52 protein-coding genes (2 of these 52 only partly in view) are annotated in these 57,671 nt (G+C 45.2%); 27 read left to right on the top strand and 25 right to left on the bottom strand.

Annotated features, from left to right (window positions below; all coding sequences use genetic code 11):
• On the bottom strand, positions 1-747 hold the 5' end (the start) of the coding sequence (locus OH463_RS02585; protein ID WP_269990428.1) for a sensor histidine kinase. The gene continues 1,059 nt to the left of window position 1, outside the view; only the first 747 of its 1,806 coding nucleotides appear in the window; its start codon is at positions 745-747; the stop codon falls past the left edge of the window.
• A gap of 301 nt (positions 748-1,048) precedes the next feature.
• On the opposite strand from OH463_RS02585, the gene OH463_RS02580 reads away from it, so the two are divergent.
• The 8 genes from OH463_RS02580 to OH463_RS02545 all read left to right on the top strand — a co-directional run bounded on the left by OH463_RS02580 (position 1,049) and on the right by OH463_RS02545 (position 9,776).
• Positions 1,049-2,032, top strand: coding sequence for a sulfurtransferase (locus OH463_RS02580; protein WP_050938054.1), 984 nt, complete (start codon positions 1,049-1,051; stop codon positions 2,030-2,032).
• A gap of 21 nt (positions 2,033-2,053) precedes the next feature.
• Positions 2,054-3,850 (top strand): FAD-dependent oxidoreductase, encoded by a 1,797-nt coding sequence (locus tag OH463_RS02575; RefSeq protein ID WP_269990426.1) that lies wholly within the window; start codon positions 2,054-2,056, stop codon positions 3,848-3,850.
• A complete protein-coding gene (locus tag OH463_RS02570) occupies positions 3,847-4,617 on the top strand; it encodes a (Fe-S)-binding protein (protein ID WP_009698151.1) in 771 nt (256 codons plus the stop codon). The genes OH463_RS02575 and OH463_RS02570 overlap by 4 nt, the downstream gene beginning before the upstream one ends.
• A 55-nt stretch (positions 4,618-4,672) precedes the next feature.
• Positions 4,673-5,350 carry a TVP38/TMEM64 family protein gene (locus tag OH463_RS02565; protein ID WP_005450645.1) on the top strand — a complete coding sequence of 226 codons (678 nt, stop codon included), beginning with the start codon at positions 4,673-4,675 and terminating at the stop codon, positions 5,348-5,350.
• A gap of 335 nt (positions 5,351-5,685) precedes the next feature.
• Positions 5,686-6,843: an ABC transporter substrate-binding protein gene (locus tag OH463_RS02560; RefSeq protein ID WP_005450647.1), complete on the top strand. Its 1,158-nt coding sequence runs from the start codon at positions 5,686-5,688 to the stop codon at positions 6,841-6,843.
• Positions 6,844-6,852: 9 nt separating this feature from the next.
• Positions 6,853-8,562 carry an ABC transporter permease gene (locus tag OH463_RS02555; RefSeq protein ID WP_269990425.1) on the top strand — a complete coding sequence of 570 codons (1,710 nt, stop codon included), beginning with the start codon at positions 6,853-6,855 and terminating at the stop codon, positions 8,560-8,562.
• Positions 8,528-9,175, top strand: a complete 648-nt coding sequence (locus OH463_RS02550; protein WP_005450651.1) for an ATP-binding cassette domain-containing protein — start codon at positions 8,528-8,530, stop codon at positions 9,173-9,175. The genes OH463_RS02555 and OH463_RS02550 overlap by 35 nt, the downstream gene beginning before the upstream one ends.
• Positions 9,168-9,776: a CDP-alcohol phosphatidyltransferase family protein gene (locus OH463_RS02545; RefSeq protein WP_005450653.1), complete on the top strand. Its 609-nt coding sequence runs from the start codon at positions 9,168-9,170 to the stop codon at positions 9,774-9,776. The genes OH463_RS02550 and OH463_RS02545 overlap by 8 nt, the downstream gene beginning before the upstream one ends.
• Positions 9,777-9,845: 69 nt before the next feature.
• On the opposite strand, the gene OH463_RS02540 is transcribed toward OH463_RS02545, so the two are convergent.
• A complete protein-coding gene (locus OH463_RS02540) occupies positions 9,846-9,998 on the bottom strand; it encodes a hypothetical protein (RefSeq protein ID WP_017188183.1) in 153 nt (50 codons plus the stop codon).
• Positions 9,999-10,268: 270 nt separating this feature from the next.
• On the opposite strand from OH463_RS02540, the gene norR reads away from it, so the two are divergent.
• The 3 genes from norR to OH463_RS02525 all read left to right on the top strand — a co-directional run bounded on the left by norR (position 10,269) and on the right by OH463_RS02525 (position 15,142).
• Positions 10,269-11,798: a nitric oxide reductase transcriptional regulator NorR gene (norR, locus tag OH463_RS02535; protein ID WP_239923810.1), complete on the top strand. Its 1,530-nt coding sequence runs from the start codon at positions 10,269-10,271 to the stop codon at positions 11,796-11,798.
• A gap of 562 nt (positions 11,799-12,360) precedes the next feature.
• Entirely contained in the window at positions 12,361-14,022 is a 1,662-nt protein-coding gene (gene hcp / locus OH463_RS02530) for a hydroxylamine reductase (RefSeq protein WP_005450663.1), read from the top strand.
• A 76-nt stretch (positions 14,023-14,098) separates the two neighbouring features.
• A complete protein-coding gene (locus OH463_RS02525; protein WP_029789457.1) occupies positions 14,099-15,142 on the top strand; it encodes a hybrid-cluster NAD(P)-dependent oxidoreductase in 1,044 nt (347 codons plus the stop codon).
• A gap of 140 nt (positions 15,143-15,282) precedes the next feature.
• On the opposite strand, the gene OH463_RS02520 is transcribed toward OH463_RS02525, so the two are convergent.
• The 4 genes from OH463_RS02520 to OH463_RS02505 all read right to left on the bottom strand — a co-directional run bounded on the left by OH463_RS02520 (position 15,283) and on the right by OH463_RS02505 (position 20,291).
• Positions 15,283-16,215 carry a class I SAM-dependent methyltransferase gene (locus OH463_RS02520; protein WP_005450667.1) on the bottom strand — a complete coding sequence of 311 codons (933 nt, stop codon included), beginning with the start codon at positions 16,213-16,215 and terminating at the stop codon, positions 15,283-15,285.
• 31 nt (positions 16,216-16,246) lie between these two features.
• Positions 16,247-16,939: a TIGR01621 family pseudouridine synthase gene (locus OH463_RS02515; protein WP_047513565.1), complete on the bottom strand. Its 693-nt coding sequence runs from the start codon at positions 16,937-16,939 to the stop codon at positions 16,247-16,249.
• Between the two features lie 49 nt (positions 16,940-16,988).
• The gene (locus tag OH463_RS02510) at positions 16,989-18,602 is read right to left on the bottom strand and encodes a methyl-accepting chemotaxis protein (RefSeq protein ID WP_269990423.1); all 1,614 of its coding nucleotides are present in this window, start codon (positions 18,600-18,602) and stop codon (positions 16,989-16,991) included.
• 261 nt (positions 18,603-18,863) lie between these two features.
• Positions 18,864-20,291 carry a sodium-dependent transporter gene (locus OH463_RS02505; RefSeq protein ID WP_005450673.1) on the bottom strand — a complete coding sequence of 476 codons (1,428 nt, stop codon included), beginning with the start codon at positions 20,289-20,291 and terminating at the stop codon, positions 18,864-18,866.
• Positions 20,292-20,663: 372 nt separating this feature from the next.
• On the opposite strand from OH463_RS02505, the gene cls reads away from it, so the two are divergent.
• The 4 genes from cls to OH463_RS02485 all read left to right on the top strand — a co-directional run bounded on the left by cls (position 20,664) and on the right by OH463_RS02485 (position 25,841).
• Positions 20,664-22,121 carry a cardiolipin synthase gene (gene cls / locus OH463_RS02500; protein WP_005450675.1) on the top strand — a complete coding sequence of 486 codons (1,458 nt, stop codon included), beginning with the start codon at positions 20,664-20,666 and terminating at the stop codon, positions 22,119-22,121.
• Positions 22,122-22,578: 457 nt separating this feature from the next.
• Complete coding sequence (locus OH463_RS02495; RefSeq protein WP_005450676.1) at positions 22,579-23,784, top strand: cystathionine beta-lyase; 1,206 nt, start codon at positions 22,579-22,581, stop codon at positions 23,782-23,784.
• Positions 23,785-24,064: 280 nt separating this feature from the next.
• Positions 24,065-24,967, top strand: a complete 903-nt coding sequence (locus tag OH463_RS02490) for an esterase/lipase family protein (RefSeq protein WP_009698161.1) — start codon at positions 24,065-24,067, stop codon at positions 24,965-24,967.
• Positions 24,968-24,980: 13 nt separating this feature from the next.
• Entirely contained in the window at positions 24,981-25,841 is an 861-nt protein-coding gene (locus OH463_RS02485) for a lipase secretion chaperone (protein ID WP_005450680.1), read from the top strand.
• On the opposite strand, the gene OH463_RS02480 is transcribed toward OH463_RS02485, so the two are convergent.
• The 7 genes from OH463_RS02480 to pspA form a co-directional block, all read right to left on the bottom strand.
• Positions 25,838-26,398, bottom strand: a complete 561-nt coding sequence (locus OH463_RS02480) for a DNA-3-methyladenine glycosylase I (protein ID WP_005450686.1) — start codon at positions 26,396-26,398, stop codon at positions 25,838-25,840. The genes OH463_RS02485 and OH463_RS02480 overlap by 4 nt on opposite strands.
• A 69-nt stretch (positions 26,399-26,467) precedes the next feature.
• Positions 26,468-29,575, bottom strand: coding sequence for an efflux RND transporter permease subunit VmeI (gene vmeI / locus OH463_RS02475; RefSeq protein WP_005450688.1), 3,108 nt, complete (start codon positions 29,573-29,575; stop codon positions 26,468-26,470).
• Positions 29,572-30,657 (bottom strand): efflux RND transporter periplasmic adaptor subunit, encoded by a 1,086-nt coding sequence (locus OH463_RS02470; RefSeq protein ID WP_005450690.1) that lies wholly within the window; start codon positions 30,655-30,657, stop codon positions 29,572-29,574. Before OH463_RS02470 ends, vmeI begins: the two co-directional genes overlap by 4 nt.
• A 1-nt stretch (position 30,658) precedes the next feature.
• The gene (locus OH463_RS02465; protein WP_005450692.1) at positions 30,659-31,690 is read right to left on the bottom strand and encodes an efflux RND transporter periplasmic adaptor subunit; all 1,032 of its coding nucleotides are present in this window, start codon (positions 31,688-31,690) and stop codon (positions 30,659-30,661) included.
• A gap of 156 nt (positions 31,691-31,846) precedes the next feature.
• Complete coding sequence (gene pspC / locus OH463_RS02460) at positions 31,847-32,236, bottom strand: envelope stress response membrane protein PspC (RefSeq protein ID WP_172458607.1); 390 nt, start codon at positions 32,234-32,236, stop codon at positions 31,847-31,849.
• On the bottom strand, positions 32,229-32,462 hold the full coding sequence (gene pspB, locus OH463_RS02455; RefSeq protein WP_005450695.1) for an envelope stress response membrane protein PspB: 234 nt from the start codon (positions 32,460-32,462) through the stop codon (positions 32,229-32,231). The genes pspC and pspB overlap by 8 nt, the downstream gene beginning before the upstream one ends.
• Positions 32,463-32,476: 14 nt before the next feature.
• Positions 32,477-33,148, bottom strand: a complete 672-nt coding sequence (gene pspA / locus OH463_RS02450) for a phage shock protein PspA (RefSeq protein WP_005450697.1) — start codon at positions 33,146-33,148, stop codon at positions 32,477-32,479.
• A 233-nt stretch (positions 33,149-33,381) separates the two neighbouring features.
• Between pspA and pspF the strand changes: the two genes are divergently transcribed.
• From pspF to OH463_RS02420, 6 genes are all read left to right on the top strand, one after another.
• Positions 33,382-34,392, top strand: coding sequence for a phage shock protein operon transcriptional activator (gene pspF / locus OH463_RS02445; protein ID WP_009698165.1), 1,011 nt, complete (start codon positions 33,382-33,384; stop codon positions 34,390-34,392).
• Positions 34,393-34,869: 477 nt separating this feature from the next.
• Complete coding sequence (gene sapA / locus OH463_RS02440; protein ID WP_005450700.1) at positions 34,870-36,489, top strand: ABC transporter substrate-binding protein SapA; 1,620 nt, start codon at positions 34,870-34,872, stop codon at positions 36,487-36,489.
• Positions 36,489-37,451 carry an ABC transporter permease gene (locus tag OH463_RS02435; protein WP_005450705.1) on the top strand — a complete coding sequence of 321 codons (963 nt, stop codon included), beginning with the start codon at positions 36,489-36,491 and terminating at the stop codon, positions 37,449-37,451. Before sapA ends, OH463_RS02435 begins: the two co-directional genes overlap by 1 nt.
• A complete protein-coding gene (locus OH463_RS02430; protein ID WP_005450707.1) occupies positions 37,438-38,325 on the top strand; it encodes an ABC transporter permease subunit in 888 nt (295 codons plus the stop codon). The genes OH463_RS02435 and OH463_RS02430 overlap by 14 nt, the downstream gene beginning before the upstream one ends.
• Positions 38,325-39,320 (top strand): peptide ABC transporter ATP-binding protein, encoded by a 996-nt coding sequence (locus tag OH463_RS02425; RefSeq protein ID WP_005450708.1) that lies wholly within the window; start codon positions 38,325-38,327, stop codon positions 39,318-39,320. Before OH463_RS02430 ends, OH463_RS02425 begins: the two co-directional genes overlap by 1 nt.
• The gene (locus OH463_RS02420) at positions 39,317-40,099 is read left to right on the top strand and encodes a peptide ABC transporter ATP-binding protein (RefSeq protein ID WP_005450710.1); all 783 of its coding nucleotides are present in this window, start codon (positions 39,317-39,319) and stop codon (positions 40,097-40,099) included. The genes OH463_RS02425 and OH463_RS02420 overlap by 4 nt, the downstream gene beginning before the upstream one ends.
• A gap of 103 nt (positions 40,100-40,202) precedes the next feature.
• Here OH463_RS02420 and OH463_RS02415 read toward each other — a convergent pair whose 3' ends face one another.
• From OH463_RS02415 to torE, 10 genes are all read right to left on the bottom strand, one after another.
• Entirely contained in the window at positions 40,203-40,592 is a 390-nt protein-coding gene (locus OH463_RS02415; protein WP_005437260.1) for a DUF2750 domain-containing protein, read from the bottom strand.
• 75 nt (positions 40,593-40,667) lie between these two features.
• Complete coding sequence (locus tag OH463_RS02410; protein ID WP_005450712.1) at positions 40,668-41,573, bottom strand: manganese-dependent inorganic pyrophosphatase; 906 nt, start codon at positions 41,571-41,573, stop codon at positions 40,668-40,670.
• Between the two features lie 558 nt (positions 41,574-42,131).
• Positions 42,132-42,986: a metal ABC transporter permease gene (locus OH463_RS02405; protein WP_005450714.1), complete on the bottom strand. Its 855-nt coding sequence runs from the start codon at positions 42,984-42,986 to the stop codon at positions 42,132-42,134.
• Positions 42,979-43,887: a metal ABC transporter permease gene (locus OH463_RS02400; protein ID WP_017819516.1), complete on the bottom strand. Its 909-nt coding sequence runs from the start codon at positions 43,885-43,887 to the stop codon at positions 42,979-42,981. Before OH463_RS02400 ends, OH463_RS02405 begins: the two co-directional genes overlap by 8 nt.
• Before the next feature lie 13 nt (positions 43,888-43,900).
• Positions 43,901-44,755, bottom strand: coding sequence for a manganese/iron ABC transporter ATP-binding protein (locus tag OH463_RS02395; RefSeq protein WP_005450718.1), 855 nt, complete (start codon positions 44,753-44,755; stop codon positions 43,901-43,903).
• Positions 44,755-45,663 (bottom strand): metal ABC transporter substrate-binding protein, encoded by a 909-nt coding sequence (locus OH463_RS02390; RefSeq protein ID WP_005450720.1) that lies wholly within the window; start codon positions 45,661-45,663, stop codon positions 44,755-44,757. Before OH463_RS02390 ends, OH463_RS02395 begins: the two co-directional genes overlap by 1 nt.
• A 148-nt stretch (positions 45,664-45,811) precedes the next feature.
• Complete coding sequence (locus OH463_RS02385) at positions 45,812-47,554, bottom strand: glycoside hydrolase family 36 protein (protein WP_009699912.1); 1,743 nt, start codon at positions 47,552-47,554, stop codon at positions 45,812-45,814.
• Between the two features lie 198 nt (positions 47,555-47,752).
• Positions 47,753-50,215: a trimethylamine-N-oxide reductase TorA gene (gene torA / locus OH463_RS02380; RefSeq protein ID WP_005450724.1), complete on the bottom strand. Its 2,463-nt coding sequence runs from the start codon at positions 50,213-50,215 to the stop codon at positions 47,753-47,755.
• A 25-nt stretch (positions 50,216-50,240) separates the two neighbouring features.
• Entirely contained in the window at positions 50,241-51,425 is a 1,185-nt protein-coding gene (gene torC, locus OH463_RS02375) for a pentaheme c-type cytochrome TorC (RefSeq protein WP_005450726.1), read from the bottom strand.
• A 50-nt stretch (positions 51,426-51,475) separates the two neighbouring features.
• The gene (gene torE / locus OH463_RS02370; RefSeq protein ID WP_005450728.1) at positions 51,476-51,655 is read right to left on the bottom strand and encodes a trimethylamine N-oxide reductase system protein TorE; all 180 of its coding nucleotides are present in this window, start codon (positions 51,653-51,655) and stop codon (positions 51,476-51,478) included.
• 464 nt (positions 51,656-52,119) lie between these two features.
• Here torE and OH463_RS02365 point away from each other — a divergent pair, with 464 nt between their 5' ends.
• Together OH463_RS02365 and OH463_RS02360 are read left to right on the top strand one after the other, a co-directional pair.
• A complete protein-coding gene (locus OH463_RS02365; RefSeq protein WP_005450730.1) occupies positions 52,120-52,920 on the top strand; it encodes an ABC transporter permease in 801 nt (266 codons plus the stop codon).
• A gap of 249 nt (positions 52,921-53,169) precedes the next feature.
• Positions 53,170-53,307, top strand: coding sequence for a hypothetical protein (locus tag OH463_RS02360; RefSeq protein WP_005450732.1), 138 nt, complete (start codon positions 53,170-53,172; stop codon positions 53,305-53,307).
• Positions 53,308-53,370: 63 nt separating this feature from the next.
• Here OH463_RS02360 and focA read toward each other — a convergent pair whose 3' ends face one another.
• Positions 53,371-54,231: a formate transporter FocA gene (gene focA / locus OH463_RS02355; protein ID WP_005450735.1), complete on the bottom strand. Its 861-nt coding sequence runs from the start codon at positions 54,229-54,231 to the stop codon at positions 53,371-53,373.
• Positions 54,232-54,530: 299 nt separating this feature from the next.
• Between focA and OH463_RS02350 the strand changes: the two genes are divergently transcribed.
• On the top strand, positions 54,531-54,767 hold the full coding sequence (locus OH463_RS02350) for a TIGR02647 family protein (RefSeq protein ID WP_005430269.1): 237 nt from the start codon (positions 54,531-54,533) through the stop codon (positions 54,765-54,767).
• An 87-nt stretch (positions 54,768-54,854) separates the two neighbouring features.
• Here OH463_RS02350 and OH463_RS02345 read toward each other — a convergent pair whose 3' ends face one another.
• The gene (locus tag OH463_RS02345; RefSeq protein WP_005450737.1) at positions 54,855-55,277 is read right to left on the bottom strand and encodes a PACE efflux transporter; all 423 of its coding nucleotides are present in this window, start codon (positions 55,275-55,277) and stop codon (positions 54,855-54,857) included.
• An 89-nt stretch (positions 55,278-55,366) separates the two neighbouring features.
• On the opposite strand from OH463_RS02345, the gene OH463_RS02340 reads away from it, so the two are divergent.
• The 3 genes in view from OH463_RS02340 to OH463_RS02330 are tightly spaced (at most 29 nt apart) and all read left to right on the top strand, a layout consistent with a single transcriptional unit that may run on beyond the window.
• Positions 55,367-56,239: a LysR family transcriptional regulator gene (locus OH463_RS02340; protein WP_053051023.1), complete on the top strand. Its 873-nt coding sequence runs from the start codon at positions 55,367-55,369 to the stop codon at positions 56,237-56,239.
• A gap of 29 nt (positions 56,240-56,268) precedes the next feature.
• Positions 56,269-57,096, top strand: coding sequence for an NAD(P)H-binding protein (locus OH463_RS02335; RefSeq protein WP_188015220.1), 828 nt, complete (start codon positions 56,269-56,271; stop codon positions 57,094-57,096).
• Positions 57,093-57,671 carry the 5' portion of a YdcF family protein gene (locus OH463_RS02330; RefSeq protein ID WP_047513523.1) on the top strand. It continues 60 nt past the right edge of the window, so the window shows 579 of its 639 coding nt (coding positions 1-579); it begins with the start codon at positions 57,093-57,095; its stop codon lies off the right edge, out of view. Before OH463_RS02335 ends, OH463_RS02330 begins: the two co-directional genes overlap by 4 nt.

Here is a 57,671-nt window from a genome sequence, read left to right as displayed (position 1 = left end):
AGCCATGGTCCAGTTTGGATACAGTGGCGTGCTCACCGCACAAACAGAATCAGCAGGACGCTTCTCATTCAATACACGTAAGCTGTGCAGTTGAATACGCCCCTCCTTCGCCATGTTCTCTAGAGTACATGCAGGGACGATCGCGACATCGAGATCGTTCTTGATCACGTCCAATATCAACTGGTCAGTTGGTGGACCAGTAAAATGAATTTTTTCGAAGAAAGAGGAATTGAAATAGCCGAGCTTATCGAGCTCATAACGCAGCGCGAGAAAGCCACCAAAGGCTTTTTCCGATACCGCCGCGACATTAGCTTTATTAATGTCACGCAGCGTTTTATAAGGCGACTCTTCACGCACCACTACCACCGAAGCAATCGACTTATTTGGTAGGTTGCTATAGGCAGTTTTTTGCGTTGCTAACCAGTTGATTGGGTATTCACGTGCCAACTTAGTCGCCTGCCCTGGACTAGTCAGAATGAAGTCAAGCCAACCGTGCAAAAATGCATCTTCAAGTTGGTCGAAATCGTAAGTATGTAGGTTGAATTGATAGCCAGGATTCTGAGTCTCCAACCAATCCAAAGTTGGTTGCCACGCTTCACGAGCATGTGCGTGTCCACGCAGCGCTAAAACGCCAACATCGTAGTCTTTTCTCGGTACTTTTTGATCATTAGCAGAGGCAAAAGAGGTAAAGAAAAAGGAGAGAGCAAAAATGAAAAGAATTAACTTTTGAGAATAATTATCAATCACTTATGAAATACTACCAAAACTCGGTTGTGGCACATTTTAGCACCACTTCCCCCTTCTACTTTGTTGCTTTAGATCAATCCCACATCATTATTGTGGGAAACCACAATATCGTCATTTAAACGATTTCCTCAGAATGCCTTACCCATAAAGGGGTAGAGCGCATTTCCGCTTTTTTTAAGCCATGAACACCAAAAATGATTAAGAAACGTTCATGTCAGCACTGCCCCATCAAAAGCATTCTATCTGTCGAAACATCAAGGATTCGGCAGCAAAACTTTAAATTAAAATATGGAAGCAACTCATGAAAAAATCGACGATTGCGTTGGGTGTGTTAGCAGCTGTCACAGCGGTTGGCTACTCAGCTTACAATACGATGTTCTCAGCTGAGGCTGTGATTGTGGATGCCGCTGCTCAAGAGCAGAAATTCGCTGAATATGCTCATCCTGAGCACTTCATTTCGGCACAACAACTTAAGTCGCTGATGGACGGCGACAAAGATGTGGTTGTGATCGGTGCGCTAAACCCTATCAAACCAGATAGTCCTATTTCTGGCTCTTACACTATGTGGCGTAACGATTACTCGGCGGCTGATGGTCAATACGACTTCGGTGGTATGAGCAATAACACCGAAGAAATGGAGACCATTCTGGGCAGCTTCGGCGCAACAGCTGACAGCACAATCGTGGTTTACGCAGCAGGCTCTCACCACGATGCCGCTCGCCTTTACTGGCAAATCCATAACCTTGGTCATCAAGACGTTCGTTACCTAGACGGTGGCTTGAACGCTTGGATGGGCGCTGGTTACCCAACTGGCTCTGCAAACCCAAGCGTTGCCGCAGTTGAATACAAAGCACCGAACACAAAACAAGACAACAACACGCTAGCGACACTGGATATGGTTATCGCAGCGCAAAACAACCCTGATTGGGTGATCCTAGATACTCGCGGCAACGACGAGTTCAACGGCGACGTTGCAGTTTCTGGTGCGTACGGTCCGGGTACTATCCCAAGTAGTGTTCACATTAACTGGACCAAAGCGTTAAACGCAGACACAACGCTGAAATCTGCACAAGAACTGCAAGCTCTTTATGGCGACATCATCAAAGGTAAAAAAGTGATCGCTTATTGCCAATCCGGTGTTCGTTCTGCCCACACCACCATGATTCTTACTGAAGTACTTGGCGCAGAAGGCGTCTACAACTATGACGGTTCATGGATCGAGTACAGCCATGCTCACTATGAGCAGAAAAACCCTGAAGTGAACGTTATCAACGGCAAGAGCTAATCAACACGGAAATAGCAGTTAATGAACAATGTAATTTTTAGTCAAAAGCTATTCGACACCGCTCAAATGATTGTCGATGGCTGTATGGGTGATGCCGATCCGGCATGTCAAACCGCGTGCCCAATGCACACAGACGTAAAGCAATACGTTCGCATGGCGGGTGAAGGTGATTTTCAAGGTGCTCTGGATCTGATCCGTAGCAAACTATTCCTTCCTCAAACACTAGGTCGCATCTGCGCACATCCGTGTGAAGCGTCTTGTCGCCGTAATTCTGAGTTTGGTCAGCCAATCAGCGTAGCTGGGATTAAACGTTTCGTCGCAGAGAAAATGGATAACCAAGATCACTGGGATCTAAACATTGCACCCCTAACTAACAAGCACATCGCGATCGTAGGTGCAGGTCCTGCTGGCGCTCAAGCGGCAATCGAACTACGTCGTCAGGGTCATGAAGTCACCATCTATGAAAAGCTGGACGTTTACGGCGGTATGATGCGTGTTGGTATCCCTGAATACCGCCTGCCACGCGATGTTATCGATTTCGAATACCGCTACTTAGCGATGCTGGGAATCAAAACTCAGTTTGGCGTTGAGATCGGCAAAGACATCAGTTTCGAAACACTACGCAACGAGCATGATGCGGTGGTACTTGCACATGGTGCGCACGTAGGTTCGATCATCCCTCTGCCGGGTCATGACAACGATGGCGTGTTCTCTGCGGTTGAATACCTAAAAGAGATTTCTGAAACTCGCCAATTCCCACGAGCAGGTAAGCGAGTAATGGTTATCGGCGGTGGTGACGTAGCGATGGACTGCGCACGCTCTTCATGGCGTATCGGCGCAAGTGAAGTTTACCAATGTTCACTTGAGAGCCTTGAGAACCTGCCTGCAAGCCAAATCGAAATCGATGAGTCACTAGAAGAAGGCGTTGAATTCCATGCGGGTTGGGGACCTGTCGCTATCGAGCACGAGAGCGGCAAAGTAACAGGCATTACTATCAAGAAAGTGCTGTCGATCTTTGATGAGCAAGGCAACTTTGCACCTCAGTACAGCGAAGAAAGCAAAACTATCTCTGTGGATACCGTTGTTTTCGCTACGGGTCAAATCGTGGCAGATATTACTGACGGTGCACTAGAGCAAACTCGCGGTGGCCGTTACGTTGTCGATAAACAAACACTAGCATCTAGTCTAGAAGACGTATTCGTAGCTGGTGATGCGTGTGGCGGGAACATCGTAATTGAAGCGATGGCATTAGGTCGTAAAGCAGCAATGAGCGTTGAACGCTTCCTAACGACTCGTCCACTAACTGAAGACCGCGACTTCGAGCAAGAATACAGTTACTCATCTCGTCTAGACGTACCACTACCAAAAGGTACGGTAGATACCCCTCGCCTACACGGTGAATTGCGTGACGCTGAAGAGCGTAAGCAGGATTTTGCACAAGTGGATTTAGGCTTTACTGAAGCGCAAATCAAACTAGAAGCTTCTCGCTGCCTGCAATGCAGCTGCAAGCTATGTATGACCGAGTGCATCATGATGAATGACTTCAGCGACTGTCCGAAAACCATTTTCTCCGACTTTGTGAACAACAAGTCGATGGATCCACTGATGGCTTACTCATGCAACGCGTGTGACCAATGCACCATCGTGTGTCCGAAAGACTTCCCAATGAAAGAGATGTTCCTAGGGGCACGTGCTGACTTTGTTAAGGCAAACAACGGTGAATCTCCAATGCCGGGTCATAAAGCGATCAACATGCACCAGAAGCTTGGCTTCTCAAAAATCTTCACTATGGCAAAACGAGCGGTATCGACAAAATGAGTAATAAAGTATTTATGCCAGGATGCAGCTTGCCATCCTATTCACCTGAAGGTGTAGCTGCCATTGCTAGCTACCTAAAGCAAGTATTTCCAGACATGGGCGCAGTCCAAAAATGCTGTGGCAAACCGACTGCAGCTATCGGTCAAACGGAGAAGTTTAAAGAGCGTTACGGTCAGCTACAGGCTGATTTTGACAAGCTAGACGCACAAGAAGTGATTGTGGCGTGTCAAAGCTGCTACGGCATGATCAAAAAATCTGGTGGCACACAAAAACCAGTGTCTTTGTGGAAGCTACTTCCTGAAATTGGTTTACCGGAAGAACTGCGCGGCAAAGCCAAAAACAGCGACGTGGTGTTTACCATTCACGACTCTTGTTCAACTCGCTACGAGAAAGAGCTGCAAGACGGTATCCGTTGGATACTAAACGAACTTGGTTACAAAACCTCTGAGCCAGAACACACACGAGAAAACACCCGCTGCTGTGGCTTCGGCGGCATGGTTGTACCTGCAAACCCAGATGTGGCAACGCGCGTAATTAAGCGCCGTGTTGAAGAGTTTGAAACCGACTACGTAGTGGTTTATTGCTCGGCATGTCGTGCATCCATGATGGGTGTTGGTACAAAGTCTTGGCACATTCTGGATCTGATGTTCGGTCCTGTGATCATGCAAGGTGATGAGCCGCCAGTAAACGTACTTGCGAGCCCTGTAAAAGCTTGGTTCAACCGCTACAAGTCAAAAGCGGGCCTGATCAAGTGTATGTCAGTGTAACTGTCTCTGTGTCGCTATCTCTTTTTAATTATTAGGTTTAAGTGAAGTTGAACTTATGAAACTCGTAAAAATCGCTCTTATCGTCGCTGTTGTAGCTCTCGCTCTGTTCGCGGCAAAACAAACTGGCATTCTTGAAATCATCACTGACATCAAGAGCCTACAAGATTGGATCGCAAGCTTTGGTGTGTGGGGTTACGCCGTATTCGTAGCAGCATTCGTATTTGCGTGTGTTTTCCTACTACCGGGCAGCGCATTTACCATTGTGGCAGGTATCGTATTTGGTCCTATCAAAGGTGGCGTATTGGCGCTCTTTTCTGCAACGCTTGGTGCAGTAGCAGCCTTTATCGTGGCGCGCTTCCTACTGCGTAACACCATCATGAAGAAGTTTGGCGACAACCCAATATTCAAGAAAATCGATGACGGTGTAGCAGCAAACGGCACCAGCTTCTTGATTCTGACTCGTCTTGTGCCTGTATTCCCATTCAGCCTACAAAACTACGCTTACGGTCTAACCAGCCTAAACCTTGGCACTTACGCTCTGGTTTCTCTGTTGACCATGGCGCCAGGTGCTTTCATTTTTGCTTACATGGCTGGTGACATCGCAACAAACGGTGTGTCTGCAATGTTGTTGGTAAAATTTGCGGTTGCGGGTCTTGTGCTGTTTGGCATGTCTTTGATTCCAAAATACATCGCAAAGAAAAAAGGCATCAACATGGAAGAATTAGCGAAGTAATCCGGTCTATCCATTATTGAAGCCAAAATAGTGCGACTTATCGAGAGTCGCACTATTTTCATTGCTACTGATTTGCTCACACTTTGTCCTTAAATTGGTGACTTTTAAGACCAAAAACTGACGTGGATTGGTATCACCTCACAAGGCGAGTAATTCTCTGAATCTATTATCAAATTCGCGTTGATAATAGAGCAAGATAGATTACTATCCATCTAGAGGGAACGGAGCTTCCAGCGTGGTTTATCCCCTATTCAGAGTACCAAAACAGCCGTTTGTACCTCATGGGAATATAAAGCTCCAAAATGAAAACAAAGATAAAGAAACACGGATTACTTATGAAAAAGCTACTTAGCACCATTGGCATTTTAGCCACCACATTCGCGACCTCCTCTTTTGCATCTTCGACCGCTGAAGAATGGCAAAAAATAGAACAGCAAGCCGACGGTCAGACCGTTTATTTTCATGCTTGGGGTGGTAGCCAAGAAATTAACCGCTACATCCAATGGGCAGGCAAAGAGCTTAAATCTCGCTACAACGTGACACTTAACCACGTCAAGGTCACCGATATTTCTGAAACCACCACTCGTCTTATTGCTGAAAAAGCCGCAGGGAAAAACAGCGGTGGCAGTGTTGATATGGTTTGGATAAATGGCGAAAACTTTAAATCGATGAAAGACAACCAACTATTGTTTGGTCCTTTCGTTGAAGGTTTACCAAGCTGGCAGTATGTCGATAAAACCCTGCCTGTTGATGTCGATTTCTCTGAACCAACAGATGGTCTAGAAGCGCCTTGGGGCGTAGGTCAATTGGTGTTTATCTACGATGAAGAAACCCTGCACAACCCGCCAAGCTCATATGCTGAAATGCTGAGCTACGCAAAAGCGTTTCCAAATCGTCTGACATACCCTCGCCCACCGGAGTTTCATGGCACCAGTTTCATCAAATCTCTACTGATCGAACTGAGCAATAACGATCCTGCACTGCAAAAGCCAGTGACAGACGAATCATTCAAAACTATCACGCAACCTCTATGGGCTTACCTAGATGAATTTCACAAAGTCGCATGGCGTGGCGGTAAGCAGTTTCCGGGTGGCACAGCGGAAACGGTACAACTACTAGATGATGGTCAGATTGACTTAGCCGTCACTTTTAACCCAAATGCGGTTTATTCAGCACAATCTAGCGGCAACCTTGCAGATAGCACCAAAGCGTATGCGATGGATGCGGGTGCACTTTCTAACATTCACTTCTTAGCTATCCCTTGGAACGCAAACGCCAGTGCAGGGGCTCAAGTTGCTATAAACTTTTTATTAAGTCCTGAAGCGCAATCTCGTAAAGGTGATATCAACATCTGGGGTGATCCTTCAGTGCTAAGCAGCCAATACCTGACTGGTACGGCTAAAAATACTCAACAATTCAAGTCTATTGCAGAGCCACATCCAAGCTGGCAAGCCGCACTAGAAAAAGAATGGTTGAAACGCTACGGGAATTAATAATCACCCATGTTAAGAGCGCTGTATCTAGTTATTATCGCAGTTTGTATATTACCGACCATCCCGGGTCTACTCGGGGTGGTGGTCTCTGCGCTCGGCTATGTTCCCCCTATCGGCTTACATCATTTTTCACTTGATGGCTTTGATGCTGTGTTTGACTGGGAAGGCGTGTGGACATCTATTGGTCTAACGTTCTACTCTGCCATTTTCAGTAGCTACCTTGCTTGTTTGATGACGTTTGCGATTCTGCAAGCTTCTTGGGGAAGTAAATTCTGGCGTAAAATCGAAGTCAGTCTTTCTCCGCTTCTTGCCATGCCACACGTGGCATTCGCCATTGGTTTTGCTTTCCTATTTGCACCAACAGGTATGGGCGTTCGCGTACTCAACCAAATGTTTGGCTACGATCCAAATGCGCAAACGGTGAATGACTTAGCGTTGCTGATCAAAGACCCACACGCACTGGGTTTGATCATCATGCTTGCCGTCAAAGAAGTCCCGTTCCTTTTGTTGATGAGTATTCCGATTCTTCAACAATTGAAGGTCGAGAAGATAGAAAAAGTCAGTCATTCGATGGGGTATAGCTCGGCTCAAGCTTGGTGGAAATGCGTTTTCCCACAATGGTTAGCAAAACTGCGCTTCCCAATGCTAGCCGTGCTGGCTTACAGCTTATCCGTTGTCGATGTCGCGCTAATTATCGGTCCAACCAACCCTCCTACCTTTGCAGTATTGGTATGGCAGTGGTTTAACGATCCTGATTTATCCCTCCTACCAAGAGCGGCGGCGGGTGCAGTTGTGTTGTTTGCGATTGCGAGCCTATTGATTGGCTTTGCTCGACTCGTAGAGTGGAGCGTTACTAAAGGCTTTAAACGCTGGCAATACTCCGGTCGTAGTGGTTTCCGCTTACCAGGAAAGACCTTGTTCTCTATGATTGCTCTACTCGCACTGTTAATGGTGCCTTTGATGGTGGTGTGGAGCTTTGCACAGCGTTGGCGTTTCCCTGACTTATTGCCAAGCCGTTACAGCTTACGTTTTTGGGAATACGAGTGGCAAAGCATTCTTGGCACGCTAGAGCAAAGCATGTTGATTGCGGTGATCAGCGCATCAATTGCTCTGGTACTTGCTCTGATTGCTCACGAATACCGACTGCGTTACCGCTGGCAAGTCCCAGGGTACATCATTGCCGTGCCAATGTTGATTCCGCAGCTTTCCGTTTTGTTTGGAATGCAAGTCGTCACGCTGTACCTCGACAGCAGCGCGTACTTGTTCTGGGTATGTTGGGCACACGTCTTCTTTGCTTTCCCGTTTGTTTACCTATCACTCGACGGTCCATGGCGCAGCTTCGACAATGGTCTGACTCGTGTCGCCTTAAGCCTTGGTAAATCACCGATGCAGGCTTGGTTAAAAGTCAAACTGCCCATTCTTTTGCCTGCGATTGCTTTTGCTTGGGCAGTTGGCATTAGTGTCAGCTTAGCGCAGTACCTACCAACACTCGTGCTGGGAGCTGGTCGCATCAGCACAATAACAACAGAAGCGGTCGCCCTATCAAGTGGCTTTGACCGTCGTGTCACTGCGATTTACGCAATTTGGCAAGCTCTCTTGCCGTTAATGTTCTTCTCTTTTGCGATTTTACTTAGCCGCTTACACGTTAAGTATCGCCGGTTGTCTATTAAAGGTTTACTACCGAATGAGTCTCTGTCTCGAAAACCTCGCCATCCATAAAACCAATGGCGACACGCTTTTCTCTGCCTTCAATATGACGGTAGAGAAAGGTGAAATTGTTACCCTGATGGGTCCTAGCGGCTGTGGCAAATCCACTTTATTGGATGCCATTGCTGGTCACCTATCTTCCGAGTTCGACTATTCAGGCTCAATCACTCTCGATAATGAAAAGTTGGATGCTTTGCCTGCGCATAAGCGTCAGGTAGGTATTTTGTTCCAAGACGATTTGCTCTTTCCGCACCTCACCGTATGGGAAAACCTTGCCTTCGCTCTGCCTGATTCAATCAAAGGGGCTGAGCGTAAAGAACGTGCGATGCAAGCATTGAAACACATCTCGTTAACCAAGCTCGCGGAATCTTTCCCAGATCAAATATCAGGTGGTCAGCGCGCCCGTATCGCTCTGACTCGTATGTTGTTGGCGAAACCAAAAGTTGCCCTACTCGACGAACCATACAGCAAACTCGATAAAGATTTGCGCGTGCAGTTTCGTAACTGGGTCGTGGAACAGCTTCAACTCGCTAATATTCCCGCGTTGATGGTGACTCACGATGAAGACGATATCCCTGCAGGCAGTCGTTGCCTAAACTGGCCGTGGGAGACAAGTCATGCTTGATAGCCTAAGCATCAAAATCATTAAGTGGCCACTGGCACAAAGCGCAAAGCTGATCGACAAATGTGGCGTGACGGCTAACCAAACCACACTGTTCGGTTTTGCCCTTGGTTGCTTTGCCCTACCAGCATTGATGGCAGAGCAATACACACTCGCATTAGCGTTTATCCTGCTGAACCGAATTTGTGATGGATTAGATGGTGCGTTGGCAAGAATCCAAGGCATTACCGATGCCGGAGGCTTTCTCGATATTAGCTTGGACTTCTTGTTCTATTCTTTGATTCCATTTGGTTTTGTGTTGGCAAATCCAGAACAAAACGCCGTCGCGGGCGCATTCTTGATCTTCTCGTTTATTGGCACGGGGAGCAGCTTCTTAGCTTTCGCGATCATGGCAGGTAAACGCGGTATCGATAACCCTGTCTACAAACACAAATCTCTGTACTACATGAGCGGTCTAACAGAAGGCACCGAGACCATTGGTTGTTTCGTGTTGTTCTGTTTGTTCCCACAACATTTTGCCGTGATTGCGTATATCTTTGGTGCGGCGTGTTGGTTTACCACGTTTACGCGTATTTACTCTGGGTTTCATACGCTGAAACCGTAAACAAAACTTAAAGGGAGATTCCTGATTGCTACGAAGGAATGCAACCGGGAATCTCTTTTCAATCTTCCCTCAATAAAGCATCCCACTCACCACCAGCGTCACCACAATCCCAGAGACAAAACTCGGCACATGCCACTTCTGCTGCTTAGCTCGAAAATACTCTTTTTGTCGCTCTTCTTGATAGCTCTTCACCGCTAGTTCTTTAATGTAATCGTTTTGCATAACCTACCCTCCTGACGTTTTTCAAATCGAGGATAGAAGCTCAAGTTAACTTGAGGTCAATGCTGAAGTTCCAATTTAGGATATGTTCCTTAGAAGTGGAGCGATCATTGCTTTCAATTCATTAAACTCAACCAGTTGCATTTATTTGTATCACAGTTCTGGCGTGTCACTTGATCGTCGTCAATGGAACATCAATCTATTTCACCTTTCGATGTTCAAATGACATCAAGTTGCTAGCATGAGCCCATTCAAGATAACTCTGGGCTTGTTATGACTCCTACTGTTGACCATGTACTCCTCAATATCGCACTCAATTTGAGCTCAAATCGCTCTCATGAGCAGCAATACCAAAACCTGATTGATGGGGTCGCACAAGTATTCCCTTGTGATGCGAGTTGCTTGTTCATATTCGATGAGGATGGCTTTCTAACGCCGGTTGCAGTAAAAGGCTTGTCAAACTCAGTACTCGGTCGCCGTTATTTTCCTAAAGCCCATCCGCGCTTAGACGCTATTATCCACAGCCGTGAGCCTGTTCGCTTCGATGCCGACTGTGCCCTGCCCGACCCATTTGACGGGACATTATTGACCGAAGACCAATGCATTGATGTCCATGACTGCATGGGTTTTAGCTTATATGTTGAAGGGCAACTTGTCGGGGCATTAACCATGGATGCACTTGCGGTTGGCGCGTTTGATCATATCGACCCAGTAGCTATCGAAACCTTCGCGGCACTAACGGCGGCAACACTGCGCAACATTGCACAATTAAAAGCCCTCAAAGCACAAAACCAAAAGCAAAAAAACGTTACACAAACCCTGATTCAACAAGCGCGATCACAACATGGTGACATGGTTGGCTTAAGTCCACAGATCAATCAGTTACGAAATAATATAGCAACTGTTGCACAATCGGATTACGCGGTATTGGTATCTGGAGAAACCGGTACAGGTAAAGAACTTGTCGCTCATTCAGTTCACGCTCAATCTCATCGCAACGATAAGCCGATGATCTACGTGAACTGTGCCGCTCTACCCGAGGGGCTGGCGGAGAGCGAACTATTTGGCCATGTGAAGGGAGCTTTCACCGGAGCCAATAGTCACCGTGCAGGTAAGTTCGAGCTAGCTGATGGCGGCACAATCTTCCTAGATGAAGTGGGTGAATTGCCTTTGGTTTTACAAGCAAAACTACTGCGCGTTATTCAGCAAGGCGAGCTGCAACGTGTGGGCAGCGATCAGCATTTGATGGTGAACGTACGCATCATCGCAGCCACTAACCGACAGTTAGAAAAAGAAGTGGAAACTGGCACATTCCGCGCTGATTTGTTCCATCGATTGAACGTGTTTCCCATCAAAGTGCCACCACTGCGCGCGCGTGACGGCGACATTCCAGTTCTTGCGGGATACTTACTGGAAAAAGTGCGCCAGCAATTTAACGCACCAAACCTTCATGTTCACCCTAAGGTACTGACTCAATTAGAGTCTCTGCCTTGGTACGGTAATGTTCGAGAGCTTGAACATACCTTAACGCGAGCGGCATTACATGCCATTCAGCAAGGCGATAGCACCATCATGCTCAATCACTTTGACACTTCACTCGCGTTAGATGATGTAAAAAGCACATCACATTACTTGCCTAGAGAGAGCCAGCCGATGCGCGAGTTGGTGGAGCGTTATCAACATGACTTGATTGAGCACGCATTGAGCCAATCTGGCGGTGTTTGGGCAAAAGCAGCGGAGTTTTTACAAATGGATCGAGGCAACTTATATCGCATGGGTAAAAAGCTCGGCATAAATAAATAGAGGCTCCAGCTTCGCCCTTATGAAACAACGATTTACTTTTATCGATAGCAAACATATCGATAGCAAACAAAGAGATTCCGGATGACTCACTCTGGCTCGTCCGGAATGACACCCAACACCAATGTACATGGGCTAACTGTCCCATCTGGTTTCTCGTATTTCACTTACTCTTCCTCATTCGTAATAATTAAACCGCTCAAGTCTCAGCTTTCTTATAACTCTTTAAACTCATCAAGTTTTCAGTTGCCTTATTGCGTCATTCCCGACAGCGACGAAGGAGCGCAATCGGGAATCTCTTGCCTTCACAAAACCGCAATAACTTATCTCCTGTTTAACAAGCACTTCTACTATCGCCCGTTAAAACGTTTCTCGCGCGTCGCTTTTATCACCAATTCAAATACACCGTTGTTATTTACACATCAGTTACGTTGTAAAAATCACATCAGCGACATACTCAAAAACACATAAAGCCATTAAAAATCAAAGAGATAATTATTGGCACGCATTCTGCTCTATTGGAGAAAACAAAACGACTATTACTACAATCACTGGAGAACCCAATATGTTCTGTATTCAATGTGAACAGACAATCCAAACCCCGGCTGTAAAAGGCTGTTCTTTCGCACAAGGTATGTGTGGCAAAACTTCAGAGGTATCCGATCTACAAGACGTGTTGGTTTACACTTTGCAAGGGGTTTCTTTTTGGGCAGCACGCGCGCTTGAATTCAATATCATCAATGATGAAATCAACCAGTGGGCTCCAAGAGCATTCTTCTCTACGTTGACCAACGTAAACTTTGACCCAGAACGTATCCTTGAACTGACTTCTCAAGCAGCCACTTACAAAGCGCTGCTAAAAGACCAAGCGATGACAGCAGCAGCTCTTACAGATGAAGTGCTAGTGAACATTCCTGATGTAGCGAACTTCGAGTTGCCAAACAGCGCAGAGGAAATTTTGGCGTTTGCTCCTCAAGTTGCGGTAAACCGCGGTAAAGACCAAGTACACGAAGACGTTATCGGTCTACGTCTGCTTTGCTTATACGGTCTAAAAGGCGCTGCTGCGTACATGGAACACGCACGCGTACTTGAGCAAACCAACAATGACATCTTCGCCGAATACCACGAAATCATGGCTTGGTTGGGTACTGACCCTGAAGATCTAGGCGAACTGCTAGATTGCTCAATGCGTATTGGTCTTATGAACTACAAAGTGATGGAAATGCTGGATCACGGTGAAACAGCAACGTTCGGTCACCCAGAGCCAACAACCGTTAACGTTAAGCCAGTCAAAGGCAAATGTATTCTCGTTTCTGGTCATGACCTTCACGACCTAGAAAAAATCTTGCAACAGACCGAAGGCAAAGGCATTAACGTATACACTAACGGTGAGATGCTGCCTGCACACGGCTACCCAGAGCTGAAGAAATACCCTCATCTAGTAGGTAACTACGGCAGCGCGTGGCAGAACCAACAGAAAGAATTCGCCAACTTCCCTGGCGCGATTGTGATGACCTCAAACTGCCTATTGAACCCGAACGTGGGTCAGTACGCAGACCGTCTATTCACTCGTAGCATTGTCGGTTGGCCAGGTGTCGCTCACCTAGAAGGTGATGATTTTAGCCAAGTAGTCGAGTGTGCATTGGCACAAGAAGGCTTCCAACACGATGAAATCGAGCACAACATCACGGTTGGTTTTGGACGTAACGCACTGATGAACGCGGCTCCTGCGGTTATCGACCAAGTGAAACAAGGCAACATCAAACACTTCTTCCTAGTAGGTGGTTGTGATGGCGACAAAGCAGAACGTAGCTACTACACAGACTTCACTGCAGAAGCACCAGAAGATACGCTAATCCTAACGCTGGCTTGTGGTAAATACCGCTTTAACAAGAATACATTTGGCGATATTAATGGCATCCCTCGCCTATTGGATGTGGGTCAATGTAACGATGCATACTCAGCAATTCAGCTGGCATTAGCCCTTGCGAAAGAATTCGACTGCGACATCAACGAGCTTCCTCTTACGCTTGTTCTTTCTTGGTTCGAGCAAAAAGCGATTGTGATCCTACTTACGCTATTCGCACTGGGCGTAAAAGGCATCTACACAGGTCCAACAGCGCCTGCATTCTTGACGCCAAACCTGATTGCAATTATCCAAGAGAAGTTCGATATGCGCAGCATTGGTAATGTTCAAGATGACCTTAAAACTATCCTAGCAGCGTAATCACCTTGCTTATCACGCGCCTCCTTAATTGGGGGCGCTTTTATCTATTGAGTACTCGACAACCAAAGAGATTGTTATGTTTTTTGAATGGCAAGGCAGTCAACCTGTCACCTTACGCTGTGTAGATAAATATCACGAGACTGCCGATGCAGTGAGCCTCAAGCTGGCAGACTTATCTGAATCGCTTTTGTTTGAATTTAAAGCGGGTCAGTTCATAAATCTTGGCATTGAAATCGATGGCAAGATGGAATTCCGAGCCTATTCACTCAGTTCCCTTTCCGGCGATGATTGCTTACAACTGACCATTAAACGCGTCGACGGCGGGAAGGTATCAAACTACATCATAGATAAACTGTTGATTGGAGATACAGTTCAAGCTCTTCCACCAACGGGTGATTTCAACTGTGTTGACCATCCACCAATCACGCTAGATGGTAAAAAGAAAGCCCTGCTGATCAGTGCTGGATGCGGCATCACTCCCGTATTCGCGATGACAAAACAATGGCTGAGCAATGATCAAGAAGTGGATATCGAATTTCTGCATATCGCTCGCTCTCAACCAGAAACGATTTACTTTGATTTGCTAGAGACTTACCACTCAGTTTACCCAGATTTTAACTTGAAGCTGTTACTAAAAAATCGCGGTGAGACCCAGTACCCTGAAGGTCGACTCAGTAAGGAATGGCTTCAGGAGTTGGTCCCAGATTTTAATCAGCGCACGGTTTATCTATGTGGTCCAAACCAGTTCATGCTCGATGTTCAAGGTTATTTGACCGAGCTTGGCTTTGATATGGCTAACTTCTTCCAAGAAAGCTTTACACCAGCAGCAAGTGAAGAAGCTGAAGTGTCAGATGAAACGGCAAGTGTGTCAGTCCCCGACTTTGCTCAAACGATTGATGCACAAAAAGGTCAAGTCCTTGCTGATGTGTTGGAAGGCGCAGGGTTACCGTTGATCGTCGCTTGTCGAAGTGGCATTTGTGGCTCTTGTAAGTGTAAGGTTCGCAAAGGCAGTGTTTCTTCAACCAGCCTTGAAACATTAACACCGGAAGAAATTGAACAAGGCTATGTACTCGCCTGTTCTTCGACGATTGAATCCGACCTCGAAGTTCAGATTGGTTAAAGCGGTTGATACAAACATTAAAAAAGCGCCGTGCTCGGCGCTTTTTGTTTATCGCAGACTGTAATTCTACCAAGACGCGAAGCATTTGATAGAGATTCTCTATAAGGAAAAACGACTGAGCTGGGAACCTCGCTTTAAACTCAGCTAAACAGCAGAACCTTCAGTGCAGCTTCGCTATCTACATCCATAAACTCTGGTGGATTGTCCAAACGCTCTCGGAATGTCAGCTCAGGCGCTTCTTCCTTCATGCTTTCAATCAAGAAATCGCTGGTCACCGATGGCGAGTTTACACATGCGAGAACTTGTCCACCTTCTGCTAGCAAATCTGGCAAACGGCGTAGAATCTTTTTGTAGTCTTTCGTTAACGCGAAGCTGCCTTTTTGGAATGATGGTGGATCAATGATGATCATATCGTACTGACCTGACTTCTTGATCTTCCCCCACGACTTAAAGATGTCGTGCCCCATAAAGCTCACTTGGTTGATGTTATGACCATTCAGTTTATGGTTCTCACGACCTTTCGAAAGCGACGCTTTTGCCATATCCACGTTTACGACTTTATCGGCACCACCAGCAATAGCCGCCACAGAAAAGCCGCAAGTATAAGCGAACAGGTTAAGTACATTTTTGTACTTGGCATTTTCACGAACCCAATCACGACCGTAGCGCATATCAAGGAACAAACCGAAGTTCTGGTTACGACCGATATCTAGCTGGTACTTCAAGCCACTTTCTTCAACCACAGGTCGAGCATCTAGCTCACCCAACAGAATTTCTGAAGGTGCGCCGTCAGCATAACGGTGTTGAATCACGATAGTGCGACCCTGTTTCTCTGCCCACAGCGCAGATTCAGAAAGCGTATTTAAACCAGCTTTTAATTCAGAAACAAACGTCTCATCGACTTCTTTAAATAGGTTAATGATCAACTGACCTTGTAACCAATCACATGTGATTTGCTCTAAACCTTCGAAGCGGCGACCGCGACCGTGAAACAGTCGGCGGATTTCATTGGGAGCTTGTGTTAGCTCCGCTTCTAGATGCTGGAAAAACAGCGGAAGTTGTGATGCTTGCATCGAATTCTCTTATTCGTTTTCTTTGTAATGGTTATTTGATCGTAGGCCAGTTCAGTTCCCACGGAGAAAGCCAAGTGTCGATACCTTGGGATACAATTTCATTGTGCCATTTACTGCCAAGCGCTTTATGCTCGCGTGGATCGCAAACAAAGCAGTGTGTTTCATCTTGATACGGGAAACACAATGAAAATGCATGCAAGTAACCACGGTCAGCGTCATTACCTGCATTATAAATAGGATCACCAACAATACCCGAACCAACGGATTTTAATGCCACACGAATTTGGTGTGTTTTGCCAGTATGCGGCTTGCATAAAAACAGGCGCTCTCCCGGCTCTGCAGCGAGAGAAAAGAATTGGGTAATCGCTGGATTCGTTTTGCTGTTGACCAGTTTCCATGAAGAACGACGAGAGCGTTCCATGTCCCCCACTACCAGCCCTTGCTTCTTCTTAGGCTTTTTCGAACCAATCGCAAGATAGAACTTCTCGACTTCACGATCTGCAAATGCTTGCGACAACGCGCTTGCTGCTTTTGCGTTGCGACCCAAAAGCAAAATTCCAGACGTCATTTTGTCGAGGCGGTGAATAAGATACAACTGCTCATCACCACTTTGTTTCGCTACTTCTTGCAGCAACATAGTTTCACCATCGTCCTTATGTACTGAGACGTTGGGATGTTTATTGATGATCAGAAAATCTGGATGGGTGTGTAGAATGTCGAACATAAAAAACTGGCTCCACGTTTGGAGCCAGAAGTATACCGATTCTAAGCAATTAGGCGAGCTTAAACTTACCCACCAGCGCTTCCAATTCTTGAACTTTACGGTTCAGACCTTCTACGCTTTGCGAGCTGTCATTCGCTAATTGTAATGAACGGTTTGAGATGTCGCTGATCGATGTAATGTCAGCCGCAATTTCTTTCGTCACTGCGGTTTGCTCTTCCGCTGCTGTCGCGATTGAGTTAACCATGCTTTGAACATGAGCCGCACCAGAAACGATTTCTTCCAGTGAGTTCACTGCACCCGAGCTTTGACTCACACCAATTTCAACCAAACGACAGCCATCTTCCGTGTAAGTCACTGCCTCTTGAGTGCCGACTTGAATCGCTTGGATGATCTCACCGACCTCTTGTGTTGCCTTCGTTGTGCGTTCAGCCAGAGCGCGTACTTCATCGGCAACCACAGCAAAGCCACGACCAAACTCACCTGCACGTGCCGCTTCGATTGCCGCGTTCAATGCCAACAGGTTCGTCTGCTCGGCAATGTCTTCAATCACTTTGATAACCGCGCCGATTTTCTCGCCATGAGAACCTAGGCTGTTCATCTGCACCGACATATCCGACATTTGCTGTGATACCTGTTGAATGCTCTCCACCATCTCAACAATCACGGTGCGACCTTGTTCAGCGGTTGATTCCGACTTGCGTGCTTCTTCAAACGTCGCAGCACCTTGCTCTGCAACTTGAGAAATGGTCAAGCTCAACTCTTCTGCCGCAGTCGCAATCAAGTTTGCTTTATCAGATTGGCTACTTGCACCCGACACAATATCTTGGCTCACAACTGACAGCTCGCCGGTAACCGATTTCACCTCTTCCGATACGAGCGAAATCGAACCAATAAGGCTAGTCAATGATGCTTGCATCTTATTTAGAGAAGTCGCTAGGTTAGCCAACTCGTCACCCGATTTATCTTCAATCGGTTCTACCGTTAAATCGCCTTCCGCGACACGTTGCGCTAACTCATCGAGCTTACTCAAACGGTGAGTAATTGAGTTGGACAACAAGTACGCAATAACGGCTGTTGCAATCAGCGCAATCGAACCAAGCACATAAATCGTCAGTTCAATGCTATTAAACGAATCCGAAAGGTCCAGTAGCGCTTCACTGGTACTTTGGCGACCATCCGTTGATGCCGCATCAAGGATAGATTCAATCGGCGCTAGGTTAGCGTCATAAAGAGAGCGAAGGCGCGCCACGTTCTCTTCAACGTTTTCTAGACCAAGATTAGTCAAAATTTGCGACTCAAAGTCACGAGTGAAATTACTCATGTAACGTTTAACTTTTTCAACATTACGGTAATCTTCGCCACCAACCGTTTCCAAAAGTTTGACTTCAGCAATCGCTGCTGCAAATTCTTGTTTATTTACTTGGTACTCCGCCTGAGCACCCGATACACCTACGATGCTACCTAATGCATCACGATAAACATCACCTGCTTCATCGATCAAAATTAAGTACTGAACAGTTTCAGGAACATCGTCCGTTCTTACCTCGTCAGCCACTTCGTGCGAGTTCAATACTTCTAATGTGATAATTCCAATCATCACCAGCATAATTGCTAAGATTGCACCAAAACTCGCGTACAGTTTTTTACGAACAGACATTGTCACTAATAACCTACCTTACCCTTGTCTTCTATTTTCTAACTTAGTTCATCCACATATTTACACATGCTTTGTAAGGCTTATCGGAACGTTCAACTGCAACTTTAACACTTATTTTTGTGATCTAGCTCTCTTTGCGAGTCGTCTCACAATTAATACCCATTATTAATATGAATTCACTCAATCCTATAAATAATGAATATAAAAAACGGGAGCCTGTGAAGACTCCCGTTTATTAGTTTTTGAATTTAGCTGAATACTTCTCGCTTATAGCTTCTTAGAAAAGATACCTGCGAGGGCAATGATACCAATACCAAGTAGCATGATTTCGCCTTTACCGCTGTCGAAACCAGACTTGATGCCCATGAAAGCTACGATTGCGATAGCGACTGGGATTACGTATTTAACTAGGTTGTACCATAGACCAAATAGAGGGAAAGAAACTTTACCATCGTTAGTGATCTCTTTTTCAAGGTCAGCACGGTTTAGACGCCAGCCTGCAAAGATACATACCAACATACCGCCGACCGCTAGGAAGATCTTATCTGTTAGTAGGTCGAAGATATCAAATGCGCCCGTACCGAATAGGGTTGGACCAACACCACCAAGTGACAGTGACGCGAACACACATAGTGTTGCCATTACGACACTCGCAGACAGTACTGCTGTTGAACGCTTCAGACCTTTCTCATCGATTAGGTAAGAAACTACTACCTCAAGTAGAGATACAGAAGACGTCAGTGCCGCAACAGTAAGGCCAATGAAGAACATCAGAGCAAATAGAAGACCAATTACGCCGCCCATTTCAGCAAACAGTTGAGGTACAACTACGAAGACTAGACCTGGACCTGCTGCTGGCTCCATACCAAATGCGAACATTGCAGGGAACATAGCTACACCCGCTAGGATTGCAACACCTGTGTCCATTGCCGTAACCATACCAGTTGTTTGAACTAGGTTCTCTTTCTTCTTCAGGTAAGAACCGTATGTCATCATACAACCCATACCTAGACTTAGAGAGAAGAATGCCTGACCTAGCGCCGCTAGAACGACATTGCTGTCTACTTTTGAGAAGTCTGGCATGAACAGGAACTCAAGACCTGCCATTGCGCCCGGTAGCATCAGACCTTTCACTGATACAACGATCAGGATAAGGAATAGAAGAGGCATTAGGATTTTACCCGCTTTCTCGATACCGCCAGAAATACCTTTCATTACGATAACGATGTTTAGGAACAGGTAAACACCCATCCACATTAGCGGTTGAACTGGATCAGAAATGAAGCCGCCGAAGCTGTCACCAATTGCTTCAGGAGCACTTAGTAGACCACCGCCTACTTTAAAGATGTACGCTAACGCCCAGCCACCTACTACAGGGTAGAATCCCATGATCAATAGACCACTCAGTACGCCGATAACACCCGTAAATGTCCAACGACGATCAGTCGATTTGAAAGCACCTACTGCTGAAAGACCTGTCTTACGACCAATAGCGAACTCAGTAAGCATGACGCTAAAGCCGATAAAAATAACAAACAAAAGGTAAATTGCAACGAACGCACCGCCGCCGCTCTCACCAGCTGTGTAAGGGAATTTCCATATATTGCCTAAACCGACAGCGGAACCCGCTGCTGCCATTACGAAGCCTAGTTTAGACCCCCACGTATCACGTGGTGCTGCTGTATTTGTAGCCACGCTTTTTCTCCAAAATGTTTTGTTGTGTTTGCATAGAGATAGGCGTCTAGAATATGTTCGTGTAAATATTAATGTACACTTTATAAGATGTTTGTGTGACGCTCTATGTATGGCAAGTAAAGCAGTTTAACTTTAAAATTGGAACCCCGAATAGCACATTTATCGCGCAAATGTATCATTGTTCACGCTAAATGCTGCTTTTTTGCGCAAAAGTTAAAGTTTCATCCAACTTTTCACACCTTAGTAACACATTACCCCGTTATAAAATCTATTTCACAACATAAAATCACCTAACCGTGTTGGTATGAAAATAGTTTCCCGTTACGTCATTTCCGCTTAATATCCATGTTGGGCTTATTACTTTTGGCGTATATGGACAAGTTCTATCACTTTCTCACCCTAGCTAGCATTGGGCTTTATTGGTTCCTAGTGGCTGGTGTTACTATTCGTGTCGTATTAAAACGTCGCGCTGTTAGCGTCTCTCTTGCATGGCTGATGATCATCTACATCCTGCCAGTGCTTGGTGTTGCCTGTTATTTCTTATTTGGTGAGCTTAACCTTGGTCGAAAACGTGCAGAACGGGCTAAAGTGATGTTCACACCGTTCCAACAATGGTTCACTCAGTTAAATGATTGTAACGCACATGTTCCAGAAGCAATGGGGCGTCATATCTATCGCATTGACGAGCTATGTAACAACCGTTTGGGTCTTCCTGCATTAAGTGGTAACACACTTTCACTTCAGCAATCACCGGATGAAATCCTTCATTCCATCATTGAAGATATCGAAAACGCACAACACAGCATTCGAATGGTGTTCTACATTTGGCACCCAGGAGGCTTAGCCGATTCAGTCGCTTCTGCACTGATTCAAGCGGCAAAACGTGGCGTAGACGTAAAACTGCTTCTTGACTCTGCTGGTAGTCCGCGTTTCTTCCGCAGTCATTGGTATAAGATGATGAAGGATGCGGGCATCGATGTAGTACAAGCATTGGAAGTTAAAATGTGGCGTATCTTCCTGCGCCGTTTGGACTTGCGTCAGCATCGTAAGATCATCGTGATTGATGACGAAATTGCTTATACAGGCTCAATGAACTTGGTCGACCCTGCTTTCTTTAAACAAAGCAGTGGTGTTGGTCAGTGGATTGACATCATGGTGCGAATTACCGGTCCTACGGTCAACGTGCTAAGTGCCATTCACTGCTGGGATTGGGAAGTAGAAACAGGTGAACGTCAGTTACCTAAACACCCAGAGTGCCGCATTGACAACAGCGATGAGTTTCAACATCCAATTCAGGTGGTTCCATCTGGTCCGGGGATGCCGGAGTACTTGATTTACCAAGTACTGACTTTGGCGATCAACCAAGCGAATCGCTCGGTGAGGATCACCACGCCTTACTTCGTACCAAGCTCTGATTTACTCGAAACATTAAAAATGACCGCACAACGTGGCATCGATGTTGAGCTGATCATCCCGCACAAAAACGATTCCATGATGGTGCAATGGGCATCGCGAGCTTTCTACAGTGAGTTGATGGCTGCTGGTGTGAAAATCTACGAATTCTATGGCGGTTTATTGCACACTAAATCGGTGGTGATTGATGATCAATTCTGTCTGGTCGGCACGGTAAACATGGATATGCGCAGCTTGTGGCTCAACTTTGAAGTGACTCTGGCAGTAGATGACGAAGAGTTCACCAAGCAAATGTCGTGGCTACAGGACACCTACATCCAACAATCACACACTGTTGATAAAGAAGAATGGGAGAAGCGCAGTATCTTCTCTCGTTTCTTGGAACGTGTTTTCTATCTATTTAACCCATTGCTATAACAAATGAGTTATACCCAAGTAACCTCGAGATGCTAGGTTCAGCGAGAATGACTTGGTTTGTAGACGCGGCGGCGATTTAAAGGTCTAGTGGGTCTAAATCAAGAATCGACAACAAAGTATACAAACCAAGACAACTCGCCCTTTGGGAGCGTGTCATTGACTCGACTTCTGCGTCAAACAACTTGGAAAGAGCTGGCTATTACGCTGCGTTGTTTTCCTTGACCTCGAATCAATGACTACGCTCTGAATCCTGCATCTTGAAGTCACTTGGGTATAAAGCTAATAAATCTCTACAAAACCGACAGTTCTATGCTGTCGGTTTTCTTTATCTGTTGCACTTTCTCACTGTTTTTCGCTCTATGCTCTGACGAGTCGTTTCATTTCTACTTTTCCCTTGCAAACCACCCTTGGTCCATGTTTTAAATATTGAAAATCGTAATTTAGACAGGGAATTTTTATGTCAGAAGGCAAAAAGACCAAACTCGTTACCGCAGGTCGTGATAAGAAGTGGACAAATGGCGTGGTAAACCCACCAGTGCAGCGCGCTTCTACTATAGTGTTTGATACCGTCGCAGAAAAAAACCAAGCGATGATCAATCGTACGAATAAAACCCTGTTTTACGGACGCCGTGGTACAAACACACACTTTGCCTTTCAAGATGCCATGGTAGAGGTCGAAGGCGGCGCAGGGTGTGCCCTTTACCCATGTGGCACGGCGGCGATTTCTAATGCCATCTTGTCTTTTGTCGAAACGGGCGACCATATCTTAATGGTGGATACCTGCTACGAACCTACTCGCGATTTCTGTGACACCATCATGAAGAAGATGGGTGTAGAGACAACTTACTTCGATCCTATGATCGGCGCAGGCATTCGTGACCTTATTCAGCCGAATACTAAAGTGCTTTTCCTTGAGTCTCCTGGTTCCATTACCATGGAAGTGATGGATGTCCCTACCCTAGCAAGCATTGCACACGAACAAGACATCATTGTAATGTTGGATAACACATGGGGCGCGGGGGTGAACTTCTCACCATTCGAGCACGGCGTGGATATCTCTATCCAAGCAGCAACCAAATACATTGTTGGTCACTCAGATGTAATGCTGGGTACGGCGGTTGCGTCTGAGAAGTACTGGGATCAGCTACGCGAGCAGAGCTACCTAATGGGTCAATGTGTTTCTCCTGATGATGCATATCTCGGTCTGCGTGGTATTCGCACACTTGATGTACGCTTACGCCAACACGCGGAAAACAGTCTAAAAGTCGCGCAATGGTTAGCAGCTCGTCCTGAAGTTGACCACGTTCGTCACCCTGCTCTAGAGAGTTGTCCGGGTCACGAATTCTATAAACGCGATTTTACTGGTGGTAACGGTCTGTTCTCATTCGTGTTGAAAAGCTCGTACCCGAAAGCCACCACAGCATTGTTGGATGGTATGAAGCACTTCAGCATGGGTTATTCATGGGGTGGGTTTGAGAGTTTGATTTTAGCTAACGAGCCAAAGAGCTTTAATAGCTTGCGCACAGTGGCGAATCCAAATTTCGAAGGTACATTAGTACGTCTACACATTGGTTTAGAAGATGTAGAAGACTTAATCGCCGATCTTGAAGCTGGCTTTGCTCGATACAATGCATTAGTGCTAGAAAAAGAAGCCTCTTTATAAGCATTCAGAACAATTATTAAATAGCCTCGTACTGCGAGGCTATTTTTTTACCTCTCATTATAGAGTTACTAACTCATTGTCTTAATTAGAATTAACTAACATTCTAATATTCATCAATCCAATGTTAATTGAATCTGTTGATTTTCTTTTGAGTAATCACAGATTAAAACAATGTGCCACAAACGAACTTCTCAACCGCAAAACTTATCTCCTATTTTATAAAACTCATAAGAGGTCATACCACAAGGAGATAGTTTTGAAACTCAGATTCATAACAACAATGCTTTTCGTTTTAAGCACCCTACCTTTTGCATCTGCCAACGCCAGTGGTTACACAGAAACCAAATACCCCATCGTACTTGTCCATGGTTTATTTGGTTTTGATTCCCTTGCCGGAGTCGATTACTTCTATGGCATCCCACATGCTCTAACGAAAGATGGCGCGACGGTTTATGTCGCTCAAGTCTCCGCAACCAACAGCAGTGAAGCACGTGGAGAGCAGCTCTTGGCTCAAGTAGAAACGTTGCTTGCTGCTACAGGCGCGGAAAAGGTCAATTTGATTGGGCACAGCCATGGTGGACCAACAACACGTTATGTTGCTTCTGTACGCCCAGATTTAGTGGCGTCCGTTACCAGTATTGGAGGGGTGAACAAAGGATCAAAAGTAGCTGATATTGTGCGTGGAACGGTTCCTGAAGGCTCCATCAGTGAAGGTGTCGCGGTGAAGCTAGCAGAAGGGCTAGTGACTCTCATTAATCTACTTTCCGGTGGCACTGATCTCGACCAAGACCCACTAGCTTCCTTAGCGGCACTAACCACCGAAGGTTCTTTGGCGTTCAACCAGCATTACCCTGAAGGCATTCCAACCAGTGAATGTGGAGATGGAGACCTATTGGCGTCTAACGGTGTGCATTACTACTCATGGACTGGCTCTTCCAACTTTACCAACCTGTTTGATCCAACAGACGGCGCAATGGTGGTTTTAGGTTTGGCGTTTGATAGTCCAAATGATGGTCTCGTGGGCACGTGCAGCACTCACTTGGGGAAAGTGATTCGTGATGATTACAAGATGAATCATCTGGATGAAATCAACGGGCTGCTAGGTATCCATCATTTGTTCGAAACGGATCCAGTCACATTGTATCGCCAACATGCAAACCGCCTAAAACAGCAAGGTCTATAAGAAGGAAGCCATTATGAAGAAAGTCGCTCTCATCACCTTATTCATCGTATCACTCATTGGTGTAGGAGCGGCTTATCTGTTTCCATCGTCTCCACCTTCACAACTTATAAAAGCTCAGTCACAACAGGACACCAGTATTGATCTCTCTTCTCAAAAAGACTTCTTTGAATACACTCTGAGCGGTCTAGGAGAACAAAGCCTTGAAGAAATCAAAGCCAACGTAAAAACTGGTGAATCACAACTAGATTCACTGGGTATCAGCGCAGAACTGTTCGAGACCTATCTTGCATACAAAGAAGCACTATCCAAGCTAGAACCGTTCGAAGGAAATTCGTTGTCATTAAACGAACTGAAGCAGCTAAATGACGCAATCTTAGTGATGCAAAGCGCGTTTTTTACTGACGAACAAATTGCTCAACTTTTCGATGAAGAAAATCGCTTACGCCAGTTAGCAATAGATAAACTCACCATTCGAGAAACCGAATTAGACGCTGATTCTCAACAACAAATGCTTGAAGAAAACCTCGCCTCTCAACCTAAGTACATTCAACAAAGTGAGCGCAACAACGCGCTAGTGATTGAACTAAATCAGACCTCAGAAATGTCTGCACAGGAGAAGTATTTGGCTCGTGTTGATTTGGTGGGTGAAGAAGGCGCCGAACGACTACAAACTCTGGATGAACAACGAGCCTCGTTTAACGCATCACTCAACGATTATTTAGAGAAACGTGCGGAGATCATCAACAATGATTTCCTCGGCGAAGAAGAAAAGAAAACAGAAATCGCCGGATTAAGAGAACAAAGCTTCGAGCAAAACCAATGGCGTCGCATAGAAGCTTTGGAAAGGATTCATGATAGTAAATCTAAAAACTAATTCAGTTTTTTAGGACAACCAACAATGTGGTCATCGACCATACCTACTGCTTGCATGAAGGCGTAGCAAATGGTCTCACCAACAAACTTAAAGCCTTTCTTTTTGAGGAACTTACTCATCGCTTTGGATTGTTCTGTCGATACTGGCACTTGGCTCATGTCTGTCCAGTGATTCACGATTGGTTTGCCATCAACAAATTGCCATAGCGCCGCTGAAAGGCTTCCGTATTCTTCTATCAATTGCTTTGCCGCTTTGGCATTACTGAATACCGAATTAATTTTGCCGCGATGCTTAACCACGTCGAAGTTTTCAACGATGAATTCGGTACGCACTTCATCGCGTTGAATCAGCTTATCTAAGTCATAGTTTTCAAATGCTTCTCGATAACCTTCACGCTTTTTCAAAATCGTAATCCAGCTTAAACCGGCTTGCGCACCTTCTAGCGTGATGAATTCGAACAATACCGTATCGTCGTGTACAGGCACACCCCATTCAGTATCGTGATATTCGCGTTCAAGTGGATGGTTCATCGCCCATGCACACGTATTCTGTTCCATATTTAATCCTTATAAAAACGCCCCTGACGTTAGCCAGAGGCGCTCTAGAACGTTACTTAAACTAAGTCGTTACTTCGGCACTGCCACCTTGTGGAATAGACGATACAACACTGGCACGACAATTAGTGTCAGTACGGTCGCAAAACCTAAACCAAACATGATGGTTACAGCCATTGGTTTAAAGAAGATATCCGGTAGTAGAGGAATCATACCTAGAATGGTTGTGATTGCAGCCATGCATACTGGACGCACACGACTTACTGCGGCATCCACCACTGCGTCGTACGCTTCTTTACCCGACTTCATTTCAATCTCAATCTGATCAAGCAGTACGATACCATTTTTCAGTACCATCCCCGACAGACTCAAGAAACCCAGTAATGCCATAAAGCCAAACGGCGTATTCAACACCAATAGACCGGTTGTCACACCAATTAATGCCAAAGGTACTGTTAACCAAACAATAAGAGGCTCTTTGATTGAGTTAAACAAGAAGATGGTGATCAAGAACATAAACAAGTAACCCATCGGCATCGTGGTAAACAACGACGCCTTCGCATCACCTGATGACTCATACTCACCACCCCACTCTAGTGAGTAACCTGGTGGCATTTCGATCGCTTCAATCTGCGGCTGTAGACGTGCTTGCAATGTTGCCGCTGTCTCTTCACCTAGGATATCTGGATCTGCCATTACCGTTAGCATGCGCTTACGGTTCTTACGCACAATGATTGGGTCTTCCCAACGCATGTCGTAACCCATAGTTACTTGTTGTAGAGGAATAAATTCACTCTGTGCTGGGCTCCAAATTTTCATGCCTTCGATGTTACGAATGTCGATACGCTCATCTTCCGGAAGACGCGCAACAATCGGCATCAGAGTTGTACCATCGCGGTATAAACCAATATTCATACCAGAGAAGGACATCGATAAGAAATCATCCACATCCGATTTAGTGATGCCGTAACGACGAGCTTGACTTTCATTAAACTGAGGCTCAAGCACTTGTGTACGTTCACGCCAATCGTGACGAATGTTCGTTGCTCCCGGGTCGGCGTACATCACATCCATCACTTGTGCAGCAATAGTACGCAGCACCGTTGGGTCAGAACCAATAATGCGCGCTTCAATCTTCGCACCGCCACCAGGACCCAATTCAATTTGCTTCAATTTGTAATTGATTTCTGGGTAGTTGGATTTGATGTGCTCTCTAAAGCGCTCCATAAGTGGGGCTAACGCTTCGTAGTTCTCGACACGCGTAGTGATCTCACCATAAGCCGCGTAGCTTTTCTCTGGGGCATAAGTCAGCATGAAGCGCTGCAAACCCTTACCTGCGGTGGTAGTGATATGTTCAACGTGATCTTGCTCAGCAAGCCAGCCTTCCAGTTCTTTCAGCGTATCATTCGTAGCTCGAATATCCGTACCCTCTGGCAACCAAACATCCAACTGGAAAATAGGGGTGGTTGAAGACGGGAAGAAGGCTTGTTTCACATAGGTGAAGCCGTAAACACTCGCCGCTAGACCTGCCACCAAGACAACAACAGTAAACCATGCTCGGCGCATACAGAAGCTTAAGAACTTCTTATACATAACGAAGATGATGCCATTGTATGGGTCATTGTCTTCGCCTTCACCACTCTTAATTTTCTGACCTTTGAAGAAAATATCAGCGAAGAAAGGCGTCAACGAAATAGCGGTAAACCAGCTCAGCATTAACGAGATAAGCAGTACGGTAAACAAGGTACCACAGTACTCACCCGTCGAGTCTTCTGATAGACCGATTGGTGCAAAAGCAGTAACAGCGATAACCGTCGCGCCTAAAAGCGGCCATTTGGTTTGCGTGACGATATCCGTCGCAGCTTGAAGTCTCGTTCGTCCTTTTTGAGTCCCGATGAGTATCCCTTCCACGACGACGATGGCGTTATCCACCAGCATACCCAGAGCAATAACCAATGCCCCAAGAGAGATACGTTGTAAATCGATGGCTAAGTACTTCATAAAAATGAAGGTACCTAGTACAGTCAGTAGCAAGATCAGACCAATAAGCAGACCTGAGCGTAAACCCATAAAGAACAATAGAACGATGATTACGATACCAACGGCTTGAGCCAAACTAATAACGAAGCCACTCACCGACTTATCTACTTCTTTTGGCTGATTGTAGATTTCTGAAATTTGAACGCCTACTGGCTGTTGGTACTTCAGTTCTGCAACTCGACGATCAAATGCCTTGCCAACTTCAACAACATTGACACCCTGAGCAAATGAAATCCCCAAGTTCAGCGCCAACTCACCATTGTAGTTAATGATGTTGGTTGGAACTTCTACATAACCTCGCTTAATTTCGGCAACGTCTTTTAAGAAGATCAGACCTTGTGCACCAGACTCGGTGATCAATAAGTCACCTAGCTCATCTACGCTTTGAAACTCACCGGTAGGTTGAATACGAATGTACTCATCACCGATACGGATCGCACCTGCATCAGAAACTACGTTTTGGGTCGAAAGTAAGTTAAAAACGGTTGTCGGAGATAGCCCCAAACTGCTTAGCTTTTTCATCGAGATTTCGATGAACACTTGCTCTTGCTGTTGACCTGATACAGAGACCTTACTTACCCCATCAACCAGTTCAAGTTCACGCCTTAAATAATCAACGTAATCGAGCAACTCTTTATAACTGTATCCGTCACCAGTTACCGCAAGCAAAATCCCGTATACATCGCCGAAGTCATCAATCACCGATGGGTCATTGACACCCGGTGGTAATGTACCTTTTAGGTCATTAACCTTACGACGTAGTTCATCCCAAATCTGTGGTAAATCATCCGGACCATAGTTGTTTTTCATGGTCACTGTAATTTGAGATAGACCACGACTGGAAATGGAGTTCACTTCATCCACGTAGGTTAATTGCTGAATCGCTTTCTCTATCGGATAAGTAACTTCTTCTTCCACTTGTTGTGGCGTTGCCCCCGGATAAGAGGTCACTACCATTGCGTCTTTAATAGTAAAGGCTGGATCTTCAAGACGCCCTAATCCAAAGAACGCCGCAACACCACCAATCAAGAAGATCAGCGACACCATCCAACTGATTACGCGGTTTCTAATGAAATACGCCGCAATACCCGTTACGTTTTCATCATCTTGTTGAGGCGCAACGTTATTTTGTTCACTCATTGAGTTGCCTCCTGCTTAACCACTTCCACTTTCATGCCTTCTCTCAATCGAGCCACACCTGCAACAACGACTTTGTCATCAAGCTCTAGACCATCAAGAATTTGAACCGATGTTTTTGATGCTTTGCCCGCTCGTACTTGCTTGCGAGTGACGGTATTGTCGTCATTTAGCACCCAAACAAATTTGTTTTCTCGGCTTAAATCATCGCCATCAGCATTGAAAATCGCTTCGATCGGAACATTGATACCAACATTCAATTCCAAGCCAACATTCTCATCTTTGGACGTCACATCAACAGCCATACCGTCAAGGATGTACTCTTGCTCTGGCATAGGCAGTGATAAGGTGACGGTAAATGTGCCAGTATCTGGATCTGGTTCGGTCGTGAATTCTTTGATGTGGGCTTTGTATTCATTACCACTTGGTACACGAACCACCGCATCAATTTTGGCAAGATTTTCCGACGTCGGCGGCTGTTTGACATAGAGGCGATCCGGAAGTTGGATCAGCACTTCAACACGATCAACACTATGAATGTTCACGATGTACTGCCCAACTTGAATATTTTCAAACTGGTCAACGTTGACACGTGAGATGATGCCGTCAACAGGCGCTTTAAGTTGAGTAAAAGACAGTCGAAGTTTGGCTAACTCCAATTCAGCAAGTGCGATTTGACGTTGTGCTGCAATCTCATCGAATTGAGATTTCGCTAATAAACCTTTTTTCACCAAAGGTGCAGAGCGACGATACTGGCTATCGACGACGGAAAAACGTGCCGAAGCATTATCAACATCAAGCTGATAATCCGTAGGATCCAGTGTGGCAATGACATCGCCTTTAATGACTTTATCACCCTCTTTCACCAACACTCGGCTCACCTCACCCGCAACACGGAAACTCAAATGCGAACGGTCAGCCGCATTGGCAATAGCAGGGAAATAAAGATTATCATCGACTCGCTTTCCTTCCAGAGAAGCGACTCTCACACGAGGTGTTTCTAGTTCTCTTTCAGGTCCTTTGTCACCACAACCAGCGAGCAATACAGCAGAGCAAAGCGTCGTTAAAGCTAAGATTCCTTTCATGTTACAGCCCTCGCTCCTTAACCCATTCTCGAACCTTAATACCCGGTTCGATCACGTTCACGCCAGAGATAATGATTTGATCACCATCTTGCAGTCCTTCCTCGATTTGCTGCTTATCGTTTAACGCGACGGACACTTTCTCAACAATACCTTGGTCATTGACACGCCAAACACAGGTTTTGCCATCTTCAGTAAATATCGCGGAGCTTGGAATTCGGGTGGCACCTGCATTTTCAGAAACTAAATGCACGTTACCGGACATACCCGGCAATATCCCCACCCCTTCTGGTCGTTCCATTACCATGGTGACTTTGTAACTACCAGTTTTAGGGTCTGCTTCAGTATCAATTTCTTGGAAGGTTAACTCGAAAGAACGCTCTGGGAATGCATCAAACGTCATGGAGGCGTACGCATTTGCACCTTGAGTAAATTTACTTAACAAGTGATCAGGCAGTTGGAACAGTACCTTCATTACTTGGTTGGTCTGAATATTCATGACGCCTTCTTTTGCCGCCACATACTCATGGTTTTCTGCTGGGAGATAAGAAATCGTGCCGTCATAAGGGGCAACAAGTTTGGTGTATCTTAGGTTTGCTTTTGCCTGATTCCACTGGGCTTTGGCCGAGTTGTGATTGGCTTTTGCTGCATCAAAATCTTGTTCCGAGACCACTTGTTCTTTACGAAGCTTTTTCGAACGCTCGTATTGAACGTCAGCAAGGGTGTAATTTGCACGGGCTTGTTTTTCGAGTAGTGAATACTCATCGGGGTTGAGCACGGCAAGCACATCGCCTTTATTGACCATTTGACCTGCGTTTACTTCTATCGATTGAAGCAAACCAGGGACACGAAATGCGAGTACTGCTCGGTCACCAGCTTCTGTAGTGGCAGGAAAATGTCTTTCAAACTGAGCATTGCCTACAGAAACAGTGAAGAGTTTGGCGGGCCGAGATTCGGGTTCAGGGACTGGTGGCAGCTCTTTACCACACCCCGAAAGAACCGTCATGACAGCGATTGGAATGAGCGCTTTTCTCATGTGAATTCATCCATTTAACATCCATTCTTTTTAAGGTAGATGAATTTATGACATTCTTCTAGAGCATCTGAATCTAATTTTTCTTTAAAATGAGCTATTTGAGACAAAAATAAAGCAGACCGAGGTCTGCTTTATCAATAAATTCATAATTAATTATCAGAGCTTATTAAATTCTCTGTTTACGCGATAGGCATCAGAGGTGACATACGCTTCCATACTTCGAATCTTATTATCAAGACGACTGAAGTCGTTTTCTAGCACACTGAGCAACTGATCTGGGCTTTGCCCTTTTTGCCACGGTTTGCTCTTCAATGTATGTTCCTGTTGCGCCTTAATGTTTTCGGTATAAGTCATTGGCTGCTTTTCTAACATGAAGGTCATCGCAATGTATGCCAACAACACAAGGAAAGTACCACCAAGCAAGGCTGCGGAAATCACAACGATACGAATCAACCAAACTTCTGCACCAAAGTAGTTTGCCACTCCGGCACACACGCCGGAGATTTTACCGTTTACAGGGTCACGATACAGTTCTCGTTTACTCATACTTGCGTCTCCACGTTGGGGATTCTGCATCTAGGATACGCTCCAATGTATCAACTCGAGACTGCATCGCTTCCGCTTTCTCAGACAGCACCTGAAGACGCTCTAGATCTTGGCTCGACAGTGCACTATCTGCTTTGCGTTTGCTGCGATAGTGTAAGAAGAGCCATAGTGGAGCGACAAAGATTAAAAAGACAATCAATGGTCCAGTAATAAAAAATGTCGACATAAATGGCTCCTTTCTTATTTATTGTTCGATGACATCTGTTCTTTCAGTTTTGCCAACTCTTTTTCGATTTCATCTTGTGCTTGTAGCTCGGCAAACTCTTGGTCTAAAGATTTTGCGTTGCCAGTTTTTGCGTAAAGATCTGCTTCTGCTTCCATCTCGTCAATTTTACGAGAGTACTGTTCGAACTTTGCCATCGCTTCGTTTGTGCGACCTGCATGCAGTTGTTTTTGAACATCACGACGGTTAGATGCCGTTTGGTTGCGAATTGCTAATGCTTGTTGCTTAGCGCGCGTTTCAGCAATTTTGTTTTCTAGTTTACCGATTTCACCGGTTAGCTTCTCGATGGTTTCTTCAACCAACGTTTGCTCAGTATGAAGACCTTTAATGACTTGCTCTAACTTTTGCTTTTCAATCAGAGCTGCGCGAGCCAAATCTTCACGCTCTTTCACTAAAGCTAGGCTTGCTTTTTGCCCCCACTCAGTGATTTGCTCTTCTAGAGCTTCGACTTTGCGAGCCAACTCTTTTTTATCTGCAATCGCTTTAGCCGAGTTAGTACGCACTTCTACAAGTGTGTCTTCCATTTCTTGGATGATAAGACGGATCATTTTTTCAGGATCTTCCGCCTTGTCTAGCAATGCACTGATGTTTGAGTTAACGATATCTGCAAAACGAGAAAAAATACCCATAACGGAACTCCTCTTTTTTCCTATTAAAACTCGACAAGGCGGTTATTCACCTTGTGTCTCCATTTAGATATTACAAGTAGCGTGCCAACTTTTATTTCCCTTAATAAACAGCAAGTTAAGCATTTTGTTGTTGTTGCATACCGTTATGCTATGATGGTTTTTACCAACTGTTGGTAAATTTCACCAACTCCAATACTGTAAATCATGGCAAGATAGAAAATAAGAAGGATTTTATGAAGCAAAACCTCATCGGTGAATCGCCTGCTTTTCTCGCCGTATTAGATAAAGTATCACAACTTGCGCCAATTGAGCGCCCTGTCCTCATAATTGGAGAACGAGGCACAGGTAAAGAACTCATCGCGCAACGTTTACACTATTTATCAAAGCGTTGGGATAAACCACTGCTTTCCCTAAACTGTGCGACATTAAGCGAAGGTTTGATTGATTCTGAGCTTTTTGGTCATGAGTCCGGCTCATTTACTGGCTCTAAAGGCAAGCACAAAGGACGTTTTGAACGCGCAGAGGGTGGCACACTATTCCTCGATGAATTGGCGACCGCTCCTCTCCTCGTTCAAGAAAAACTTTTGCGTGTGATTGAATATGGGGAATACGAGCGCGTTGGTGGGCATACTGCATTAAACGCCGATGTACGTTTGGTGTGTGCAACCAATGCAGACTTACCAAAGTTGGCGGAACAAGGCGATTTCCGAGCGGATTTACTCGATCGCTTGGCGTTTGACGTCATCATGCTTCCTCCTTTACGTGAAAGAAAAGAAGACATTCTCTCTCTTGCCGAGCATTACGCGATCAAAATGTGTCGTGAACTCCAACTTGAATACTTCGTCGGTTTTACGGAGCAAGCGCAGCAATCGCTCCTAGACTACGAATGGCCAGGTAACGTACGTGAACTTAAGAATGTCATTGAGCGTGCCATATACCGTCATGGATTGAACTCAGATCCGATTGAACACTTGATCTTTAACCCATTTGAAACGGGTTGGGAGAACGCATTGGGTCACTCTGCGAGTCAAGAAGAACCAGAAACAACACAAGCCGCACAAAAAGCAGAAATACACTTCCCGTTGGATTACAAGCAGTGGCAAGAAGACCAAGATATTGAATTGCTCAACCGTGCATTGGAAGAAGCCAAGTTTAACCAGCGTCAAGCCGCAGAGCTGTTAGGTCTGAGCTACCATCAACTAAGAGGCATGGTGAGAAAATATGGCTTAGTTGGTCAAGGATAAACGTCCTTGCACCAAGTTAACTATCATTGCTCTCTAGCGATGTCTCACTCTATCAATTGATCACTATACCCAAGTGACTTCAAGATGCAGGATTCAGAGCGTTGTCTCTGGTTCCCTGTTTAATGAAAGTAAGCAAGGAAGACAACGCTGGGTAATAATCGGCTCTTTCCTAGCGGTTTGACACAGCAGCCGGGTCAATGACACGCTCTCGAAGGGCGAGTTGACTTGGGTATATAATGATAAAACGAACCGCGGTGCGAAAGGCGCTATTGCACGTACGTTGTGAGCAATTTCAAGAGGCAAAACAGGTCAACGACCAGAAATGATACGGTAATTTGATCTAACACCCTGCAGCTCAACGATTTTATGTTTGGAGCGAGTTGGCAAAAGTGATAAATTAGCGAGATCATTTTCGCTTGTCACACCCGGTGCTATAACGCGCTGGGAGCAAGCAAAGTCCAATGACCATTTCATATTATGAATGCTTTTATAAGACTATCGCTGAGCCTAATTGGTATTAGCTTACTCACCGCCTGTGGTGACGAAATCGATCACAATGATATTCGAGAGAATGGCTTTGTGTTTTGTGGGCAAGGTAAGCCAACCACATTCAACCCTCAGCTAATTGACAGCGGCATTACAGCCGAAGCATTAAGTCCTCAGCTTTATGACACGCTGCTCACGCTCGATCCTAAATCTCATCAACCCATCGCGAACCTTGCTGAGAGCTGGTCGGTGAATGAAGAAGGCACCGAATATACGTTTAATCTTAAGCGTGGTGTTCAGTTCCAAAAGACTTCATGGTTCACACCAACTCGACCATTCAACGCGCAAGACGTGGTATTTAGCTTTAAGCGAATCATTGATGTAGACCATCCGTTTCACGACGTCGGTGGTGGTTTTTATCCATGGTTTGCAGGTTTAGATTTCCAAAACCTAGTTAAAGATGTGATTGCGCTGGATGACCACACGGTTAAATTTGTTCTGACTCAACCTAACTTTGCTTTTTTGGCAAACATTGCCACCAGCCATGCTGTGCTTCTCTCTGCAGAATATGGTCAGCAGTTAGCAGCAAAGGATGAGAAAGCACAAATTGATATGCTGCCTATCGGTACCGGTCCATATCAACTAAAAGAGTATCAAGTGAACGACTTGATTCGTTTAGAGCGCCATCCTAAATACTGGAAATCGCCGGCAAAAATGGAGCAAGTCGTATTCGATATTTCCCACCGTGGTACGGGCACACTCGCTAAGCTACTGAGAAATGAGTGCGATGTCTTGGCTTCACCGATCTCTAGCCAAATCCCGATCATCCAAGAAACAGAAGAGCTGGAATTAACCGCAACACCTGCTAACAACGTGTCCTTTATTGCGATTAATACTGAGCACCCTGCTCTGCGCGATGCTCGAGTTCGCCAAGCCTTGAATCTGGCGATCAACCGCCAGAACATTCTTGACTCGGTTTATTACGGTACGGGGACTCAAGCTTATACACTGCTTCCACCAAACTCTTGGGCTTACCAAAAAGACAGCGTGAAAATACGTTATGACCGTAATTATGCTTTAGCCCTACTTCGAGAAGCAGGTTACGAGAAAGGTCTGCAACTGACGATGTGGGTCCCATTAGAGCCTCGCGCTTTCAACCCTAGCCCGCGTAAAACCGCAGAACTTATCCAAGCTAACTTTGCCGATATCGGTGTTGAGTTACGCCTACTGACCGATGATCGCTTTGAGCGCACACAGCTCGAAACCATCAACGATGTTGATTTGCTCTTAACTGGCTGGATTGGTGATACTGGCGATCCTGACAACTTCTTCCGTCCGTTGCTTTCTTGTGAATCTGAGCGGGTGGGTTTAAACGTTTCAATGTGGTGTAACGATGATTTTGACTTCTTGCTCGATCTCGCATTAGAGACACAGCAGCAGCGTTACCGCTTGAACCTATACCGCCAAGCGCAGAATATTCTGAATGAAGAGTTTCCAGTTATCCCATTAGCTCACGGCGTTCAGTTCCGTGTTCACGATAAATCGCTGAAAGGTTTTAAATCGAGCCCTTTCAATGCGCAACCTTTTGATAGAGTTGAGAGAATTCATTAATGTTTTGGTACGCCGTAAGACGTCTTAATCTATTTGTCATCACTTTGATGATTCTCACTTTGGTGGGCTTTTCACTCTTGCGTTTGGATCCAACATCTCATTGGGCAAATGTAGAGTTTTGGTCGGGCTGGCAAAGCTACCTAGTCGAGTTGTCTCAGCTCAATTTCGGTATCAGCAAAAATGGCAACCCAATCTATGAAGAGTTAGCGGTGGTGTTCCCTGCAACGCTAGAGCTGTGCTTTTTCGCCTTTGTTGTGTCACTGCTGATCGGTATTCCACTCGGTACAATAGCGGGCATGAAACAAGGCAAATGGTTAGATACCAGCATCTCGTTCGTTTCTATGTCTGGTTATTCCGCCCCAATTTTCTGGGTTGCGCTGATGTTGATTATGGTCTTTTCACTTCAATATCATGTCTTCCCTGTCGCGGGACGCTATGATCTTCTTTACGAAATTGACCATGTGACAGGCTTCGCCATTATCGATGCATTTATGGCAAAAGGTGAATACCGAGCTCATGCGCTACAAAGCGTTATTGAGCATATGGTTCTTCCTTGTTTGGTTCTGGCTCTAACACCAACCACACAGGTCATTGGTTTGATGCGTGCATCAGTGGCAGAAGTGATGAGCCAAAACTACATCCGTGCGGCGCGAATCAAAGGTTTATCAAACCGTGAGATCGTGACACAACACGTATTACGCAATGCGATTCCACCCATCATTCCAAAGGTTGGGGTTCAGCTTTCAAGCATGATTACGTTAGCTATCATTACTGAGTCTATCTTCAACTGGCCAGGCATTGGGCGCTGGTTGTTGGACGCTCTTTCGAATCAAGACTATGCGTCAATTCAAGCTGGTGTCATGGTTCTGGCGACCCTTGTTTTAACTGCCAACATCCTTTCGGATTTGATTGGTGCCATGATCAACCCTCTGGTGAGAAAGGAATGGTATGCTAACAAATAACGTCTATCAGGAAGAGCGCATTCCGACTCAGTTCGAACGATTCTGGCGTAGCTACCGCGCGAACAGCTTGGCAATGTTTGGCTTGTGGTGCTTGATCTTCATTGTGCTGATCACCATTTTTGCACCTTTAATTGCCCCTTATGATCCTCAAGCTCAATCAGGAGAATTGCTTGTGCCGCCATCATGGGCACCAGCTGGCACGGTTGACTACTTCCTAGGGACTGACGATTTAGGTCGTGACATTCTTTCGCGCCTTATTATGGGCTCTCAACTGACGTTCGGAGCTGCAGTTGCAATTACGGCGATAGCAGCGTTGATCGGTTGTTTCATTGGTGTTTTAGCGGGCATGACTAAAGGCCTGCTCTCCAGTACCCTAAACCACTTGCTCGACACTGTGATGTCTATTCCATCACTACTGCTTGCGATCATTTTCGTGGCATTCTTAGGCTTTGGTGAGTTCAATATTCTTCTGGCCATCTGCTTAGCTCTGATCCCACGTTTTATCCGTTCGGTCTATATTGCCGTGCATACCGAGGTTGAAAAAGATTACATCATGGCAGCACGTCTGGATGGTGCGAACGATTTTTATCTGCTGTGGAACTCTATTCTACCTAACGTATTAACGGTTATCGCCGCTGAAATTACCCTTGCACTCTCAGTTGCTATTCTAGATATCACTGCGCTTGGTTTCCTCGGCTTAGGTGCCCAAGCACCAAGTACTGAATGGGGAGCAATTCTAGGTGACTCTGTTGAGCTCATTTACATTGCACCATGGACAGTAACACTACCAGGTCTCACCATTATGTTTACCGTGGTTGTTCTAAACTTAGTGGGTGAAGGTGTACGCCAAGCTCTCAATGCGGGGATCGAATAATGCCGTTATTAGATATTCGACATTTAACCATTGAAATTGAAACGCCCTCAGGTTTGGTGAAAGCCGTAGACCGCATGAGTATTACCCTGAATGAAGGGGAAATCCGTGGTTTAGTAGGCGAATCAGGCTCGGGCAAAAGCTTGGTGGCCAAAGCCATTGTAGGCGTTTGTAAAGACAACTGGAAAGTGACCGCAGACCGAATGCGTCTTGGCAATATTGACCTGCTTCAACTGACGCCAAAAGAACGCCGAAGAGTGATTGCGCGAGACATCGCCATGATATTCCAAGAGCCTTCAACGTGTTTGGATCCCTCAGAAGAAGTAGGACGTCAGTTGATAGAATCGATCCCGTCTCGCTCTTTTGAAGGTAAATGGTGGGAACGCTTTAAGTGGCGTAAAAAACAGGCCATCGCCCTACTCCATAAAGTGGGTATCAAAGATCATAAACGCTTAATGGGCAGCTACCCGTACGAACTAACCGATGGTGAATGTCAAAAAGTCATGATCGCAATGGCTATTGCAACCAAGCCAAAAATCTTGATTGCCGACGAACCGACAAACGACCTTGACCCAATTACACAATCGCAAATCTTGCGTTTGTTGAGTCGTATGAACCAACTCAACAATACCACCATTGTGTTGATCGGGCACGACTTGACGACCATTACACAATGGGCAAATCGCATTACCGTAATGTACTGTGGTCAATCGGTGGAATCAGCAGATACCGATAAACTCATCGAAGCACCTAAACACCCTTATACTGCTGCGCTGCTAAAAGCGATGCCCGATTTCAATGATTGGATTCCTCATAAGCAGAAACTGCAATCGCTGCCAGGCTCAATCCCTCCGTTGCAGCACTTACCGATTGGTTGCCGTTTAGGACCTCGTTGTCCTTATGCACAAAGACAATGTGTCGAAATTCCGCATACCAAACGAATTAAGAACCATAAATTTAACTGCCACTTCCCATTGAACACGGAGAAACATTCATGAGTGCGTTGCTTGAAGTCGATAACCTATCGAAACAGTTTGTCACGCGCTCAGGTCTGTTCAAACGCACAGTCAAAGAGGCAGTAAAGCCGGTCAGCTTCAGTTTAGAGCCGGGGCAAACTATCGGCTTTATCGGACAAAATGGGTCAGGCAAATCGACGCTAGCACGTATGTTAGCTGGCGTTGTTGAGCCGAGTTCTGGTGAGATTCGAGTGAACGGTGAACGTCTCGAACACAAAGATTACTCGACGCGCTGTAAGCTGATTCGCATGATTTTCCAAGACCCAAACACCTCTTTGAACCCACGAATTCAGATAGGTCGAATTTTGGAAGGTCCGTTAAAGCGAAACACGAACATGCCGCCAGATGCACGTATGAAGCGTGTGAAAGAAACCTTACTTCGAGTTGGTCTGCTGCCGGAACATGCGTACTTCTACCCTCAAATGCTCGCAGCAGGTCAGAAACAACGTGTGTGCCTTGCTCGTGCATTGATCCTTCAGCCTTCGATCATTGTGGCTGACGAAGCACTCAATGGTCTCGACATGGCGATGCGCTCTCAGATCATCAACCTCTTCTTAGAGCTGCAAGAAGAGATGGGACTGTCCTTTGTTTATGTATCTCAGCATATTGGGATCGTAAAACACATTACCGACAAAGTGATGGTGATGCACGAAGGTGAAGTTGTGGAGTTTGGTGAAACTAACCAAGTGCTTACTAATCCAGAGCACGCTATTACTCAACGATTGGTCGAGAGCCACTTTTACAAAGCGCCAAGCCACTAATCCTTGTCTCTCAGAAAATCGTAAATTACTGACAAAAATAACAAAGCCTGCATCAACGCAGGCTTTTTAGTATTACTGGATATCAAGACGCGACTCGACCCAATTAGCGACGGCTTTCTTGTTTGCGCAGTTCAAAATCAAATTCGTCAGGAAAAAGAACAACACCTTCTTCATTCTGGTTTGGGAAAACCACGACAGAGAGCTCATCGTCTTCTAGGCCGGACGTCCAGCGACTGTGCCACTTATTCAATGAAATAGCTTCCGGCTCACATTCTTCCCAGTCACCCGTTGCCCATTGCTGTGCAAACTCTTCGTTTGGCCAAACTGGTACACAATCGTCATCTTCTGTGTTTAGCATGACACAACCGTGTTCGTCTTTCAGAATCCACACTTTGCGGTTCGCTACGATTTCTTTTACGCAGTATTTCAAACGCTGCTCTTCATTGTAGCGGTTAATGGTGTCCATCTGCTCTTGGGTTAATGCTTCAGACATAGTCGTCTCCTATTTCCCATAGAAAAATGCCCACCGAAGGGCGGGCATCTAAAGTATAAACTGGTAACAATGAAATTACGCAAGCTCAGTTTGAAGCCAAGGCCAACCTTGCTTCTTACGGCTTAGCGTGTTTTCCATCATTAGCATGCCATCTTTCTCATGCTTAACAAGCTTCTCAGCCCACTCACCTTTGTATAGAAGACGAGTTTGAGCAGTAGTGATGTCTGTTAGCATCACTGCCGCGAATGCTAGGTTGTCGTTTGCACAACGCGCCTCTAGATCAGCTTCTAGCGCATCGATCATGCCATCCACTTGCTCAAGAGTTGCAAGCTCAACCTGACCTACAACTACGTCACGACCGTTGAATGGGTAACCTTTCAGGTCTTTTTCAACAAGCTCAGCAGCAGATAGACCTTCGATGTTTGTCTTAGCAATTAGAAGATCTTTAGTGAATGCGTCAACATCTTGCACATCTGCGATTGCCGCTAGTTCAGCAACAGCGTCTTTGTCTTTTTGAGTACAAGTTGGAGAAGCAAAACCAACAGTGTCAGATAGAATAGCTGACATCATTAGCTTAGCGATTTGAGGTGTGATCTCGTGACCTTCAATTTTGAACATGTTGAATAGTACTGTGTTAGTACAACCAACAGGCCAGATCCATGCTTCCATTGGGTTTACTGTCATCACATCACCTAGACGGTGGTGGTCAACGATACCCGCGATTTCAGCTTCAGCGATGTCGTCTGGTGCTTGCGCTAGATCTGAGTAATCTACTAGCCAAACTGTTTCACCCGCAACTGAAGTACGTAGCTCAGGAACTTCTGCGCCAGCTACTTCTAAGATGTGCTGAGTTTCACGGTTAATTTCGCCCTGACGAATTGGCATTGCTTCAACACCACGCGCCTTTAGAAGTTCAGTTGCAACTAGTGCACTACAAATACTGTCACTGTCTGGGTTCTTATGACCTACAACTAGAATCATGTCTCTTCCTATTCAAGTCAATTTGATGGCTTCCTAACGGGGTGAATTACGTAACGAATTGCACCAAGGAAGCGAGTTTGCTCACAAAGGCGGTTACTTTACCTGAAATTTTGCTTTTGTCCTAATTTCAAAACGTAAAAAAGACTCAATAAATTCACCCGACAAGCACAACACACAGGATTCATTCAATAGAGGTCGTTTATACCCAAGTGACTTCAGGATGCAGGATTCAGAGCGTTGTCATTGATTCGAGAGCAAGGAAAACAACGCAGTGTAATAGCCAGCTCTTTCCAAGTTGTTTGACGCAGCCATTTGTTTGACTAAAAAAGCGAGTCAAAGACACGCTCCCAAAGGGCGCTCCTTGCAAATATAAGGGCCTTGGCTTGTATACTTTGTTGCCGATTCTTGATTTAGACCCACACAACCTTTAAATCGCCGCCGCGTCTACAAACCAAGTCAGTCTCGCTGAACCTAGCATCTCGAAGTTACTTGGGTATAGTAGTGACAACGAAAAAAGCCCAAGCAATTCAATACTTGGGCTTTGATGAAAAGTCTGGTTTAAAACTGTTCTATCGTGTCGCCAGATTTAAACTCCACTTTCCTATTTTTATAACTGGTGTAGCAGAAGACAATAATAAACTTCAGCGTCATGATGAGAATGATGGTAGGCGCTGGTGCACTGTCAATGAAAAAGCTCAAGTACACACCAAGAAAAGCACTCAGCAGTGACATACATAAGGCAAGCAACACCATGCTGTGGAAACGGCGCGTTAGTAAGAATGCAGTTGCCCCGGGAGCAATCAGCATCGCGATAACTAAGATCATCCCAACAGCCTTAAGTGCAGCGACAATGGCTAACGATAGTAACGAAAGCAAACCATAATGGAGAAACTTAACAGGCAGACCAATTGCTTGCGCGTGTTGGTAATCAAATACGAAAACTAACAAATCTTTTCCTTTGAACACCGCAAAAAGCACAACAAGTAAAGCGACGATTGCGGCTTCAATGATGTCCGCCCAACTCACACCTAGTGCATCACCAAACAGGATATGATCTAGGTGGACGCCTACTTCGATTTTGGTCATCAATACGAGACCAAGCGCGAACATGGCAGAAAAGACTACGCCCATAATGGTGTCTTCTTTGATACGGCTATTTTCTTTTAAGTAGCCTGTTGAAAGCGCACAAAATATACCCGCAGCAAACGCGCCAACGGTGTAAGGGATAGCAAGGATATAGGCAATCACCACACCAGGAAGAATCGAGTGCGCGATGGCGTCCCCCATCAACGACCAACCTTTCAATACAAGGAAGCAAGACAATAAAGCCGTTGGAATTGAAACAAGCAAAACAATCAAGAATGCTTGCTGCATGAATGTGAAGGTAAAAGGCATAAGGAGTGTATCAAGCATTTTTGTGCTCCTTATTCATCATAGGCATTGAAGACGCTGATTCACGATTCTTTTTTGCGATTTGTTGTTTGCTTTTACGTCTAATCGCAATTTGACCATGCTTAGGTGCGAAAACAAATGCCATCAAGAAACAAGCTGTTTGCAGTAAAACGATGATCCCGCCAGTCGCGCCATCAATGTAGTAACTGACGTAGGCACCAACGAATGAACTTAGAGACCCAATTGCAACAGCGTAAACAATCACGCGTGAAAATCGGTCAGTCATTAAATACGCTGTAGCCCCTGGAATAACAACCATCGCAATAACCAAAAAAGCACCAACGGTCTGCAACGCTGCGACAGTACATGCACTTAGAAGCGTAAAAAACAACACTTTCAATCGGGTCGGGTTCAGTCCGACACTCTTGGCATGGTTCTCATCGAAAAAGACCACCATTAGGTCTTTCCATTTGACGAGCATAACGGCAAGCGAGATACCACCAATAATAACTAACTGGAATGTATCGGTCGGCGTGATGGCGAGCACATTACCTAATACAATAGTTTGAATATTCACCGCGGCAGGGAAAAGTGAAACTAAAAATAACCCCAGACCAAAAAAAGACGTAAATATCAAACCAATGATGGCATCTTCTTTTAATTTGCTTCTTTGGCTCAAGAACAACATTCCAGCGGCAGCAAGACCACCAGACAAAAACGCGCCAAAGGCAAAAGGTAAGCCGAGCATATATGCACCAGCAACCCCAGGAACGATCGAGTGAGAAAGTGCATCACCAATGAGTGACCAGCCTTTCAACATTAGGTAAGTCGACAGAAAGCCGCAGACACCGCCAATCAATGCACTCACCCACATGGCATTCACCATGTAGCCATAGTGAAAAGGTTCGAGTAAATAATCCATAAAAATGAACTCCTTACTTGTCTGGACGCGAAACCGGAACAGCTTGCTGCTCACCATACATAACAACTGGACGTTCGTGGTCAGACAAGACTGTCAACTTACGCTCATCATCATCTTCATGAAGATCTTTACCGCCAAGGATGAAGTGTCGAAGGACGCCACCAAACGCAAGTTCGAGGTTTTCGGGAGTGAAGATTTCGCTAGTCATCCCGGAAGCAAGCACAGTTCGATTGATCAATACGGTGCGGTCACAAAAATCTGGCACACTACCTAAATTGTGCGTGGATACCAGCATGACTTTGCCCTCATCACGTAAGTCACGCAGCAACGCCATGATTTGTTCTTCCGTTTGAACGTCGACACCAGTAAAAGGTTCATCCAACAAAATAACGTCACTCTCTTGCGCCAATGCGCGCGCAAGAAAAACACGTTTCTTTTGTCCGCCAGAAAGTTCACCTATTTGGCGTTTTCTAAACGCGGTCATGTTCACGCGATCAAGTGCAGCCGTCACCATGTCATGATCGGTTTGCTTTGGAATGCGGAGTAATCCCATATGACCATAGCGCCCCATCATGACAACATCTTCAACCAGAACAGGAAAGTTCCAATCGATTTCTTCGCTTTGCGGTACGTACGCGACAACATTCTGTTTTAGAGCTTTTTTTGCCGGCATACCAAGGATCTCAACCGATCCTTGGCTAACCGGTACAAACCCCATAATGGATTTGAATAACGTCGACTTACCGCTGCCATTCACACCAACAAGAGCCGTAATTGATCCTTTTGGAAGAGAAAAACTTGCATCATATAGCGCGGTATGACCGTTGCGATAAGTGACACTAATGTCTGATACTTTAATTCCTGCCATTACTGTTCTAGACCCTCTGCGATTGTGTTTGAAGTCACTTTCAGTAAGTCTAAGAAGGTTGGCACTGGACCGTTTTTACTGCTCAATGAATCCACGTACAAGACACCTGCATATTTAGCCCCTGTTTCACGCGCAACCTGCTGTGCTGGCTTTGCCGATACCGTGCTTTCACTGAATACCGCAGAGATCTGATTTGCACGAACTTCATCAATAACGCGTTTAACTTGTTGTGGCGTACCTTGCGAGTCTGCATTGATTGGCCATAGGTAGAGTTCTTTAAGACCGAAGTCTCGAGCCAAATAGCTGAATGCCCCTTCACTTGTTACCAACCAACGTTTGTCTTCTGGGATTTGAGCCACTTTTTCACGAATAGGCTGAACCATATCCATGATCTGCTTTTTGTATGCTTCAGCATTCTTTTGGTAAGTCTTTGCATTAACACTGTCGTATTTCACTAGTGCATCACGAATATTATCGACGTATATCAGAGCATCACTTGGAGACATCCAAGCATGGGGATTAGGTTTGCCACTGTAAGGACCTTGAGCGATGCTCATCGGCTGCACACCCTCGGTCACAATCACACTTGGCACATCATGAAGATTTTTGAAGAACTTTTTGAACCACAGTTCTAGGTTCAAACCATTGTACAGAATAAGATCCGCGCCTTGAGCGCGTCGAATATCACCAGGGGTCGCTTGATAGTTGTGAATCTCAGCGTCAGGTTTAGTAATCGACTCAACAACAGCCGCATCACCAGCTACGTTTTGAGCCATATCCGCGATAATGGTGAAAGTTGTCACTACTTTAAATTTCTCGGCTGCCATTGCTGCCGTGCTTAATCCAAGTGACATCATAGACAAAAGTACAACCGCAGGTTTGGCAAAAGAGCCAATTTTTAATCTCATCCCTGTTTTCTCCAGAAGGCAAATAGTTACTTTGAAAAGATAGAAGGATTCTACCTTTCATTAGCATTACTGTAAATGATAATCGTTATCATTTGCAGTAATTTTAGCCTTTATTTCTGAAAAGGACGAGATTGGCTCACTTTTCCAATTACATTGCTGTCACGACAGCCTTAGCATTTAACCCTTTATCTAAGCTGACTAGCAATAACTGACATGGCTCTTGATTGAGCTTCTCCCCGGTCCAGTAATCATACCAATCTGTTGGTTGGTCTGCGGTAAGCGTAAATTCTGTCGCATCATCGTTCGCGTAGTTGAACAAACAGTGCAGATCATTCTTAGATGTTAGTGGCAGGAAAGCATGGTTCAAACCTAATGCGGTAAACTTAGCCGATTCTTGATTACGGCGTTGACGCAGCATCAGTTTCGCTAGCGTCTTACTCGCAAATGGGGTGATTTCTGGTAGAGGGTCACCGGAAAGTAGTAGACCGCCACACGCTAGCAGCACGTTACGATGGAATTGATAATCTTCACGCGAGGCTGCTTGGTTAGGTAATGAAGTGAACGTTGCGCAATCTGGGTCGATTTGCCATAACTTGCGATGCTGCCAACTGCGGAAGAAGGTCTCTTTAGCAATTTGCTCAAAGCGATGGCTATGGCGCTCTACATCGTCAGACACACGCATGGCATCGACTAAGCCCAGAGAAGGCCACATTGGTGCGTTACAACCCAATAGCCATGCATCTCCTGCCCCTTTAGCGATCGCTTCCATACCCATACGGTAGGCTTCTACACCGGTTACGCCCGATTGACTGCGCTTACCTTTTAAAGTGCCCCAATAGTTTGCGTCTAATTTGAATAGCTCAACACCCCACTCTTCGCGCATGACAGATACGACGTGAGTTAAGTGATCTTGGACTTCAGGGTTTGAAGTATCGAGAATGTACCAAGGTGTACAACGCCAACCACCATAGGTGACATCTTCAGCTTTCAGAAGCTCTCCGTCTTCGTGACGCACAAACCAATCGGGATGCTTTTTGAAGATTTCTGATTCTGGCTGGGCAATGAATGGTGCCATCCAAATGGCTGGTTTTTTGCCTTTTGCACGAATGTTATGAATCAGCTCTTTTACACCACCAGAGAACTTATCTGAAGGCGTTAGCCAATCTCCCATAAATGCTTGGTAGCCATCATCTAGCAGTACCCATTCGAGCTCAGCTAGGTTGTCTTGCATACATTCCACGTTTTCCAAAACGTTGCCTTCGGTCACGTCCGCGTAGTAGGCATACCAAGAGCACCAACCAACCGGAGCGTCTTGCATTACTCCGTTACGTGCAGGGTGATGTTCTGCAATCATCTCACTGTATTCTTGATATAGCTCAGATAACGAACTCCCACGTAACACAACAACCGATTCAAGATGGTTATGTTCCCAGTCTGCAACTTGCGTTCTTTCACCATCGATTGCTGCTGAAAGTACCCAATGTTCACCATGTTGCTTCACCTCAAAGTAACCAGCAAAGCGACGGCAAGTAGTGAAACCAAATAAGGTGTAACCTGCAGAGTCTTCTACGACTAAATAGTTGTAGTAACGCTTTGGTGCGCTCTCAGGGTAAATACGGTAGGAATTGTTGTTATCGGGGCAACGACCAATGTCGATAGGTTGAGAAATGGTACCGCTGGTCTGTGCCAACATTTGGAAGCCATCACCGATAACGGTTGCGCCTTGCTCATAGAGAAAAGGCATTTGAAACAAGACTTCACGGTCAGTAAAGGTTTTATTGTGTATCCCGGCAAAAGAAAAGTGAATTTGGTTGCCGACGATCTCGAATTGAAGATCGTTATCACTTACTGAGATCTCAGTGTGATTGGCCAATTGAATGGTCTGAGCCATAGAAAATCTACTCACTTGATTATTATTGTTTAGTTTGGCTCATTATCCTCCGCTTCTGCTGCTCAATTCGTTATCGACGTCACGAATCTGTTGCTCTTGCGCACGCCCAAACTCGGTATTGAGAGAATGCTCACTGAAATTTGGTCAAAAAAATACCAGCCCGAAGGCTGGTATTTTATTTAAAGCTTAGTGCTCTGATTAAGCAACTTCGATTGGACCACCGAATGAAGTAACTGGTGGAACTTTACCAGTGAACTTCTCGAAGTTTACGATACATGTATTCGCAGAAGTCGCCTGTGCTAGCTCAGAAGAACCGATATCTTGAGTTAGAGTGTTAGGGTCACCGTAAGTACAGATTGCACCTACTTTCTCGTTTAGAGGACCGTACCACGCACCTTCTTCGATACGGATAACACCACGTGGGTAGCTGTCAGTAAGTACAGCACCAGCAAGAAGCTGACCACGATCGTTAAATACGCGTACCAAGTCACCGTCTTTGATGCCTTTCGCTTTTGCATCAGCCGGGTTGATGTATACAGGCTCACGACCTTGAACAGCGTAAGTTGCACGGAAGTCTTCAGATTCACACATCTGAGAGTGCAGACGCTTGTCTGGGTGGCAAGACTGTAGCCAGTACGGGTGTTTGTCAGAGCCAGGACCACCGTGTGAACGTTCTGATTTCTCGAACCACATAGGGTGTTCTTGACAGTGTTCGTAACCGTAACGACCGATCTTACGAGAAGTGATCTCGATGAAACCAGAAGGTGTACCCAGTGGGTTGATTTCTGGATCTTGACGGAAGTCAGCGTGACGAACCCAAGGCTTACCTTGACCGAAGTCTAGTACGCTCTTCTCCCAGAACTCATCAAATTCTGGCATTTCGAACTTACCGTCGTTCGCTTTCTTACAATCGTTGTACAAGCTGCGGATCCATTCCATCTCGCTCATGCCACGAGTGTACTCGTCGCGACGACCAAAGCGTTGAGTCAGTTCACTCATGATTTGGAAGTCTGGCTTAGATTGGAACAATGGGTCCACTAGACGATGCATAGCAATCAGACCTTTGTTCGAGTAAGAACCGTACACGTCGATGTCGTTACGTTCCCACTGAGTACATGCTGGAAGCACGATATCAGAGAAACGACACGTTGCAGTCCAAGCGAACTCAACCGTTACTACTGTTTGTAGCTTCTGGAACGCTTGCTTCATGCGGTTACGGTCTTGGTGGTGGTGCCATGGGTTACAACCCGAGATCACCATCATCTTGAAGTCTGGAAGTTTAACTTTACCACCGTTGTAGTTGATCTCTTTGCCTGGTTCTAGCAGACAGTCGATCCAACGAGCAACAGGGATAGTACGGCTGTAACCGTTAAAGTCGTTGTTGTCCCACTTCGGCTTCATACCAGTATCTAGGTTACGAGGGAAACCACCAGGACCCGCGAAACCAGTTGAAGGTACACCGATACTTGAGTAGTGGTGACCGTAAGAGATACCACCGCCAGGCAGACCAATTTGACCAACCATTGCTGCAACTACTGCTGCTGCCCAGTATGGTTGCTCACCGTGCTCTTGACGTTGGATACACCAACCCATAAGGATTTGTGTACGACCGTTCACTAGCATGCGTGCGAATTCACGAATCTTGTCCGCTTTCACGCCACAGATAGGAGCAGCCCACTCAGGTGTCTTAACAACTTTATCTTTCGTTTCACCTTGAACGTACTTGATGAAATCTTCGAAACCTAGACAGTAAGTTTCAATAAACTTCTTGTCGTATAGGTCTTCGTTGTACAGTACGTGCGCAACAGCAAGCATGAATGCTACGTCTGTTAGCGGGTTAATGTATAGGTGATCGTTCTCTAGGTAACGTTGAGTCTTGTTCTTAACTGGGTCTACAGAAAGAACATTGATCTCGCCTTTCGCTACTTTTTCCTTCAACTGCGCTAGGTAGTTGAAAGATTCGTGCGTTTCACAGTTCCAACCTACTTGCAGGTTTTTCACTGGGTCATTTGCCCAAAGAATGATGTTGTCTGAGTTCTCTAGAATTTCAGACCAAGACGTACCTTGTGCATAAACTTCTGTTGAACCAAGTACGTAAGGCATGATGGTTTGACCTGCACCAGTCGAGTAGTCACCTACTTTAGTGATGAAGTTACCGTGCATACCTACAGCACGTTGCATGTGTGCCGTACAGTTGTTGAACGCACCAGTTTGGTTCCAACCAGTTTGACCTGCGTGTAGAGCCCATGGTCCGTATTCTTTCTGAACACGTTCTAGCTCACGGTAGAACAGGTCTAGAGCTTCATCCCAAGTTACACGGATGAAACGGTTGTTACCGCGCGTCTCAGCGCTGTATTTGTGCTTCTTCAGCCAATCTAGACGAACCATTGGGTAACGAACACGTGATGGGCTGTAGATGATGCCCTTGATGCCGTTCAACATTTCTGTTGGGTTCTGGTCTAGTTCTAGCGGTTTGATCTCTTGAACTTTACCCGCGTAGATGTGGGCGCGGAACGCGCCCCAGTGTGAACCTGTTACTTTCCAAGTACCAGTAGTCTCAGCTGCGTTTGCAGATGCTGAAGCCAATAAGCTTGGACCGATAACTGACGCTGCACTTGTGGTTGCTACACCTTTAAGAAAACTTCTTCGTGTAATAGCCATTTAATTTACTCCAATCCGACGCTTATTAGTGGTGACCTTCAGCATAATCTGAAGAGTGCTTCTGTAGGTACTTCAAGATCAGTGCTTCACTGTCTGTATCTAGGTTAACGAACGCTAGCATACCGTCGAACATACCTGGCCATGTGTTCGCATCGAAGTGCGCTTCAGCAGGTTGTGTGTGACATACAGAACAGTTAGTTTTGTAAGCTTCTTTTGATTTTTCCCATACAGGGTTGATGTCGTTCAGCATAGATTCTTTCTTGATCCATACTTTCGCAGCTACTTTCTCCCAAGGAAGACCTGTTAGCTCATCAACTTTCTTCTCACCAGCAGTCACAACGTTAGCGTCTGTTGATGCTTCTTTTAGTAGTGATGCTACTGCGATGTTCTTACCGAAGTCTTCTTGAATTACACGACCGAAGCCTTTCGCTTTACGCCAGCCATCGATTTCAACTTCAACGTAGTCGCCTTTCTCTTCAAGAACTTTAACAGTCGATGCTGGGTTTAGAAGACCTGCTTCTTTAGCACCTTTATCGTCGAAGTAGATTGGTAGGTGACGAACACTTACAAGTTGTTGACCTACACCGTAGTCAGTGTTTGAAGTCATACCTTCAAGGTCACCAACGATACCACCAATGCTGTCCATACCTGCTGGCAGGTTGTGTGCGATACCTTTGTGACAGTCAACACAGCTTTGGTCTTTCTCAGCTGCTTGTTTCATTTGGATACGAGCCGTTGGAGACATTTGCTCGAAGTCCATAGAATCGTAGTTGTGACAGTTTTTACACTCTAGAGATTTGTTTGCAGAGAAACGATCCCATTCGTGTTTAGCAAGTTCGATACGGCGCTCTTCGAAAACACCCGGTTCGTCGTAGTTGCCAAATACTTGTGCAAATACTTCTTTAGATGCTTGCATTTTACGAGCGATCTTATCTGTCCAGTTGTGTGGAACGTGACAGTCAGGACATGTAGCACGAACACCAGAGTGGTTTTTCCAGTGAACCGTGTCTTGCAGTTCAACGTATACGTTGTCACGCATAGTGTGACAGCTAATACAGAATTCTTCTGTGTTGGTTGCTTCTAGTGCGGTGTTAAAACCACCCCAGAAAATAACACCAGCGATGAAACCGCCCATAGTCAGCACGCCAAGGCTGATATGAACTGCCGGGCGCGTCATCGTACGCCACAGTTTAATGATTAATGATTTCATTATTTGCTCTCTTAAAATCTTTTCAAAAGTGTGGTTGTGAGCTCACTGGCTTACATGCCGTGTGCGCCTGGAGGACCAAAGAAGAACACTTGTAGTGCCCAAACGATAAATCCGTAGCCACCTACGAAAGCCACACTCAGAATTGGGAAGAGAACAACTGCAATGAAGAGGAAAGACTTCCACTCCAGGGAGCGTTTTTCACCACTCTCAATTTTGTTAACATCACTCATACATTTGCCTATTTTGTATCTAGTGTTATTGAAAAGCCTGCGTTACCAAGCTTAAGTTTTTTACAATCTCTATTGGAAAATGTTAGACCATACTAATAGTAAGGTTCAATCAAATCTGACGCTCCAGCCCTTGTTATCCAACACTTTTTTGAGCTCATCCAGAGATGTGTTTGATTGATATTCTTTGTGAAAGAATATTAATAGATGTGAAAGAATAAGTCTTTTGCAAACATGTTAAGAATACAACATGAGATTAACTTTGTTTACATTTTTATGGATTTTTTCGTGCTACTAAATCGCTATTTTTTCGACTAAAGACAATGCTTTGTGATCTTTATGTTAAGAAAACTTCACGAAGTCCTAGCGATCATTTTGTCGATGAGATTGCGAAAAAACAGAGCTTAGCAATTCATAAACCTATGCCACTTCGTTAGAATCAAAGCATTGATTTTGGGAGAAGGTTTATGAATCAAGTTGTCGATATAAATTGGTTTGAGCTTGCACTTTTTAGTTTGATTCTTATTGTTCCACTCACCATCAATGCTCGCTATAAATTAGGAATTGCGAAAGATACAGCGATGAGTGTTGCGCGAATGACAGTGCAACTCATTTTGGTTGGTGTGTATCTGGAATACCTTTTTAAGCTAAATAGCTTACTCGTAAATTTACTGTGGTTATCCATTATGGTTGTCGTCGGAGCAAGCTCAATTGTGGGCAAAGCTAATCTTCCGAAGAAACCACTCATGCTCCCACTGATTACTGGCTTGTCTTGCAGTCTAGTCCCTCTTCTTGCCGCTATCACTTTAGGTCTCGTAAAGCCAGAACCATTCTACAATGCCCAATACATGATTCCGTTAGCAGGCATGCTGTTAGGCAATAGCTTAAGCAGCAATATTGTCGCGTTGCAGAACTTATTCACCGCTTTCGAACAACGCAAGTCAGAGTACGAGGCAGCCATCTCATTGGGAGCCGCTCCTAGGTATGCCTCCTTCCCTTTTCTTCAAGAAGCCCTTCGCAAATCCCTTGCGCCAATTCTTGCTTCTATGGCGACAACAGGCTTGGTGACGCTCCCTGGTATGATGACAGGTCAGATCTTAGGTGGTGCTAGCCCGATGGTCGCCATCAAGTATCAATTGGTTATTATGCTGGCGATTTTTGTCATGCTCAGTGTGTCTGTAGCGATCACTTTAGAGATGACACTAAGTTGTGTACAAACCAAAGAAGGACGTATTAAAGTGAAGTTTATCAACAAGGAAAAAACATAAAACCGGTCACTTCGTCATCACATAAGCGTCTCATTTTATGAATTTTTCTCGGTCAAAAAAGATACTCACGATCTTTGAGACAGGTTATCCACAGAAAATGTGGATAAACCCCGAAAACCCATAAGCAACCAGAAACATAAGCGCAACTTTGAGACCACTGTACACTGCGAAATTTAATGGTCACTGATTGGTCATTGAACCGTCATCTTACTCTTCTAAAGTGCAATTAAACGACATAGGGAGAGCACCATGGATAGGTTAGCCGTACGAGAAAACTTCGATGAGTTGCAGTCAGATTCGCCCGTTGATTGGCTGACTCAGGAACCGGTAGAAATGACGTCTCATTGGATTCCAAACGAATATGGCATCAACGAAGAACTGGTTTAAACATCGGTTGAGCGAAGTTTAGATAAAAGAAAGGCAAGCCATTTAGCTTGCCTTTTTTAAAAGTTATTTCAGATGCTTGTCTTCATCACGTAGATAAATCATCCAATACCACATGCCAACGAAGACACCACCACCGATGATATTACCGATTGTCACAGGGATTAGGTTGTTCACTAAGAATCCCATCATGTTTAGATCCGCGTAATCTGCAATGTTTGCACCTGTCATTTGCCAAAACGATTCAGGTGCGAAGTATTTAATACCGATCGCCATTGGTACTTGGAACATGTTAGCGATACAGTGCTCAAAGCCAGCAGAAACGAACATAGCTACCGGCAAGATCATTACGGCGATTTTATCAGTCAATGTGCGACCACTGAACGTCATCCAAACTGCGATACATACCAAAACGTTACACATGATGCCCAGCGCGACAGCTTGGAAAAAGCCATGATGCAGTTTGTGCTGCGAAATGGCCATCGCATTCAAGCCCACTTGACCACCGTCGAACATGTACTGTTTGGTGATCAGCATACACACAACAAGCAAAACCGCACCAACCATGTTACCGAAGTACACAACCAGCCAGTTTTTCATTAAGGCCTTCCATGAAATCTTGCCGCTTGCACGTGCCACCAGCGTAAGAACTGAGCTAGTAAAAAGCTCGCCACCGGTTACTACCACTAAGATCAGACCAAGACTGAATGCCAAACCACCAATAAGACGTGTAATGCCCCATGGAAGATCACCAGCACCTGTGGTTACGGTTGTATAAAAAATAAAAGCGATACCAATGTGAAGACCTGCTGAAATTGCCAACAGGAAAGATTTCATTGGAGCTTTAGTTGCTTTGCCAACACCTACTTCGGCGGCACGTTCAGCAGCCTGAGGTGGTAATAATGAGTCAAACTGATTGAAGTTCATGGAAGTGTAACATTTAGAAACAATTAACGAGGCGCGGATAATCGCTCCATTTCCAGACTTTTTCAAGGGCTATTTTTCATGTTTACCAAATTTGTTGTTGTTGAGAGAGTAATCGATAAAATTCAACTATGAGTTATTGTCCTAACCATTATTAATATTTGGGTCAAATGTTTACCGTAGAATAAAATTTCCGCGTTATATCAGAGCTATAGCGCTACACTTAACATTTCTAAGGGTTTTCTATTGCTCAACCTTAGTTTTCAGACTAGCTTGGATAAAAAAGTACGAAGGAATTACCTATGAAATATTCAGCTGACCATATCGCCGAACTGAACCTACTTCTTCAATTCGATTTAAGCAGCGCAGCAACAGGCATCAAAGTCCACAAAGAAGCTTCTGAAGAAATGCAGGCAGCCGTTGCTCGTCTGTACGAAAAACAACTATGTACACAACCTGATGGCGGTTATCTAACTGACGAAGGTATCGAAGTTGCAGAACACGCAGATAAAATTCTTCGAGTCCTTTCTGCTGAATAACGATATTTAAATAAACCAGTATCGGAATTAAAAAAGCCACCGCAACGGTGGCTTTTTTGATAATTAAATTTATCTAGACTCACTATATTAAGCAATGAGCTTTCTCATTTTTCCAAATGGTTGAATTTTATCATACGCCCAGTTAAAGCCCGTTGCATAAAATAAGAAGAAAATTAAGAAGCCCGCTTCTAACGCTAATGCCTGTAGCAGAGTGATTTCCAAAAACCACGCGATCACCGGAATAGACAAGAAGATTAATCCACCTTCAAACCCCAAAGTGTGACCAATGCGCATCGCTAGACTGCGCTCTTCACGGTTTGGACCAAACCACTTGTCAAAGTACAAGTTATAAATGTAGTTCCAAACTACGGTGTAAAGACTCAGACCAATACCCACCACTGCTAAGTCACTGGATCCCTTCCCTGTTATTAAAGAAGCAGCAGGAATAATGATCGCCAATGCAATCATTTCAAATAGTACAGCGTGAAAGATACGTTCGTTACGAGTCATGATGTTTTACCTAAATAGTTCTACTCAATGACTGGCATTTTATCTATCATTAAGATAAGTAAAAGTTAGGTACCATCGGTTAAAACGATATGTTTACTATTGAACAACTGCAAGCTTTCGTCACTACATCAGAAGCTGGTTCTTTCTCCGCAGCAGCCCGTAAGCTTGGACGAGCACAATCGGTGATCAGTCAGCACATCATGAACATGGAACTTGATTGCGGCGTGGACCTTTTTGATCGAACTGGTCGTTATCCAAAACTGACGGAGAAAGGTCATGAGTTAATGCCTTACGCACTTGCAACGCTTAGCCAACTTGACCGACTGAATAATAAAGCGTCTCAACTTTTTTCCAGCCCTGCAACCAAGCTTGTCCTTGCTGTTGACGAAGGGATTCCGCTCACCCGCCTCCCGATTGCATTGAAAAATTTAGAAAAAAAGTTCCCAACTCTACAGGTGGAATGCTTGACCGCATCCAGCCCTGACATTATTGAACTAATTAAATCAGAACGTGCGACAACGGGCATCATCTTAAGTGACTTACAAATGCCTAAGAATGTTGATTTATCTAACCTAGGGCATATTGGTTTTGATGTGTTTGTCTCATCACAACACCCTTTAGCAATACAGCCAATCCGAAACATCGACGAGCTAAAGCAACATCGTCAACTGGTAATCCGTTCAAAGAATGAAGACGTGAGCGGTCTTAATCAGGCGTTTAGCCCAGATATCTGGTACGCTGATGATTACTACATATTATTAGAACTGGCGAACAAGGGATTTGGCTGGTGCTTTCTTCCTGAACATTTGGTGTCTTACGCACCAAATACCTTAGTGAAACTTGGCGAAGAATTCACAAAACTGGCATGGCAAGTCAACATTGATTTGATACAACATCAGAAATGGCATTCCGATCCCCTGCATCAACAAGCCAGATTAGAGTTACAAACCCTGTTTGAGTAGTCATCAGGGCATACCGTAGGAACATACAGATGGCAAATATATTGATCGTGGGCGCAGGCTGGCTAGGAGCGCCACTTGCACAAACTTTAGCTGACCAAGGACACCATGTTACGGTTACCCGTCGTAGCCAATCTAGGCTAGATGAACTTCCAATCACTTCCGTACGAACGGCTCAACTTGACCTTAGCGAGCCAAGAGCTCAACAGAAAATTGTCGAACTGATCAAACAAGAACAAATAGAACGCATTGTCGGATCGTTTCCTCCAGGTTTTCGCAAAGGAAACGGACAAGAATACGCACAGCAATGGCAACGTTTAGTTGAAGCCGCAAAAGTAAGTGGTGTGGAAAAGCTTTTGATGGTCAGTTCAACGACGGTCTATCCAAATTTGCCCGTCGATATGAGAGAGGAAGACGCCACATTCGCTTTAGCGCAAGACAATCCGCATTTCTCTGATAATGCACGTATTATGCTGCAAGCCGAGCAATACGTGATGGACTCCGGTATTGACTACGCTATCGTTCGCTGTAGTGGTTTGATTGGTGCCGACCGACACCCGTCTCGCTTTGCGTTGCGATTAAAACAGGTCAGTCGCAAAGCGCCAGCGAATATGGTGCATCAAAACGATGCTGTTACGGCAACGGCTTTCGCGCTCAATCAAATTGAAAATGAGGTAGTTAATGCGACCACGCCAAATACCGTCAGCAAAGCTGAGTTTTATCAAGCTGCCATTACGCAAAGTGATTTAGACATTGCCCTTCCGCCAGTCACCGAAACCGCCGATAAGCGAATCCTTGCAGACAAACTTATCTCGCTTGGTTACCAGTTCCAATTCACCTCAACGCTGGACGCACTATGAAACTCTATCAACACATTGAAACCTTGTGGGAGTACATGCAACTCAAGCATAAGCTAAAGCCTGCTGACTGCCTATTTGTAATGTGCAGTAATGACTTACGCGTAGCCGAACACGCCGCTAAGCTTTACCATCAAAAATTTGCGCCACTCATTGTATTTTCTGGTGGCGAAGGGCGTTTTACGGATGGTTTATTTGAGAGAAGTGAAGCTGAGACTTTTGCAGATATCGCCAAGCTTGCAGGTGTACCGAGCGAAGCAATATTGCTCGAAACAAAGTCGAGTAACAGTGGCGAGAACGTTCGCTTCACTGAGCTGTTATTGAAAGAAAAAGGGATTAGCTGTGACTCTCTGATTTTGGTTCAAAAGCCATTTATGGAAAGACGCGCCATTGCAACCTTTGAAAAACAGTGGCAATCGCCTTATTCACAGCTTCAAGTCACGTCCACAGCGCACCCTTTCTTTGAATATATCAACGAAGAAATGCCACTAATGATGGTGCTTGAAGCGCTCATGGAAGATTTTTCTCGTGTGAAAACCTACCCAGAGAAAGGCTTTCAAACAAAACAAGAGATTCCT

Source organism: Vibrio sp. NFR, assembly GCF_027587095.1.
GTDB classification, from domain to species: domain Bacteria; phylum Pseudomonadota; class Gammaproteobacteria; order Enterobacterales; family Vibrionaceae; genus Vibrio; species Vibrio harveyi.
This window is presented reverse-complemented; position numbering and strand designations above follow the sequence as displayed.

Excerpts from the sequence above, each read along its gene's own strand:
- OH463_RS02580 (WP_050938054.1), top strand. The coding sequence starts at position 1,049 with ATGAAAAAATCGACGATTGCGTTGGGTGTGTTAGCAGCTGTCACAGCG.
- OH463_RS02575 (WP_269990426.1), top strand. The coding sequence starts at position 2,054 with ATGAACAATGTAATTTTTAGTCAAAAGCTATTCGACACCGCTCAAATG.
- OH463_RS02570 (WP_009698151.1), top strand. The coding sequence starts at position 3,847 with ATGAGTAATAAAGTATTTATGCCAGGATGCAGCTTGCCATCCTATTCA.
- OH463_RS02565 (WP_005450645.1), top strand. The coding sequence starts at position 4,673 with ATGAAACTCGTAAAAATCGCTCTTATCGTCGCTGTTGTAGCTCTCGCT.
- OH463_RS02560 (WP_005450647.1), top strand. The coding sequence starts at position 5,686 with ATGAAAAAGCTACTTAGCACCATTGGCATTTTAGCCACCACATTCGCG.
- OH463_RS02555 (WP_269990425.1), top strand. The coding sequence starts at position 6,853 with ATGTTAAGAGCGCTGTATCTAGTTATTATCGCAGTTTGTATATTACCG.
- OH463_RS02550 (WP_005450651.1), top strand. The coding sequence starts at position 8,528 with ATGAGTCTCTGTCTCGAAAACCTCGCCATCCATAAAACCAATGGCGAC.
- OH463_RS02545 (WP_005450653.1), top strand. The coding sequence starts at position 9,168 with ATGCTTGATAGCCTAAGCATCAAAATCATTAAGTGGCCACTGGCACAA.
- OH463_RS02540 (WP_017188183.1), bottom strand. The coding sequence starts at position 9,998 with ATGCAAAACGATTACATTAAAGAACTAGCGGTGAAGAGCTATCAAGAA.
- norR (WP_239923810.1), top strand. The coding sequence starts at position 10,269 with ATGACTCCTACTGTTGACCATGTACTCCTCAATATCGCACTCAATTTG.
- hcp (WP_005450663.1), top strand. The coding sequence starts at position 12,361 with ATGTTCTGTATTCAATGTGAACAGACAATCCAAACCCCGGCTGTAAAA.
- OH463_RS02525 (WP_029789457.1), top strand. The coding sequence starts at position 14,099 with ATGTTTTTTGAATGGCAAGGCAGTCAACCTGTCACCTTACGCTGTGTA.
- OH463_RS02520 (WP_005450667.1), bottom strand. The coding sequence starts at position 16,215 with ATGCAAGCATCACAACTTCCGCTGTTTTTCCAGCATCTAGAAGCGGAG.
- OH463_RS02515 (WP_047513565.1), bottom strand. The coding sequence starts at position 16,939 with ATGTTCGACATTCTACACACCCATCCAGATTTTCTGATCATCAATAAA.
- cls (WP_005450675.1), top strand. The coding sequence starts at position 20,664 with ATGGACAAGTTCTATCACTTTCTCACCCTAGCTAGCATTGGGCTTTAT.
- OH463_RS02495 (WP_005450676.1), top strand. The coding sequence starts at position 22,579 with ATGTCAGAAGGCAAAAAGACCAAACTCGTTACCGCAGGTCGTGATAAG.
- OH463_RS02490 (WP_009698161.1), top strand. The coding sequence starts at position 24,065 with ATGCTTTTCGTTTTAAGCACCCTACCTTTTGCATCTGCCAACGCCAGT.
- OH463_RS02485 (WP_005450680.1), top strand. The coding sequence starts at position 24,981 with ATGAAGAAAGTCGCTCTCATCACCTTATTCATCGTATCACTCATTGGT.
- OH463_RS02480 (WP_005450686.1), bottom strand. The coding sequence starts at position 26,398 with ATGGAACAGAATACGTGTGCATGGGCGATGAACCATCCACTTGAACGC.
- vmeI (WP_005450688.1), bottom strand. The coding sequence starts at position 29,575 with ATGAGTGAACAAAATAACGTTGCGCCTCAACAAGATGATGAAAACGTA.
- OH463_RS02470 (WP_005450690.1), bottom strand. The coding sequence starts at position 30,657 with ATGAAAGGAATCTTAGCTTTAACGACGCTTTGCTCTGCTGTATTGCTC.
- OH463_RS02465 (WP_005450692.1), bottom strand. The coding sequence starts at position 31,690 with ATGAGAAAAGCGCTCATTCCAATCGCTGTCATGACGGTTCTTTCGGGG.
- pspC (WP_172458607.1), bottom strand. The coding sequence starts at position 32,236 with ATGAGTAAACGAGAACTGTATCGTGACCCTGTAAACGGTAAAATCTCC.
- pspB (WP_005450695.1), bottom strand. The coding sequence starts at position 32,462 with ATGTCGACATTTTTTATTACTGGACCATTGATTGTCTTTTTAATCTTT.
- pspA (WP_005450697.1), bottom strand. The coding sequence starts at position 33,148 with ATGGGTATTTTTTCTCGTTTTGCAGATATCGTTAACTCAAACATCAGT.
- pspF (WP_009698165.1), top strand. The coding sequence starts at position 33,382 with ATGAAGCAAAACCTCATCGGTGAATCGCCTGCTTTTCTCGCCGTATTA.
- sapA (WP_005450700.1), top strand. The coding sequence starts at position 34,870 with ATGAATGCTTTTATAAGACTATCGCTGAGCCTAATTGGTATTAGCTTA.
- OH463_RS02435 (WP_005450705.1), top strand. The coding sequence starts at position 36,489 with ATGTTTTGGTACGCCGTAAGACGTCTTAATCTATTTGTCATCACTTTG.
- OH463_RS02430 (WP_005450707.1), top strand. The coding sequence starts at position 37,438 with ATGCTAACAAATAACGTCTATCAGGAAGAGCGCATTCCGACTCAGTTC.
- OH463_RS02425 (WP_005450708.1), top strand. The coding sequence starts at position 38,325 with ATGCCGTTATTAGATATTCGACATTTAACCATTGAAATTGAAACGCCC.
- OH463_RS02420 (WP_005450710.1), top strand. The coding sequence starts at position 39,317 with ATGAGTGCGTTGCTTGAAGTCGATAACCTATCGAAACAGTTTGTCACG.
- OH463_RS02415 (WP_005437260.1), bottom strand. The coding sequence starts at position 40,592 with ATGTCTGAAGCATTAACCCAAGAGCAGATGGACACCATTAACCGCTAC.
- OH463_RS02410 (WP_005450712.1), bottom strand. The coding sequence starts at position 41,573 with ATGATTCTAGTTGTAGGTCATAAGAACCCAGACAGTGACAGTATTTGT.
- OH463_RS02405 (WP_005450714.1), bottom strand. The coding sequence starts at position 42,986 with ATGCTTGATACACTCCTTATGCCTTTTACCTTCACATTCATGCAGCAA.
- OH463_RS02400 (WP_017819516.1), bottom strand. The coding sequence starts at position 43,887 with ATGGATTATTTACTCGAACCTTTTCACTATGGCTACATGGTGAATGCC.
- OH463_RS02395 (WP_005450718.1), bottom strand. The coding sequence starts at position 44,755 with ATGGCAGGAATTAAAGTATCAGACATTAGTGTCACTTATCGCAACGGT.
- OH463_RS02390 (WP_005450720.1), bottom strand. The coding sequence starts at position 45,663 with ATGAGATTAAAAATTGGCTCTTTTGCCAAACCTGCGGTTGTACTTTTG.
- OH463_RS02385 (WP_009699912.1), bottom strand. The coding sequence starts at position 47,554 with ATGGCTCAGACCATTCAATTGGCCAATCACACTGAGATCTCAGTAAGT.
- torA (WP_005450724.1), bottom strand. The coding sequence starts at position 50,215 with ATGGCTATTACACGAAGAAGTTTTCTTAAAGGTGTAGCAACCACAAGT.
- torC (WP_005450726.1), bottom strand. The coding sequence starts at position 51,425 with ATGAAATCATTAATCATTAAACTGTGGCGTACGATGACGCGCCCGGCA.
- torE (WP_005450728.1), bottom strand. The coding sequence starts at position 51,655 with ATGAGTGATGTTAACAAAATTGAGAGTGGTGAAAAACGCTCCCTGGAG.
- OH463_RS02365 (WP_005450730.1), top strand. The coding sequence starts at position 52,120 with ATGAATCAAGTTGTCGATATAAATTGGTTTGAGCTTGCACTTTTTAGT.
- OH463_RS02360 (WP_005450732.1), top strand. The coding sequence starts at position 53,170 with ATGGATAGGTTAGCCGTACGAGAAAACTTCGATGAGTTGCAGTCAGAT.
- focA (WP_005450735.1), bottom strand. The coding sequence starts at position 54,231 with ATGAACTTCAATCAGTTTGACTCATTATTACCACCTCAGGCTGCTGAA.
- OH463_RS02350 (WP_005430269.1), top strand. The coding sequence starts at position 54,531 with ATGAAATATTCAGCTGACCATATCGCCGAACTGAACCTACTTCTTCAA.
- OH463_RS02345 (WP_005450737.1), bottom strand. The coding sequence starts at position 55,277 with ATGACTCGTAACGAACGTATCTTTCACGCTGTACTATTTGAAATGATT.
- OH463_RS02340 (WP_053051023.1), top strand. The coding sequence starts at position 55,367 with ATGTTTACTATTGAACAACTGCAAGCTTTCGTCACTACATCAGAAGCT.
- OH463_RS02335 (WP_188015220.1), top strand. The coding sequence starts at position 56,269 with ATGGCAAATATATTGATCGTGGGCGCAGGCTGGCTAGGAGCGCCACTT.